Origin of the sequence: Amycolatopsis vastitatis (genome assembly GCF_002234595.1) — a bacterium.
Taxonomy (GTDB): Bacteria; Actinomycetota; Actinomycetes; order Mycobacteriales; family Pseudonocardiaceae; genus Amycolatopsis; species Amycolatopsis vastitatis.
The window spans coordinates 112,611-157,311 of sequence record NZ_NMUL01000004.1; the positions used below are offsets into that span (position 1 = coordinate 112,611).

The window sequence follows — 44,701 nt, forward strand, 5'->3', positions numbered from 1 at the left end:
GCGCCGACCGCCCTGATCCGGACCTGGGTCCTCGCCCAGCTGGACGCCGCGCGGAGTGGGGACGAGGAGGCGCGGAAGTGGGAGAACGACATCCGCGCCACCATCGACCACCTGAGGAGCTTGCTCGACGAAAGGACCGCGAGCTAGGCCAGCCGGGTCAGGTGCACCGAGACGTCCAAAGTGGACTGCCCGCCGCCGGTGAAGATGCCCTTCAGCGGCGCCACGTCCGCGTAGTCCCGGCCCATGGCCACCCACACGTGCCGCGGCCCGACCGGGATCGCGTTCGTCGGGTCGTACGCCCACCAGCCGCCGGTCCAGACGTCGACCCAGGCGTGGGACTCGCCCTCGACCACTTCGCCGAGCTTCGCGTCCGGGTTGGTGTGCAGGTACCCCGACACGTACCGCGCCGGGACGCCGATCGCGCGCAGCATCACCAGCGTCACGTGCGCGAAGTCCTGGCACACGCCTTCGCGTGCCTGCCAGGCGTCCGTCGCCGTCGAGTGGACGCCCGTGGTGCCCGGCTGGTACTTCAGCTGCTTGTTCACCCACTCGCAGACCGCCAGCACCGCGTCCGCCGGGTCCAGCCCGCGTCGTAGCGAGCGGGCCTCGCGGGCCAGTTCAGCGTCATGCGGGGTGTAGTCCGTCGGGGTCAGGTACTCGGTGCGATGGTCGACGACCGTGTCGGAACGCAAGCCCTTCCACGTCGCCGTGCGGATCGGCTCGGCTTCGTCCGCCGTCTCGACCACCGAGGTCGCGAGCACGGTGAACTCCGTGTGGGGCGCGTGGAGGTCGAACGACGTCACGACCGTGCCCCAGTAGTCCGTGTACCGGTAGGCGCGGGTCGCCGGGGCCGTCTCGATGCGCGTCGCCACCGTCGTCTGGCGGCGGTCCGAGCGCGGGGTAAGCCGGGCCTCGTTGTACGACTGCGTCGCCGGTGTCGCGTACCGGTACCCCGTCCGGTGCGCCACCCGCAGCTGCCACGTCACAGCGAAACCTCCGCACCGCTCCACGCCACCCACGGCGACGTGCTGAAGTACTGCAACGACACCGCTTCGCCGATCTCCTTGATCGACGTCTGCAACGCGCCGAGCCGCCGCGGCAGGTCGGTCAGCAGCTCCGACGGGCGGAGGAACTCCAGCTCGCTGCGGGCCCGGCCGAGTTCGCGCAGCGCGTCGGACTTCTCGTTGGTGCGCGCGCCGCCGCCCGGGTCGAGCCGTTGCAGGCATTCCTCCGCCTGGCGCAGCGCGTGGAACACCGACCGCGGGAACAGCGTGTCCCGCAACAGGAACTGGACGACGCGGCCGGCGTCCAGGGCGCCCCGGTACGTGCGCAGGTAGGTGTCCTGCGCACCGGCCGAGCGCAGCACCGTGATCCAGCCCGGCGACGACGCACGGTCCGCGACCCGGGACAGCAGCAGCCGCACGACCATGTCGGCGCGTTCGATCGAGCGGCCGAGCACCATGAACAGCCAGCCGTCGTCCCGGCTCATCGTCGAGTCGGCGAGCCCGGCGAACATCGCCGCGCGCTCCTCCACGAAGGACAGGAAGGCGTGCGGCCCGGCGCGCCGGGCGTAGCGCTGCCGGTCGGGCACCGCGTTCCAGGTCGCGTTCAGGCATTCCCACAGCTCGGTCGAGACGACTTCGCGGGCGCCGCGCGTGTTCTCGCGCGCCGAGTTGATCGAGCCGACGATCGACGCGGGGTTGTCCTTCGCGTACGCCACCAGCTCGGTCAGCTTCCACACGTCCAGGGACTCCGCGCCCTCCGGGTCGATGCCCAGGACGGCCAGGAGCTGGCGGCTCGCGTTGTCCGGGTCGACGGTCGCGTCCTCCAGCAGCTGGTGGACCGAGACGTTGAGGATGCGGGAGGTGTCGTCGGCGCGTTCGACGTACCGGCCGATCCAGTACAGCGACTCCGCGTTGCGGGCGAGCATGGGAACCTCCACATCCCGAAGTGATCTTTACCGCTGAGGGATCATTCAACTCAGCTCTGTTGCTGTTGCTGCTGCTGTTGCTGGGACGTCGTCAGCTCCGGCCCCTGCTCGGTGACCAAACTGTCCACAGTGGACGCGACCCCGAGTGCGGGCCGCTCGAGCTCGCGCTCGGCCGTCGAGGCGCGGGACGCCAGCACCCACGTGTCCTTCGAACCGCCGCCCTGCGAGGAGTTGACGACCAGGCTGCCCTCCGGCAGCGCCACCCGCGTCAGCCCGCCGGGCAGCACGAAGATGTCCTTGCCGTCGTTGACGGCGAACGGCCGCAGGTCGACGTGCCGCGGCGCGAGCCGGTCGTCCACCTTGGCCGGCACGGTCGAGAGCTGGACCACCGGCTGCGCGATCCAGCCGCGCCGGTGCGCGCGCACCTTGCGCCGGAGCGTGTCGAGTTCTTTCTTCGACGCCTCGGGTCCGAAGACGATCCCGTAGCCGCCGGAGCCCTCGACCGGCTTGACGACGAATTCGTCGAGGTGCGCCATGACGTGGTCGAACTCGTCCGGCAGCCAGCACCGGAACGTGTCCACGTTGGGCAGCAGCGGCTTCTCGTTCAGGTAGTACTTCACCATCTCCGGCACGTAGGTGTAGACGAGCTTGTCGTCCCCGACGCCGTTGCCGACGGCGTTCGCGACGACGACGTTGCCCGCGCGCGCCGCGTTCAGCACGCCCGCGACGCCGAGGACCGAGTCCGGCCGGTAGTGCACGGGATCGAGGAACTCGTCGTCGATCCGCCGGTAGATGACGTCGACCTGGCGCTCGCCCTCGGTGGTCCGCAGGTAGACGACGTTGTCGCGGCAGAACATGTCGCGGCCTTCGACCAGCTCCACCCCCATCAGCCGCGCCAGCAGCGAGTGCTCGAAGTACGCCGCGTTGTGGACGCCGGGGGTGAGCACGACGACCATCGGGTCGGCGACGTTCGCGGCCGCCGCCGCGCGCAGCGCCCGGAGCAGGTGCGACGCGTAGTCACCGACCGGGCGCACGCGGTGCTGGGCGAACAGGTCCGGGAAGACCCGGGCCATCGTTCGCCGGTTCTCCATCACGTACGACACCCCGGACGGGTTGCGGAGGTTGTCCTCCAGCACCCGGAAGGTGCCCTCCTCGTCGCGCACCAGGTCCACACCGGACACGTGGATGCGCACGCCGTTCGGCGGGTTGATGCCGAACGCCTCCCGCTGGAAGTGCTCGCAGGAGGTGATCAGCCGCCGAGGCAGCACGCCTTCGCGCAGGATCTGCCGGTCGCCGTAGACGTCGGCGAGGAACGCCTCGAGCGCGCGGACGCGCTGGGCGACCCCGCGCTCGAGCTTCGCCCACTCGGCGGCCTGGATCACCCGCGGCACCAGGTCCAGCGGGAACGGCCGCTCCTGCCCGGACAGCGAGAACGTGATCCCCTGGTCGACCATCGCCCGGTCGAGAGCCTGCGACCGCGAGTTGAGGTCGTGCGCGTCGAGGGCCGCGATCGACTCGTACAGCGCGCGGTACGGGCCGCGGACGGTGCCGTCGGCGGCGAACATCTCGTCGTAGGCATCCGCGTGCGGCCGGTCCGGCGCGAGGTAGCCGTCGAACCGGGCACCCGGTCGGGTGATCCGGCTGGTCGTCGCCTTCCGCGCACGTCGACCGGACGGGGGCAGCCGGGGCGGCGTGGCGTTCATGAACGACATCCTTACTCACACCCGGGGTGGACGGCGATACCCGCGGTACGACGCGCGCCTCTCTAAACATCGCCGTAACTTCACGGTGCTGTGCTTTGGTATGGATGAGTGGCAATATGCGTGCTCTCACGAACTGAGAACTACGAGGAGTGACGACGTGGCCCGAGGACCCCAACTCAAGGCGCTCGCCCTGCTGCCTGCGTTCGCCCTGGTCGGCCTGACCGTGGCCTGTGGCGCCGGCGGTAGTGGCGCCGGCAACGCCGGCCCGAGCAGCTCGGCGGCGCCGGGTGCCGGTTCGGGTGACGTGGGGACGGTGACAAAGGACGACGCGCTCGCCGCGATGGTGCCCGCCGCGGTCAAGGCCGACGGCAAGATCGTGGTCGGCCAGGACCAGAGCTACCCGCCGAACGAGTTCCAGGACGGCGGCAAGGCGGCCGGCTTCGACGTCGACCTGGGCACGGCCATCGGCCAGGTGCTCGGCGTGCAGATGGAGTTCCAGAACTCCTCGTTCGACGGCATCATCCCGGGCATCGGCGCCAAGAAGTACGAGATGGGCATCTCGTCGTTCAGCATCAACGCCGACCGGCTGCAGTCGGTCGACATGATCTCCTACTACAGCGCCGGCACCTCGCTGGCCGTGCTGAAGGGCAACCCCGACGGCATCAAGGTCGACGACCTCTGCGGCAAGAAGATCGCCGTCCAGAAGGGCACCACGCAGGTCGAGGACCTCGACAAGAAGAACGCCGCGTGCACCGGCGCGGGCAAGCCCGCGATCGAGGTCACGCAGCTGCAGGCCCAGACCGACGTCAACCTGGCCCTCACCGCGAAGCGCGTGCAGGGCGAGCTGGCCGACTCCCCGGTCATCGACTACGCGGTCAAGCAGACCAACGGGCAGCTGGAGTCGGTCGGCGCGCCGTACGACACGGCGCCGTACGGCATCGTGCTGCCGAAGAACAGCGGCGACTTCGGCAAGGCCGTCCAGGGTGCGATCCAGAAGCTGATCGACAGCGGCGCGTACAAGAAGATCCTGGACAAGTGGGGCCTGAACGCCACCGGCGCGGTCACCAAGTCGGAGATCAACCCGGCTTCCTGAGTCTTCCGAGTTAGGACGAGTTCGTGAGTTCCTCCGAAGCGCCTCCCACCGAGGCGCCGGCCGACGCCGAGGCCATCAAGGCCGTCCCGGTGCGCCATTACGGGCGCTGGGTGGCCGGCGTGATCATCCTTTTCGTGGCGTTCATCGTGGTCCGCAGCGTGATCACGAACGACGCACTGCAGTGGCCGGTCGTCGGGGACTACCTCTTCGACGACCGGGTGCTGCGCGGCCTGCAGAACACCCTGATCCTGACCGTGATCTCGATGCTGATCGGGATCGTCGGCGGGATCCTGCTGGCCGTGATGCGCCTGTCGCCGAACCCGCTGACGTCGGGTGCGGCCGGCATCTACATCTGGCTGTTCCGCGGTACGCCGCTGATCACGCAGCTGGTGATCTGGAACTTCCTGGCGCTGGCCTACCCGCGCCTCGGCCTGGGCATCCCGTTCGGGCCGGAGTTCGTCAGCTGGGACACCAACCAGCTGATCACGCAGTTCACCGCGTCGCTGCTCGGTCTCGGGCTGAACGAAGCCGCGTACATGGCCGAGATCGTGCGAGGCGGCATCCAGTCGGTCGACTCCGGCCAGCTGGAGGCGGCGAGCGCGCTCGGCATGAGCCGGACGAAGACGCTGCGGCGGATCATCCTGCCGCAGGCGATGCGGGTGATCATCCCGCCGACCGGCAACGAGACGATCTCGATGCTGAAGACGACGTCGCTGGTCGTGGCCATCGGGTACTTCGAGCTGATGGTCGCCGTCCAGACCATCTACTCGCAGAACTACAAGACGGTCCCGCTGCTCATCGTGGCGGCCGCCTGGTACCTGTTCATGACGTCGGTGCTGACGCTCGTCCAGATGCAGATCGAGAAGCGGTTCGCGCGCGGTACCTCGCGGGACGTCGTCCAGCGGGCCGGCTGGCGGTCGAGGGTGTTCGGCCGGGGTGGAGGGAACGTCACATGACCCCCGTGGTGTCCGCGCAGAAGATCCGCAAGAGCTTCGGCAGCGTCAACGTCCTCAAGGGCATCGACCTCGAGGTGCACGAGCGGGAGGTGCTCTGCCTGATCGGGCCGTCCGGCTCGGGCAAGTCGACGCTGCTGCGCTGCATCAACCACCTCGAGAAGATCGACGCCGGCCGGCTCTACGTCGACGGCGTGCTGGTCGGCTACAAGCAGCGGGGCGACAAGCTGCACGAGCTGCCCGAGAAGGAGGTCGCGTTCCAGCGCAAGGACATCGGCATGGTGTTCCAGCGCTTCAACCTCTTCCCGCACATGACGGCGCTCGAGAACGTCATGGAGGCGCCGATCCAGGTCCGGCGCGAGCCGAAGGCCCAGGTGCGGCAGCGCGCGCTCGAGCTGCTGGAGCGTGTCGGGCTCGCCGACAAGGCGAAGAACTACCCGGCGCAGCTGTCCGGCGGGCAGCAGCAGCGCGTCGCGATCGCGCGGGCACTGGCGATGCGGCCGAAGCTGATGCTGTTCGACGAGCCGACGTCCGCGCTGGACCCGGAGCTCGTCGGCGACGTCCTGGGCGTGATGAAGCAGCTCGCCAAGGACGGCATGACCATGGTCGTCGTCACGCACGAGATGCAGTTCGCGCGTGAGGTGGCGGACAAGGTCCTGTTCATGGACGGCGGCGTCGTCGTCGAAGAGGGCCCGCCCGCCCAGGTCATCGGGGACCCGCGTGAGGAGCGGACCAAGTCGTTCCTCGCCCGGGTGCTGAACCCCAACGCCTGAGGCTGTTACATCCGGGGCCTTCGCCCCGGGCCGGGGGCTCCGCCACCCGGAGCCCCCGAAAGAAGAGAGTGCGGCGGAAACGGTGTTCCGGCACCGTTTCCGCCGTTTTTTCGCTACCTTGATGGCGGGGTGAGGGAGGGGGAGCTCGCATGTCGACCGAAAGTGCGCTGCCGCCGCTCGACCCCTTCGCAGGCATCCCGGACCGCCGTTACGAGGTCAAGGCGTCTGAACTGCTCAAACCGGGCAACGCCGGGCTGATGCGCTGGCGGCGTCAGGCCACGAACGCCCCGATCGTCTACGTCGAGGACGCCTACATCACCGGGACGCTGGACCTGCGGGCCGCGGACCTGAAGTACCTGTTCCGGTTCGAGCGCTGCCGGTTCGAGCAGCCGCCGGACGTGCGCGAGGCGAACCTGCTGGGCCTGGTCTTCCGGAAGTGCTGGCTGCCGGGGCTGAAGGCACGCAACATGCGCAGCCGCAACGACGTCCGGCTGATCCGCAGCGTCGTGCAGGTCGACGGGGACAAGCGGGAGATCGAAGAGACGACCGTCCAGCGGGGCGACGACCGCGAACGCGGGATGCCGAACGCCGCGGTCAACTTCACCGACGCGGTGATCGAGGGGTCGATGGTGCTCACCCGCACCGTCATCTCGCACCCGCACGGGAAGGCGATCCACGCCGACCGGCTCGTGCTGACCGGCGCGCTGCTGGCCTACCGGATGGTCGCGAACGGCGAAGTCCGGCTGCCCGGCCTGCGGACCGGCGGTAACGTCAACTTCTCCGGCGCGACCTTGAACAACCCGGACGGCTTCGCGCTCAACGGCAACGGCCTGCACATCGGCGGCAGCCTGCTGTGCGAGGTGGACAACTACGGCCCGGCCAGCCAGCGCAAACGCTTCTCCGCCACCGGGATCATGTACCTGCCGAGCGCTACGGTGGACAGCGACATCTCGCTGCGCGAGGCCAAGCTGACGGTGTCGCAGCACGGGCCGATCGCCGTCGACGCGTGGAAGTCCAACGACCCGTACCTGGACCCGCGGCCGGCGCTGGTCGCGGACCGGATGCGCGTCGACGGGAACGTCGAGCTGTCGGACGGCCTGCAGGCGCTGGGCACGCTGCGGATGGTCAACGCCCGGATCGGCGGCTCGCTGCGGCTGGCCGGCGCCGAGATCCGGGTCGAGCGCGGCAAGACGGTGCCGTACTACGACCGCGCGCTGCACCTGGACGGCACCGAGATCGGCGGCGACATCGAGGCGACGAGCCTGCGCGTGCCCGCCGGGCAGCTGCGGCTGGCCGACGTCACCGTCGGCGGCAACTTCCTGGCCTGGAACTCGATGTTCCGCCACCCCGGCCGTGACGTGTTTTCGGCCCGCCGCTCGAAGATCGCGGGCAACTTCCAGCTCACCGACGCCACGATCCACGGCACGCTGCGGCTGCAGGGCGTGGACGTCGGCGGCAGCATCAACCTGGCGGGCACCCGGCTCACCGAGCCCGGCCAGCGGGCCACCAGCAGTTACTCCCTCGACGTCCGGACCGGCCGGGTCGGCCGCGACCTGACGCTGCGGGACAACAACGGCCGCCCGTTCGTCGCCGAGGGGGGCGTCAACCTCGACGGCGCCCAGGTCGCCCGGCGCGTGGACCTGCGCGGTTCCCAGCTGGGCTCGCTGCCGCCGTTCGGCGTGGCCCTCGACGCGGGTGACGTCGCCTCGGACGAGTTCATCCTGACGCCCAGCAGCCCGCCGACGGGCCGGATCGTGCTCCGGCGCGCCCACTGCGGAACGCTGAGCGACAACCAGCAGTTCTGGGCGGCGTCCGACGGCATCGAGCTGGAGGACTTCCGCTACGACGCGCTCAAGAAGGGCATCCCGCTCGCCGACGACAAGGCGCTCGACGACCGCATCGAGATGCTGCGCAACGCGATGCGCGGCTACCGGCCGGGCCCGTACGACCAGCTGGCGCACATGCTGCGCGCGGCGGGAAACGAAGAGCACGCCTCGACGGTGGCCCTGCGCAAGCAGCAGTTCCGCTACGAGGCACTGGCCAGAGGGTTCAAGTTCTTCGGCCCGGGCGTCCGCCTGTGGAGCTGGCTGCAGCGATCGATGGTCGGCTACGGCTACCGCCCGGTCCGCGCGCTCGGCTGGCTGCTGACGCTGCTGGTCCTGGGCAGCTTGTGGTTCGGCCTGGGCTCCGACGACTGCGTGACGGACAAGTCGGGCCGCTACGTCGCGAACGGCGAGCGCTGCGTGGTGAACCAGCAGGACACGGGCCTGCAGTGGAACCCGGTGATCTACACGGCGGACCTGCTGGTCCCGATCGTCGACTTCGGCAACAAGTCGAGGTGGTACATGCACGGCCCGGACAACTGGGTGGCGGCAGGCTTCACAGCCTCAGGCTGGATCCTGGCGACCACCGTGGCGGCCGGCGTCAGCCGCATGCTGCGCCGCGAGAACTGATCAGTCGATGAAGCGGGACCAGAACGGGATGTACCGCGGGCCGTCCGGTGGGGCTGTGCTTATTCCGCCCGTCGCGAACTCGCGGTGCAGGTAATCCCGCAGGTCACAGCCGTAGACGACGATGTCCGTCTGGTACACCGACAGCACCGGGTACCCCACCGAGCCCGGCAGGCCGGGCAGGTAGCGGTGCCCGCACACCGGCACCAGCTGCGGCACGTCGGCCAGGCGCCGCCGGGCTTCGCGGACCGCGTCCTCCGGGCCGACCGGGCGCGTGCCCCAGTCGGGGAGCCAGAAGCCGTTGTGCTCGACGTCGTACAGCACCCCGTCCACCGGCCATGCCAAACGTTTGCGCAGCTGTTCGGCGTTGCCGCAGCGCCAGTCGGGCCAGCGGTCGCCGATCGGGACGCCGGCGGACAGGAACGTCCGGTGGTCCGCGGCGAAGCGGAAGCCGAAGCGGCGCTCGACGTCGTCGAGCTCGGTCTCGGTCAGCCCGGGACGCACGGGTTCCCGGAGGTTCTCCTGCAGGTGCCGCGCCTCCTCTGGAGTGAGGGCGCCGGCCGGCTGGACGGGGGTCATGACCACGAGCCTAAGCGGCGGCTCACCCGCGCCGCGCGTCCTTTTCGGCACCGACCTGGGCGAACCCCGGCGGGGTGAGTTTGTTCTCTCATCGGCCGGACCGCGGAACAGAGCGTGCCCGCGTGTAGTTCACTCTCCCCGTGACTTCTCCACGACCGCAGAGCCGCGTGCGCGCCCCCGAGCTGCGCGGCGACGTCTGGCTGAACACCGGCGACCGCCCGCTCACCCTCGCCGGGCTGCGCGGGCGCATCGTCCTGCTCGACTTCTGGACCAGCGGCTGCATCAACTGCCTCCACGTGCTCGACGAGCTGCGTCCGCTCGAAGCGGAGTTCGCGGACGTGCTGGTCACGATCGGCGTCCACTCGCCGAAGTTCCTGCACGAGGGTGAGCGTGCCTCGATCGAAGCCGCGGTCCGCCGCTACGACGTGCACCACCCGGTCGTCAACGACCCGAAGATGGAGCTGTGGTCGCAGTACGCCGTCCGCGCGTGGCCGACGCTGGTCGTCGTCGACCCCGAGGGGTACGTCGTGCACGTGGCGGCGGGCGAAGGGCACCAAGAGGCGCTTCGCCGCGTCATCGCGGATCTTGTGACGAAACACGAAGCGAAGGGGACGCTCCGCCGCGGCGGCAGCCCGTACGTGCCGGTCGAAGAGCAGCCCGGCGAGCTGCGGTTCCCCAGCAAGGCCGTCGCCACCGCCGAGGGACGGGTCCTGGTCGCGGACACCGGGCACCACGCGATCGTCGAGTTCGCTTCGGACGGCGAGACCGTCATCCGCCGCTTCGGCAGCGGCGAACGCGGCGGTCAGGACGGCCCGTTCGACATCGCGACCTTCACCGAGCCGTCGGGCATCGCGCTCCTGCCGTACGACATCGCCGAGCGCGTCGGCTACCACGCCGTGGTCGCCGACACCGCCGGGCACCGGCTGCGCGGCCTCGACCTGATCACCGGCGAGGTCACCACGGTCGCCGGCACCGGCGCGCAGTGGCGCAGCGGGCCGGACTCCGGCAAGGGCGTCGAGGTCGACCTGACCAGCCCGTGGGACGTCGCCTGGTGGGGGCCGGCCGGCGGGATCGTCGTCGCCATGGCGGGCAACCACACGCTGAGCGTGTTCGACCCGGTCACGGGCACGATCCGCCGCTTCGCCGGGACGACTGTCGAAGGTCTTCGAGACGGCGACGTCAGCGAAGCGTTCTTCGCGCAGACGTCCGGCCTGGCCGTGGAGGGCGACAAGTTGTGGCTCGTCGACGCGGAGACGTCGGCGCTGCGCTGGATCGAGCCCGACGGCGAGACCTTCACGGTGCACACCGCGATCGGCGTCGACCTCTTCTCCTTCGGTCACACCGACGGCCCGTCCGACAAGGCGCTGCTCCAGCACCCGCTCGGCCTCGCCGTGCTGCCCGGCGACAAGATCGCGATCGCCGACACCTACAACGGCGCCGTTCGCCGCTTCGACGTCTTCACCCGCGAGGTGACCACGATCGCCACCGGGCTCGCCGAACCGCAGGGCCTGCTGCTGCACGACGGTGAGCTGATGGTCGTCGAGTCCGCGGGCAACCGGATCGCGGCGCTGCCCACGACCGAGCCGACCGTCGTCACCGGGGACGCGCACGCCGTGCGCCGCCCGCCGACGGTGCTGGCGCCGGGGGAGGTCGAATTTTCGGTGGTGTTCACGGCGCCGCCCGGCGAGAAGCTGGACGACCGCTTCGGCCCGTCGACGCGGCTCGAGATCAGCGCGTCGCCGCCTTCGCTGCTCGTCGACGGCGGTGGCACCGGCACTGACCTGCGACGCAAGATCCGGCTCGCTCCGGGCGTCACCGAGGGCGTGCTGCAGGTTGTGGCGCAGGCGGCGAGCTGCGACGACGGCGCCGAGCACCCGGCGTGCCGCATCACCCGGCAGGACTGGGGGGTGCCGGTGCGGCTGGAGAGCGGCGGGGCGCGGGAACTGAGCCTGGTCATGGCGGGCGAGCCCAAGACCGGCGAGTAACATGCACGCCGTGTCTGACGGGCCGAAACTCGAGATCCAGATGCTCCACGACCGCGTGCTCGTGCGGCTGTCCCCGGAGGAGGGCGAGCGCCGCAGCAGCGGCGGCATCGTGATCCCGGCGACGGCGCAGGTGGCGCGCCGCCTCGCCTGGGGTGATGTACTGGGCGTCGGCAACAGTGTGCGGAACGTCAAGACCGGCGACCGCGTGCTCTTCAACCCGGAGGACCAGTTCGAGGTCGAGATCCAGGGCGAGGGGCACCTGGTGATGCGCGAACGCGACATCCACGCCGTGGCGATGGAGCGGACCGAGCACGGGACGGGTCTCTACCTGTAGGTCGGGTCGGGTCCCGCGGAGGGCAGGGCGTGGCAGACGAAGAGGTCCGCGAGGGGACGGAAACGCTCGAAGCCGAGCGCGCTGACGCGCCGGCCGGGCCCGCGGTGATCGACGGAACAGCTGTCGAGGTGCGGCCTGAAGCCGAGCCTGAGTTGCCCTCGGCCGAGCCGGGCCACGATGCTGAGGCCGAGCTTGAGCTGCCGGTGGCGGAGTCGGGCGACGGTGTCGAGGCCGGGCCTGAGTTGCCGGTGGTCGAGTCGGTGCGCGCCGCCGAGACCGAGCCTGAGTTGCCGGTGGCGGAGTCGGGCGACGGTGTCGAGGCCGGGCCTGAGTTGCCGGTGGTCGAGTCGGTGCGCGCCGCCGAGACCGAGCCTGAGTTGCCGGTGGCCGAGCCGGTGCGCGCCGCCGAGACCGAGCCTGAGCTGCCTGCGGCCGAGCCGGTGCGCGCTGCTGAGACCGAACCCGAGCTGCCGGTGGACGGAGCTGGGCTGCCGCCGATCTGGCCTGCGGCGGAACCCGAGGTTTCGCCGGAAGCGCCGCTCGCGGCCAAGCCCGCCGCCGCGGATTCGGCTGGGGCGACCGCCGATCTGTTCGCCGATGATCTGCTCGGCGAACTCCTCGAAACTCCCGTGCCGCCGCCTGCTCCGGAGACTGCGGCTCGGAAGCTGCGCAGGGGTGTCGCCCGGACCATGATGTCCGTCGGGCTCGCGCTCGGGCTGTTCGTCATCCTCTACGCCATCGACCTGATCGTCAGCGCCGGTGATGTGCCGCGCGGGGTCACCGTCGCCGGGATCGAGGTTGGGGGGCTGACCCACGCCGACGCCGAAGCCAAGCTGCGCAAGGAGCTCGAGCCGCGGCTGATCCGGCCCGTCGTCATTCGCGGCGGGGACGTCCAGGCCGAAATCGTGCCGTCGCAGTCCGGGCTCGGGCTCGACTGGCCCAACACCCTCGGGCTCGCCGGGCACCAGCCGCTCAGCCCCATCACGCGGATCATGTCGTTCTTCACCAGCCGCGAGGTCGGTGTCGCGACGCGCACCGACCCGAACCAGGTCAGCCAGACCCTGCGCGAGGTGGCCAAGGGCAAGCTCGACCACCCGGCCACCGAAGGCTCGGTCGGGTTCGCGCCGACCCCGGGCAGCGACGGCGGCGTCACGCCCTACCCGATCCTGCCGCGGCAGGGCCAGCAGCTCACCGACCTCGCCGCCGCCGTGCACACCGTCACCGACCACTGGCTGGACCCCGGCGGGGTCAAGCTGGCCATGGCGATCACGCCGGTGCGGGCGACCGCGGCCGGCGTGCAGGCGGCCTACCAGCAGATCGTCGTGCCCGCGGTCGCGAAGCCCGTCGTCGTGCACGGCCAGGGCAAGGACGTCCCGCTGAAGCCCGTCGCGATCGCTTCCTCCTTCCAGTTCGCGCCGGTCGAGGGCGGGGCCGTCGAGGTCCGCATCGACCAGGGCAAGCTGCAGGCCGCCCTCAAGGACGAGCTCGCGACCACCGAGACCGACGGCAAGGACGCGCAGATCGTCTTCACCGGCGACCAGCCGACGATCGACCCGTCCGAAGACGCCAGGAAAGTCGACTGGGAGAAGACCTTCCGGCCGCTGATCGACGTGCTCAAGAAGACCGACGGACGCGATCTCCCGGTCGTCTACAGCGCGTCGAAACCCGGCGTGACCACCGAAGCCGCCGGCGCGCTCGGCATCAAGGAGGTCATCGGCGAGTTCACCACCGGTGGCCTGACCGGCCCGGCCGAGACGAATAACCGCACGCTCGCCGCGCGCGTGTCCGGCACGATCGTCAAGCCCGGCGAGACCTTCAGCCTCGGCGGCCGGTCCGGCCCGCGCACCGCCGGCAACGGCTACGTGCCCGCTCCCGTCGACGAGGACGGCACCGGCCCGGACGTGGTCGGCGGTGGCGTCTCCCAGCTGGCGTCCACTTTGTACAACGCCGGTTACCTCGCCGGCCTGGCCGACGGCGGCCACCTGGAGCACGACCACTACCTCGACCGCTACCCCGTCGGCCGCGACGCTAAGGCCGTCAACGCCGACGGCAGCCCGGTCGAGCTCAAGCTGACCAACGACGCGCCGACCGGCATCGCCATCCAGGCCACCGTGTCCGGCGACTCCGTGACGGTCCGGATCTGGGGCACCCGGCACTACCGCGTCGAGGGCCAGACCGGCGCGCAGACACCCGGCGACCCACCGCCGATCCAGTTCGGCTCCGGCGGATCCGCGGCCTGTCAGCCGTCGATCGGCTCGGCCGGCTTCAGCGTCACCGACACGCGCGTGCTCTACGACATCGCGAGCGGCGCCGAGGTCCGGCGGGCGTCGCACACGGCGACCTACGGCCCGCGTCCGACCGTTCTCTGTTGAGTTGTCAGCGAAGGACCATGCACCCCGCCTCCTCGAAGCCGCGCAGCCACGGCGGTTCCCGGAGCTGCTTGTTCCACCGCAGATCCAGTTTGTCCAATTTGGACAACTGAGCCAGCGATGCGGGCAGCGTCGTCAGCTGGTTCTCCCGCAGGTCGAGCTGCCGCAGCTCACTCAGCATGCCGATCGACGACGGCAGCGAAGTGAGCTGGTTGCCGCGCAGGTGCAGCTCCCGCAACGCACCCAGAGCGCCGATCGACTCGGGCAACGCCGTCAGCTCGTTGCGGTAGAGCCGGAGCTCGCGCAGCGCCGCGAACCCCGAGAGATCCGCGGGAAGCGAAGCCAGCCGGTTGTCCGTGCAGCCCAGGTAGCGCAGTTTTCCCAGACGGCACCAGGCCTCCGGGAACTTCGTCAGCCGGTTGTCGCTGATGTACAGGTACTCGGTGAGCCCGGCCAGGTCGCCCAGCTCGTCCGGCAACGAGTCGAACCGGTTGTGCGCCAGGTCGAGGGTGTGCAGAAACGTCAGCGCCGAGATGCCCGGCGGCAGCGTGGAAATCCGGTTCGCCGCCAGGTTGAGCACGCGCAGCCCGGTCAGCGACCACAGCGACCCAGGTACTACCGAGATCGAGTTCTTGTACAGGTCGAGCCGAGTGACCTCGGATGGCACCGGAGGCACCGACGTCAGTCCCTGATCGCTCAGATCCAGTGACGTCATGAGGGCCGCCGGGTCCCGGGCAGCAACGCCCACGTCGACGCGTCGTCCGGAGTGGACACCTGGATCCGCAGGCCCGGCACCTCCGACACCGCCAGCTCGGTCAGCCGGAAGTTCATCCGGCCCACCCGGGGATGCTGGAACTCCCGCACCCGCAGCTGCGGCTCCGCCACCTCGTGCCGCGCCCACAGCTCGGCGAACTCCGGGCACAACGCCGACAGGCGCCGGATGTCCTCTTCCCACGCCGGGTCGCCGACGTGCCTGCCGTACTCGGCGCGCATCCGCGCGACCATGTGCGGGACCTCCTCGTCGTAGTTCAGCAGCATCCGCCGCGCCTTCGGCTCGGTCACGCAGCACCACAGCAGGTTCTTGTGCAGGCACGGCAGGCTGTGCCACTCCCAGAACAGGTCGACCTGCGCCGCGTTCGACTCGAGGATGTCGAACCGGCCGTTGACCACCGTGGCCGGCAGCGGATCGAGCGCGCGCAGCACCTCGCGCACCGTGTCCGGCACCACCTCGACCGACGACGGCAGGCGCGACGGCGTCAGCTCGGCCAGCCGGTAGAGGTGCTCCCGCTCCGGGTGGTCCATCCGCAGCGTGCGCGCCACCGCGTCGAGCACCTGGGCGCTCGCGTTGATCGGCCGCCCCTGCTCCAGCCACGTGTACCAGGTGACGCCGACGCCGGCGAGCAGCGCGACCTCCTCCCGCCGCAACCCGCTCGTGCGACGGCGTACGCCGGGCGGCAGCCCGACCTCCTCGGGGCCGATCCGCGCCCGGCACGCCTTGAGGAACTGGCCGAGTTCCTCCCGGCGGCTCGTGTGGACCTGCGTTGACGTCATGCCGACATGGTGCCCGAGGGGTACGACAATTTCCGGGAACCAGGTGCTGTCAGTACCAGCATCCCCAGGCTCTCTCCGCGGACCACCGAAGAACCCCAAGGTCAGAGGCATGACACTGACCACCCCTGCCCCGGCCACCCCGGACCGGTCCGCCCGGCCGGACCGGCGGCCGTGGTTCATGCTGGCCGTCCTGCTGCTCGGCCAGTTCATGGCGCTGCTGGACGTCACCGTCGTGAACGTCGCCATGACCGACATCCGCACCGACCTGCACGCGTCCGGCGCCGCGCTGCAGCTCGTCGTTTCCGGCTACACCGTGGGCTACGCGATGTTGCTGATCACCGGCGCCCGGCTCGGCGAGCTGTACGGGCGGCGACGCCTGTTCGTCACCGGCGCCCTCGCCTTCACGGCCTGTTCGCTGCTGTGCGGATTCGCACCGGACCCGACGACGCTCATCGTCGCGCGGATCGCCCAAGGCGCGGGCGCCGCGCTGATGATGCCCCAGGTCATCAGCGTCATCCAGGCGCACTTCACCGGGCCCGCGCGGGCCAAGGCGCTGAGCGCGTACACCGCGGTCATCTCCGTCGCGTTCGTGTCCGGTCAGGTGCTCGGCGGGGTGCTCGTCGGCGCGGACCTGTTCGGGGCGGGCTGGCGGCCGATCTTCCTGGTGAACGTGCCGATCGGGGTGCTCGTGGCCGCGCTCGCCCTGCGTCTGGTTCCCGGCGGGGCGGCAAGAGCCGGGCGCCGGCTCGACCTCGCCGGGCTCGCGATCGCCGTGCCCGCGGTGGTGTTCCTCGTGCTGCCACTCGTCCTCGGGCACGAAACCGGCTGGCCGATGTGGACGTTCGGCTCGCTCGCCGCGGGTGCGCTGCTGGCGGTGCTGTTCGTGGTCGTGGAACGCCGGGTGCGCGACCCCCTGGTCAACCTCGGCGTTCTCAAGATCCGGGGTGTCGCACCGGGACTGGCCGCGCTGGCCACCGGTGTGGCGTCCTACGGCGGGTTCCTGTTCTGCGTGGCGTTGCACCTGCAGACGGGACTCGGGGAGACGGCGCCGGCGGCCGGGCTGACGATGGCGCCCGGCGGTGTCCTCTTCGGATTGTGCGGGTTCTTCTGGCACAAGCTGCCAGAACGCGTCCACGCGGCGCTGACGCCGTGCGGCTACGTCGGTTCGGCCGTCGCGTACGCGCTGCTGGGCCTGAGCCTGCGAGACGGCGGCAACGGCGGCGCCCTGTTCTTCGCCGCGCTCCTGCTCTTCGGCCTGTCCATGGGCCTGGCGTTCGGGTCACTGATGGCCCACGCGCTGACGCACGTCCCGCTCGCGAGCGCGGCGGACGCCAGCGGGCTGCTCACGACGACGTTGCAGCTGGGACAGGTCGTGGGGGTGGCGACGTTCGGCAGCCTGTTCCTGACGCTGGCCGGCGGCTCCTCCGCGCACGCCGTCACCACGACGATGACGTGGGCCGCCGCGTTGCTGCTGGTCGGCGCCGGATTCGCCGTCGCGCTCGCGCGTGCGTCGACTAGGCGGTAGCCACGAAAAGAGCCCGGCCGGCCCGCCCGAAGGCGGACCGGCCGGGCCGGGATCCGAAAGCGTTACCTGGTTACCCCACGACGACCGTAGGCGCCCGCGGCGATGCTGACACCGATGGCGGCCAGCACGACCTGGGTGAGGATCTCCAGCCAGTCGATGCCCGCCGTGTTGGCGTACCCGAGACCACGCGCGATGGCCGTACCGATGAAGGCGGCGATGATACCGATCACGATGGTCAGCCAGATCGGGATGTTCTGCTTGCCGGGAGCCAGCAGCCGGCCCAGAACACCGATGATCAGCCCTACGATGATGGCGCTGATGATGCCGGCGACAGTCATCACTTTCTCCTCTCGGTGATCGCGGGTCCGGCCACTCGGTCCCGCGAACTCGCAGACGGAATTCCCCGGCTTTCCGACCCCGAAACGCGGAAGAGCCCCTTCCCGGTCGAGAAGGGGCCCTTCGGCGGAACGCGTTGGATCAGAACGCGGCTTCGTCGATCTCCATGAGCGCGTTGTCGGCGGCCTCCACGATGGCGCGGCGGGCGGTCAGCTCCGGCAGCACCTGCTTCGCGAAGAACGAGGCCACGGCGACCTTGCCCTCGTAGAACGGGACGTCCTTGGTGGACGCGCCCGCGTCGAGCTTCGTGAGGGCGACTTCGGCGTGCTTGAGCAGCTGCCAGCCGATGAGCAGGTCGCCGACCGACATCAGCAGCCGGACCGTGTGCTGGCCGACCTTGTTGATGCTCTGCGCGTCCTCCTGCGACGCGGTGAGGTAGCCGATCAGCGAGCCGAGCATGCCCTGCGTGTCCTCGAGGGCCTGCTTGAGCAGTCCGCGCTCGTTCTTGAGGCGGCCGTTGCCCGCCTCGGACTCGATGAACTTGGTGATCTCACCGGCGATGAAGGCCAGCGACTGGCCCTTGTCGCGGACGATCTTCCGGAAGAAGAAGTCCAGCGACTGGATCGCCGTGGTGCCCTCGTACAGCGAGTCGATCTTCGCGTCGCGGATGTACTGCTCGATCGGGTAGTCCTGCAGGAAGCCGGAACCACCCAGGGTCTGCAGCGACTGCACGAGCTGCTCGGTGGCGCGCTCGGAGCCGACGCCCTTGACGATCGGGAGCAGCAGGTCGTTGACGCCGTGCGCGAGCTTCAGGTCGCCTTCACCGGTCCACAGCTGGTCCTGGAACGACGCCGTGTACAGGTAGACCGCGCGGAGACCCTCGGAGTACGCCTTCTGGAGCATCAGCGAGCGGCGGACGTCCGGGTGGTGCGTGATGGTGACGCGCGGCGCGGCCTTGTTCAGCATGTTCGGCAGGTCGGCGCCCTGGACGCGCTCCTTGGCGTACTCGAGCGCGTTGAGGTAACCCGTCGACAGCGTCGCGATGGCCTTCGTGCCGACCATCATCCGGGCGTACTCGATGACCTGGAACATCTGCGCGATGCCGTCGTGCACCTCGCCGAGCAGCCAGCCCTTGGCCGGGGTGCCGTGCTGGCCGAAGGTCAGCTCGCACGTCGTCGAGGCCTTGATGCCCATCTTGTGCTCGATGTTGGTGACGAAGGCGCCGTTGCGCTCGCCCAGCTCACCGGTCTCGCTGTCGAAGTGGAACTTCGGGACGAGGAACAGCGACAGCCCCTTGGTGCCCGGCTTGGTCTCGATGCCCGGGCCCTCGGGGCGGGCCAGCACCAGGTGCATGATGTTTTCGACCATGTCGTTTTCGCCCGACGTGATGAACCGCTTCACGCCGTCGATGTGCCAGGAGCCGTCCTCCTGCTGGGTCGCCTTCGTGCGGCCGGCACCGACGTCCGAACCGGCGTCCGGCTCGGTGAGCACCATGGTGGCGCCCCAGCCCTTGTCGATCATGATCCGGGCCCAGTGCTTCTGCTCTTCGGTGCCGTTCTTGTCGACGATCATCGCGAAGTTCGGGCCCGCCATGTACATGAACAGCGGGGCGTTGGCGCCGAGGATCAGCTCGGAGGCGGCCCACTGCACGGTCGGGGGCAGGCCGAAGCCGCCGAGGTCGTTGGTGAGGCCGAGCCGCCACCACTCGCCGTCGACGAGCTGCTGGTAGCTCTTCTTGAAGGACTCGGGGATGGTGACGCTGAAGGTCTTCGGGTCGTAGACCGGGGGGTTGCGGTCGGCGTCGGCGAAGGACTCGGCGAGCGGGCCGGTCGCGAGCTTGTTCAGCTCGGACAGCACGCCGCGGGCGGTCTCCTCGTCGGATTCGGCGAGCACACCCTTGCCCAGGCGCTCCTGCACGCCGAGTACCTCGAAGAGGTTGAACTCCAGGTCTCGGACGTTGCTCTTGTAGTGGCCCATGTCGTCACTCCAATGTGTTCGGCTCCCCGGCCGGGCACATGTTCGCCTTACTCGCCGGTAACTTCAGGATATTACCTGCGGGTAACCAGAGCAAGCAGATCCGCACTTCCGAGTATCGAAAATACGCGAAAATGTGCCTTTTTCCTGGGGAACGGGGTCAGCGGTGCCCGGGGATCGCCGTTGTGTCGGCCGTCACCGGAACGTGCCCGTCCTCGGCCCTGGCGACCAGGATCCCGGCGCGGAACGCGATCGTCACGGCGTGTGTCCGGTCGCGTGCGGAAAGCTTGCGCAGGATGCTCTTCACGTGGGTCCGGACCGTCTCGACGGACAGGAAGAGCAGTTTCGCGATCGCCGAGTTCTCGAGGCCCTCGGCGACGAGCTGGAGCACCTGGTACTCCCGCCTGGACAGCGGCATCCCGCCGCGCGGCGCCGGAGGGCTGTCGTGGGCGGCCTCGCCTTTGGGAGCGGCGGCGCGCTTCGGCCGGGCGGTCAGCGCGGCCAGTGCCGGGTCGATGTACCGGCGTTCGGTGTGGGCACGCCGGATCGCTTCGGCGAGCCGCCGTGAGTCGATCGACCGCGGCACGATCGCGTGCGCGCCCGCGGCGATCGCGGCCGCCAGGTACTGCTGGGTGCGATTCGCGTCACGGATCAGCGTGACGATGATCAGCGCGGGGTCGCCGGCGTTGAGCAGCTTGGTCAGGTGGCAGTTGGGGTCGAGCGCCGAGTCGAGCACGACGACGTCCGGCTTGACCTGCTCGCACAGCTGCAGCGCGGCGTGGTGGCTGGCGGCCTGCCCCGCCCAGTGGAGTCCCTGGCTGCGGTGGACGAGCGCCGCGAGGCCGTCGCGGAAGATCGGGACCGGGTCGACGACCGCGACGCCGAGACTGCGCCCGCCGGGTCCGGCCGGCCCCGCGGTCCTGCGGGTGGGCTCGATGCCGTGCATCGCGGGCCTCCGTCTCTGCGCCGTCGCTTCTGGGGAGCCGGACGTCTCCGGCACCACCCGGTCCCCCTGCCGGGACCGGCCAAAAGTGACTCCTCCTGGTTGGTACGAGTCGCGATTGCGCAGCTCATGACGCCAAATCCCCCTCATGGCCCAAACCGCCGGTCACAGCAAACTTTCGGTAGAAGTCGATCTTGATTGGGCGGTTCGGCCGGATGGTGCGGGTCCCGATGGGGCAGCCGGCGCTACTGAGGGTGGCTCACTGCCGTTCAACGATTTCGACAGTCTTCGGATGCGGTCCGCAGCCGCCGGAACTCCTCCCCCAGGCCGGCCGGCGTCCAGTGCGCGTTGAGCCCGCTCGGGTTCGGCAGCACCCACACGCGGGTGTCCCCGATCCGGTGATCTTGAGGGCCGACACGTGCCTTCGGGAAGCCGAACGCGGTGCGGTACGCCGTGATCCCGACGACGGCCAGCCACCGCGGCCGGTACTCCAGCACCTTCGCGACCAGCAGCTTCCCGCCTTCGCGCAGTTCGTCGCCGGTGAGCTCGTCGGCGCGGGCCGTGGTCCTCGCGACGACGTTCGTGACGCCGAGCTTGAGATCGAGCAGCTTCTCCTGCTCGCCGGGCGCGTACCGCCGCGGCGTGAACCCGCCGGCGTGGAGCGCGGGCCAGAAGCGGTTGCCCGGCCGCGCGAAGTGCTGACCGAGCGCGCCGGAGTAGAGACCGGGGTTGATGCCGCAGAACAGGACGTCGAGGCCGGGCGCGATGACGTCCGGGATGGTGGCGTTGTGCGCCGCGGCCAGCTGGTCCTTGGTGGGTCGGGTGCTCACCCGTCCAGTGTGCGAAGCCTGGCTCGTCGCCGGGGGTAGCGAACCCGGCACGGACCTGCGTAACCTGTGTGATCTCCCGCACAGCGCCGTACCGAGGAGGATTTCGTGCAGCTTCCGCTCGTCCTCGGCCTGGTCGCGCTGGTGCTGGCCGTCGCCGCCCTCGTCGTCGTCCTCGAAGACCGGCGGGCCGCCCGGCGGGCGGCCCTGCGGCGGAAGGCGCGGCTAGCGCGGCTGGGCGAGGTCGACCCGCTCGCGCCGGGCCGGCTGCACGTCGACCGTTGAACGCTTCCCGCGGACCAGGGTCAGCAGGAGCGCACCGAACACCCAGCCGGTGACGGCACCGAGCGTGTTGTTCACGAGGTCGTCGACGTCGAAGATGCGGTAGACGTACGGCGCGGTGCCGAAGTTCGCGGTGACCTGCGTGATTTCGATGAGCAGCGACGTCGCGAAGCCGATCAGGACAGTGCCGGTCAGGCCGCGGCGCCAGAGGATCCGCGCGAACACCCCGAGCGGGACGAACAGCAGGACGTTCAGGCACGCCTGCTGGAACGTCTGCGTCATGAACCACCGCGAGAGCGGCTCGCCGTGTTTGAGCAGCTCGGTGTGGATGTCGGTGATCCACTGGAAGGGGTGCAGCTGCACGGTCTGGGCCGGCCGGCGCGTGCCGGGGCCGGGCAGCGGCAGGAGGACGACCGCCAGGGTCATGCAGCCGTAGAGCAGCACCGCGGCGGTGGTGAGGATGCCGCGCGCACGGAGGCCGCCATACCGGGCGAACTGGGTGATCAGCTGCGGCACGAGCACGACGACCCACAGGGCGAGGAACCCGGTGAACCCGTCCTGCAGGGCGGTGACCTGGGCATTCGTCATGCCACCGACGGTATGGATCTTGAGCCGGGTGCCGCTTCGGTCGAAGAGCCGGACGGCGCGGAGCCCCATCGGCCACTCGGCTGACCCGCGCGGAGCCGATCGGCGCCACGGCGGTGATCGAAGTCATGCCGCGATAACCGGATGCTGCTTGCGCCGACCGGGGAATGCCTACGACGCTCTGCACGTCGGAGTCTTGTGCAGGCAACGAAAGGAACGCTCATGGCACCGGTCCGGGTCGGCATCGTCGGGCTCAGCGCGAACGGCGGCTGGGCCGCGACCGCGCACGTGCCCGCGCTGGCCGCGGTGGAGGGCTACGAGCTCCGCGCGCTGAGCGGGAGCAGCGCCGAGTCGGCGCGGGTGGCCGGGGAGAAGTACGGCGTGCCGCTGACCTTCGGCGATGCCGGCGAGCTCGCCCGGCACCCGGAGGTCGACCTGGTCGTGATCGCCGTGAAGGTGCCCGAGCACCGCGCGCTCATCGAGCCGGCGCTGGCCGCGGGCAAGCAGGTCCTGAGCGAGTGGCCGCTGGGCGTGAGCCTGGCCGAAACCGAGGCGCTGGCCGAAGCCGCGAAGGGACGGCAGACCGCGGTGGGGCTGCAGGGGCGGTCCGCGCCGGCGTTGCGCTACCTGCGTGACCTCATCAAGGACGGCTACGTCGGCCGCGTGCTTTCGACGTCGTTGATCGCGTCGGGCGCGAACTGGGGTCCCTCGGTGCGGGCCGGGCGCGACTACCAGCTGCACCCCGAGGGCGGGGCGACGATGCTGACCATCCCGTTCGCGCACACCGTCGACGCGCTGGCCATGGTGCTCGGCGGCTTCGCCGAGCTGTCGGCGACGATGGCGACCGTCCGGCCTCGGGTGCGCGACGAGGTCACCGGCGAGTCCGTCGCCATGACCGCGCCGGACCAGATCGCCGTCACCGGCGTGCTGACCGGCGGGGCGGTCACGTCGCTGCACCTGCGTGGCGGGACGTCGCCGGCCACGAACTTCCACTGGGAGATCAACGGCACCGAGGGCACGCTGGTCGTCGAGGCCGCGGACCCGCTGTTCTGGATCGCGAAGCTGACGTTGCGCGGCAGCCGGACCGGCACGCTCGAGAAGCTCACCGTGCCCGCCCGGTACGAGCTGCCGCAGCTGGCCGGGCGCAGCGCCGAGCCGTCGTACAACGTCGCCCACGCCTACGCGCGGCAGCTCAAGGGCGATCTGCCGGACTTCGCGCACGCCCTGGGCGTGCACCGGGTCCTCGACGCCGTCCAGCGGTCGGCCGACACCGGGACCCGGATCAAGCCGGACGCAGAGTAACTGTTACCGGCGGTTGTAGCCTTTCCGCTGTCCGGGCCTTACGCTCGGATCATGGACGACGTTGTCTATGACCGCGCGGGCCGGGGCGAGCCGCTGGTGCTGATCCACGGCATCGGCCATCGCCGCCAGGCTTGGGCGCCGGTGTTTCCGCTGCTCACGCCCCATCGTGACGTCATCGCCGTCGACCTGCCCGGCTTCGGCGAGTCGCCCGAGCCGTCCGGCGGGTACGGCATCGAGCCCGCGCTGGTGATGTTCAAGGAGCTGTTCACCGACCTCGGGCTCGGCAGGCCGCACGTCGCCGGCAACTCGCTCGGCGGCCTGCTGTCGCTGGCCCTCGGGCAGGCCGGGCTGGTCCGCAGTGTCACGGCGTTGTCGCCCGCCGGGCTGTGGACCCGGAGGCAGAAGCTCTACGCGATCGCGACGCTCAAGGCCCACCGATCCCTCGCTCAGCGCACGCCGCCGCACGTCGTGCGCCGCATCGCCGCGACGGCGGCCGGACGCAAGGCGCTGGTCGGGATGATCGTCGGGCGGCCCGAGCTGCTGACACCCGACGTCGTCGTCGAGGACGCCCGCGCGCTCGCCACCGCGCCGGGGTTCGAGCCCAGCGCCGCGCAGTCCCGTGGCGACTTCCGCTTCACCGGCCCGGTCACCGGGGTCCCGGTGACCGTCGCGTGGGCCGAGCGCGACCGGATCCTCGCCCGGCCGCGTCTCGCCGAGCTGCGGAAAGTCGCGCCGGACGGGTCGTTCCGGCTGCTGCCGGGCTGCGGGCACGTGCCGATGAACGACGACCCTGAACTCGTCGCAAAGGTCCTGCTCGACGGAAGCCGTTAGGTGACATTCGCTTTACGTCCGTCTTTTGACCCTGGTAGGTGACAGCTTCGCGAGGCAGAATCCTCCGCCGTGCGCCCGTTGGGGAACTTGGGCGCGAATCGGAGGAAACACGCATGAGGCTTTCAACCCGGCTCGTGGTGCTCGCCGCGGCCGCGCTGGCGACGACCGCGGTGACCACCGCACCCGCGTCCGCGGGCCAGCGCCCGGACCCCACCACCGACGTCCGGATCATCGGGTTCAACGACCTGCACGGCAACCTGGAGCCGCCGTCCGGCTCCGGCGGCCGTGTGGTGCAGTCGGACGGGACCACTGTGGACGCCGGCGGTGCCGCCTACCTGGCCACGCACGTGAAGCAGCTGCGTTCCCAGGTGAAGAACTCGTTCGTCGTGTCCGCCGGTGACAACATCGGCGCGTCACCGCTGACCTCGGCGCTGTTCCACGACGAGCCGACCATCGACTTCCTGAACATGCTGGGCGTGAGCGCGTCCGTCGTCGGGAACCACGAGTTCGACGAGGGCTACAAGGAACTGCAGCGCATGCAGTTCGGCGGCTGCCACCCCACCGACGGCTGCCAGTTCCAGAAGACCTTCGACGGGGCGAAGTTCCCGTTCCTCGGGTCCAATGTGTACTTCACCAACGGCCTGCCCGCGCTGTTGCCGTTCACCGTCAAGTTCGAGGGCGGCGTGCCGGTCGGCGTCATCGGGGCCACGCTGAAGGACCTGCCGTCCGTCGTCACGCCGGAGGCGATCAAGGGCCTGAAGTTCGGCGACGAGGTCGAGGCGATCAACCGCACGGCGAACCTGCTCGACTACTTCGGCGTCAAGGCCCAGATCGTGCTCATGCACCAGGGCGACGGCACCGAGGTCGAGGGCCCGAACGACTGCAAGCTGCGCCCCGGCCCGGCCGCCGCGATCGCGGCCGCGGTGACGCCGAAGGTCGACGCGTTCTTCACCGGGCACAGCCACCAGCAGTACAACTGCGTGATCAACGACCCGGCCGGCCAGCCGCGGCCGGTCATCCAGGGCTCGTCGTTCGGCCGCCTGCTGTCGGTGGTGGACCTGAAGATCAGCCTGAAGACGCGGGATGTCGTGCGGTCGCAGACCAAGGCGTTCAACGAGATCGTCACCCGCACGGTCACGCCGGACCCGGCCGTGGCGGCGCTGGTCGCCGACGCGAAGACCAAGTCGGCGCCGATCGCGAACAAGCAGGTCGGCACCATCACCGCGGACCTGCCGGCGGCGGGCAACGCGGCTGGTGAGTCGCCGCTCGGCGACGTCATCGCCGACGCGCAGCTGGCGGGTACGCAGTCGAACAGCGCGGTCGTCGCGATCACCAACCCGGGCGGCATCCGCGCCGACCTGACGTACAAGTCGTCGTCGAACGGCGAGGGTGACGGCGTGGTGACCTACGGCGAGGCGTTCACCGTCCAGCCGTTCTCGAACATCATGCAGACGATCACGCTGACCGGCGCGAACCTGAAGAACGTGCTGGAACAGCAGTGGACCGCGGCCGGCACGAAGATCCTGCAGATCTCGAGCTCGCTGCACTACTCGTACTCGGCGGGCGCGCCGATCGGCTCGCGCGTTTCGGACATCACGGTGAACGGCACGCCGGTCGACCCGGCGGCGACGTTCCGCGTGTCGGTGAACAACTTCCTCGCCGCCGGCGGGGACGGCTTCACCGAGTTCACGAAGGGCACGAACCTGTCCGGCGGGCCGGTGGACCTGGACGCGCTGGTCGCCTACCTGGGCGCCCACCCGAACCTGGCCCCGCCGGCGGCGGACCGGATCACCCGGCTGCCGTAGTTCCGGTTTCTCCAAGACACCCGGGTCGACAATGGACCCATGACGACCTGGGAAGACGTCGTGCGCCTGGCCTCGGGACTCCCCGAGGTCGAGGCGGCGACGTGGTACCGCACGCCCGCGCTGAAGGTCGCGGGCAAGGGTTTCGCGCGGCTGCGCACCGAGGCCGAAGGCGGCCTGGTGGTGATGTGCGGGCTCGACGAGAAGGCCGCGTTGCTGGACTCCGGCGACGCGGCCTTCTTCACGACACCGCACTACGACGGCCACGGCTCGATCATCGTGGACCTCGAGCGTGTCGACGTCGATCAGCTGCGCGAGCTGCTCGAAGAGGCGTGGCGGCTGAAGGCGCCGCAGCGGCTGCTCACTTGAGTTCGCCCTGGAGCATGCTCATCAAGATCATGTCGTGGCGGCGGCCGCCTTCGCCGACGAACGCCTCGCGGTGACGGCCGTCCTCCGAAAAGCCGACCTTGCGGTAGACGTGCCGGGCGCGCTCGTTCTCGGCGACCACCCAGAGCGTGATCATGTGGAGCCGCATGCGGTCGAAGCCGTAGCGGCACATCACGCGCAGCGCGTCGGTGCCGTAGCCGCCTCCGTTGCGGTAGCCGGCGTCGCCGATGTAGATGTCGAGCTCGGCGTTGCCGACCTCGGGCTCGGCGTCGCGCAGGTCGACGATGCCGATCAGCTTGCCGTCGGCCTTCGTCTCGATGCCGAGCAGGACCAGCTCGTACTTGTTGACCGGCCGCTCCTCGCAGCGCTTGCGGATCTGCGCGCGCGAGCGCGGGTGGTCGTTGACCATCCAGCGGCCCACCTCGGGGTCGTGCACCCAGTCGTAGATCTTGTCGGCGTCCTCCGGTTCGAGCGCGCGCAGCCGGACGAGTTCCCCCTCGAGCATCTCTACTCCCGTTTCACCAGCAGAAAGTCGTTGACGTCCAGCAAGCCGAGGACCGGCCGGATCGGGACCGGCATGGCCCGGCGTGAATCATCGTGCACGAGCTGCGCGTCGCGCACGTGGATATTCTCCCGCCGGGTGACCAGGGTGCAGCCGCCGGCGGCCAGCACGTTCTTCACCCAGTCGGCGTCGGGCCCGTAGGTCAGCGCGACGACGAAGCCGTCCTTCGTGCGGAAGACGTTGACCGGCGTGCGGAACTCGCGCCCGGATTTCCGTCCTTTGTGGACGACCATGGCGAACCCGGGCGCCCAGCCGGCGACGTGCTTGAGGACCTGGTTGGTCGCCACGCGGTTGAAGCGGGCGACTCGCTTGGAGAGCACCATGGGGTCATGATGATCCCGCCGGAGGCAGAGATCAACAGATGGTGAATTAACCGATCGGGTGACCCCGGCTCCCGGAGCGCGCCGCGCCGATGGTGGGATATGGCGCATGTCGACCGAATGGCCGCTGCGCCAGGACCCGGAAGGGCCGGTCATCATCGCGCTGGCGCTGGTGAACGACCCCGACGCGCTGGGCTTCGTCGTGCTGGACGACGAGGACGACTGGTTCATCAGCGACGGCACCGAGCTGTCCGACGACGTGCTGGTCAACCGCGAGAGCTTCGGCAAGATGTCGTTGCGCGAAGCCGTCGAGCTGCTGCCGCAGCTGGGCGCGCTGGCGGGCCTGCCGACGGGCATGGCCGCCGATTGGGACCCCGAGCGCCGCACGTGGCTGCTCTCCTCGGTGACCGGCTCCGACGACGAGGACGAGGACCTCCGGCTGCTCGCCCAGCGCCGCGCGGCCTGGAAGTACGAGGGCTCGCCGGACGACGAAGCGCAGATCAGCAGCGGGCTCACCGAGATCCCGGCCGGCCCGCAGCAGCCGGTGCGCGCGGTCCGGCAGGTCGTCCGCGAGCAGGACGGCACCTGGCTGTTCGTCGGCTTCGAGGTCCCCGAAGCCGAGGACTTCGAGGTCGAGGGGCTGGAGCTGGAGCACGTCGCGAACCTGTACCCGGACGTGCGCGGCGTGCTGAAGGCCGCGCCGGGCCAGGTGTACGACCGCGCCACGCCCGAGTCCGACTGGGAGCTCGTCGAGGGCTGAGAAAGTCGGGCGCGGTTGTCCCGGAGACGTCAGCGCCGTTCGTCCTTACAGTGAAGGCTGGCGATCGGCGCCGGTCAGGACCTGTGAGGAGCACCTCATGCCCCAGTACGCCGCGATCATCTACGCCTCCGACGTCGACCCGACGGCGCCCGAGGCCGTGGACATGATGAAGGACTACGACGAGTTCGGCGCCGGCGCCCGAGCCGTGATCCGCGGCGGCGCGGCCCTCTACCCGACGGCGACCGCGACGACGGTCCGCGTCACCGGCGGCAAGGGCGGCGACATCGTCACCAGCGACGGCCCGTACGCGGAGACGAAGGAAGCCCTGACCGGCTTCTACCTGCTCGAGTGCGCCGACCTCGACGAGGCCGTCAAGGTGGCGGCGCGGATCCCCGGTGCCTGGGACGGCGCCATCGAGGTCCGGCCGGTCGTCGACTTCGGCCAGTGACCGGCGCCGGGGACGCGGTCGCGCGGCTGGTCCGGGAAGAGGGCACCCGGGTACTGGCCACGCTGGTCCGCGTCACCGGCAGCGTCGACCTGGCCGAGGACGCGGTGCAGGACGCCGTCGTGCGCGCACTGGAGACGTGGCCGCGCGACGGCGTCCCGGGCAATCCGCGCGGCTGGCTGCTGGTCGCGGCCCGCCGCCGCGCGGTCGACGTGGTCCGCCGCGAAGCGAAGCGCCTCGGGAAGGAGGCGGACGCGGTGCCCGCCTTCGACCCGTGCCCGGACCCGGTCTCGGTCCGCGACGACCTGCTGCGGCTGGTCTTCACGTGCTGCCACCCGGCGTTGTCGCTGGACGCGCAGGTGGCTTTGGCGCTTCGGACGTTGGGCGGTTTGTCGACCGCGGAGGTCGCCCGCGGCCTGCTGGTGCCCGAAGCGACGATGGCGAAGCGGCTGACGCGCGCGAAGCAGAAGATCGCTCAGGCGAGGATCCCGTACCGGGTGCCTTCGGCGGAGGAACTGCCTGCTCGCTTGGCCGGTGTCGCGTCGACGGTGTACTTGATCTTCAACGAGGGTTACACGGGCAGTGTTTCGCTGGTCGCGGAGGGCGTCCGCCTGGCGCGTTTGCTGGCTTCGCTGATGCCGGACGAGTCGACGGCGCTGGGGTTGCTGGCTTTGGTGTTGCTGCAGGACGCTCGCCGTCCCGCGCGCTTTCTTCCGGACGGCTCGCCGGTGCTGCTTTCTTCGCAGGACCGTTCGCTGTGGGACCCGTCGCTGATCAAGGAAGGCGTCGAGCTGGTCGGCCGCGGTCTGCGCCGGACGCCGTCGGTCCCGAACGCGTACGTGGTCCAGGCGGCGATCGCGGCATGTCACGACCTGGCGCCGTCGTACGAGGAGACGAACTGGGACGCGGTGATTTCCTGGTACGACGTGCTGTTGTCGGTCCAGGACACCCCGGTGGTCAGGCTGAACCGCGCGGCGGCGGTGGCGGAACGGGACGGCCCTGCCGCGGCATTGGCGCTGGTGGACGCGTTGCCGGGGTTGACGGAGTACCCGTGGTGGCACGCGTCGCGGGCGGAGTTGTTGCACCGCTTGGGTTCCGGGTCCGCCGCAGAGGCGCTGGCCCGCGCGGAGGAAACCGGCTTGCCCCCCGCCCACGCGGCTCGCCTGCGCGCCCGGTTGGGTCCGGAGTAGACGTTGGCACTGTGGGTGTTTTCCTTACCGGTCAACTGAAAAACCGAGGTCGCGGGCGGCCTTGACCGTGGTCCGGGCGGGCGCGTTCGATGGACGGACGTCCTACCCCCGAGGAGGCCACCCATGGCCGAACACCAGAACGCCACTCTCATCCGCCGGGGCTACGAGGCATTCGCCACCGGCGATGTCGCCACGCTGTCGGAGCTCCTCGCACCGGACGCCGTGCAGCACATGCCCGGCCACAACGAGTTCTCCGGCGACCACAAGGGCCGCGACGCGATCCTGGCCATGTACGGGCAGCTGGCCGAGCGAAGCGGCGGAACCCTGAAGGTGGAGCTGGAGGAGGTCTACGCGAACGACGACGAAGTCGTCACCGTGTACCACTCGACGGGCACCCGCGACGGCAAACGGCTGGACACCCGCCACGCCCTGGTCTTCCGCATGCGCGACGGCAAAGCGGCGGAACTGACGGACGTTTCGAGCGACGAAGCCGCCGACGACAGTTTCTGGTCCTGATACGCGAAAGCCCCAGGTCCACAGTAGACACCGTGTGACCTGGGGCTTTGCTCTGAGAGCGGATGACGGGAATCGAACCCGCGTATTCAGCTTGGGAAGCTGATGTTCTACCATTGAACTACATCCGCAGTGCGTCGCCAGCATACACGGCAGCGTGATCCCCTTGTCCAGGACCCTCCCTCCTTGACTCGCGCGCGTCAAGTGACAACACTTGTTGTCGACTGGCGGAGGTGAGCTGCCCGTGGACGAGCCCGAGCTGTTCCGGCAAGGCGGGTTCCGGCTGGCCCAGCGGCTGTTCGTCGAAGGTGACATCCGGGGTGACGAGCGGCAGGTCGCGCGGCTGCGGGAGTTCGCGCAGGTCCAGGACCGGCTCGCGGACGACGTCGTCGCCTGGATGGCGCAGCAGCCGAAGGGGCACGGGCGCCGGCTCTTCGAAGACGCTCTGCAGCACGGCGTCGACGCGCCCGGGCCGCTCAAGGACTTCTTCGATCAGGTGAACACCAAGCCGTACTGGGTTGATGACGAGCGGCTCGAGCGGGGTGCGCGGGCCATCACCCGGGCCGGCCTGCTGGGGCTCTTCCCGCTCGGCGACATGTCGCTGATGGGCGGCTACCTCGCTTCCCGCGCCACGAAAGCGCTGGTCGGGACCGGGGAGATCGAGCACAAGGCCATCCGGCGGCTCGTCGAGACCGCCGCCTGGTGGATCGACGTCACCACGCCCGGTGCGCTCAAGCACGGGGGGAAGGGGTACGCCTCCGCGCTCCGGATCCGGCTCGTGCACGCCCACGTGCGCGCCGCGATGAACCGGCGGGACGACTGGGACTACGCGGCCTGGGACCGGCCCGTCAACCAGGTGCAGACCGTCGGCACGCTCCTGCTCTTCTCGCTCGTCTACGTCTTCGGCACGCAGCTGCTCGGCCTGCGCTACTCCGCCCGCGAACGGGGCGACATCCTCCACCTCTGGCGCTACATCGGCTGGCTGATGGGCGTCGACGACGAGCTGCTGCCCACCGGCGAAGAGGACGCCTGGCGGCTGCTGTGGCTGCTCGCGGCGACGGAGTTCATCCCGGACGACGACTCGAAGCGGCTCGCCAAGGCGCTGATCGAGGCCAACGCCGCCGTCGGTGAGGGGCGCGGGGCGGTCGGGAAGGTGCTCTCGCACGTGTCCGTCGCCGTGCACTCGTCGATCAGCCGGCTCGTGCTCGGGAAGACCAATGCCGACTTCCTCGGGCTGCCGAACGATCCGGTCGCGCAGGCCGCGATCGTCGCCGTCGCGGGGGTCAACTTCGCCGCCGAGACCGTGCGGCGGTTCATTCCCGGTGCCACCGCGCTGCAGGAACGGATCGGCGAGGCCGGGCGCCGCGGGTACGTGAAGCGGCTCGAGAAGATCTTCGCGCCCGACACCACCTACGCGCAGCACATGCGGGCCGCCTGAGCTCACCGGATAGGCTTCGGGCGTGCTGCTCAGTGACCGTGACCTCCGCAAAGAGCTCGACGCCGGCCGGCTCGGCATCGACCCCTTCGATGCCGGCATGGTCCAGCCGTCCAGCATCGACGTCCGGCTCGACCGGTTCTTCCGCGTCTTCGACAACAGCAAGTACACCCACATCGACCCGCAGCTGCAGCAGGACGAGCTGACCTCGCTGGTCGAGAAGGAGGGCGACGAGCCCTTCGTGCTGCACCCCGGCGAGTTCGTGCTCGGCTCGACGTTCGAGCTCGTCGCCCTGGCCGACGACCTGGCCGGCCGCCTCGAGGGCAAGTCGTCGCTCGGGCGCCTCGGGCTGCTCACGCATTCGACCGCCGGGTTCATCGACCCCGGGTTCTCCGGGCACATCACCCTCGAGCTGTCGAACGTCGCGAACCTGCCGATCACGCTCTGGCCGGGCATGAAGATCGGCCAGCTGTGCATCTTCCGGCTCTCCAGCTCGGCCGAGCACCCGTACGGCTCGAGCGAGGCCGGGTCCCGCTACCAGGGGCAGCGCGGCCCGACCCCGAGCCGGGCGTACAAGAACTTCCACCGCGTCGACACCTGGCGCTAAGCGGCGATCTTCTCGTCCCAGTCGATGCGGTGGTTCCACATGAAGGCGTTCGGGTCTTCGCCGCCCGTCTTCGAAAACGCCTTCTTGATGAAGAAGTCGCGGATGACCCGCCCGACCGGGCCGATCACCTTGTCGTCGCCGTTGCGCTTGCCGGCCGCCACGACGGCCTCCACGCGCTCGCGCCGGAGGCTTTCGTACTTCGCCAGCGCGGGCTCGACGCCGGCCACGTCGCGCAGGCATTTGCCCAGCGTGACCGCGTCCTCGATGGCCATCGAGGCGCCCTGGCCCGCCGCCGGTGACGTCGCGTGGGCGGCGTCGCCGATGATCACCATGCGGCCGCGGTGCCAGACCGGGACCGTCGGGAAGTCGTACGTCGGCCAGGCCGGGTAGATCTCGCGGGTCGCGCGGATGACCTCCGTCGCCGGTGTCCGGTCGCGCGCGACCAGGTCCAGCAGCTCGGCCCGCAGCTTCTCCCCGGCGAGCGTCGCCAGTTCGGACGCGGTCGGCTCGGTCTTGCGGGCCGGGTTCGCGAACCACCAGACGCGGCCGTCCGGGCTGACGACGTGGCAGAAGAACACGCGCTTGCCGAACACCATGTTCAGCACACCCGGCTCGTCGGGCAGGTCGAGGCCTTCGGCGAACCCGCCGGTGTTCAGCAGCGGGACGTACCGCGGTGACGGCGCGTCCGGGTCGATGATCGTCCGGACCCGGGAGCGGAGGCCGTCGGCGCCGATCAGCAGGTCGCCCTCCGCGTGCGAACCGTCCGCGAAGTCCGCGCTGACGTGCGTCTTCGTCTGGCTCGCGCTGGTCAGGCGCTTGCCGTATTCGACGCGGATGCCGCGTCGCACTGCTTCGTCGCGCAACGCGACGTAGAGGTCGGAGCGCAGCACGGTCTGGCTCACCGTGCCGTCCGGGAGGGTGCCGCCGAGGGGGAATTCGGCGAGCCGGGTGCCGTTGCCGAGCCCGATCGACATCCGCGGCGAGTCGAAGCCGACGCTACGGACCACGTCCTTGAGGCCCAGCTGGCTCAGCCCGTCCAGGCCGTTGATCGCCAGCGTCAGGAACGCGCCGACGCCCTCGGAGCTGCGGTCGTAAGCCTCGAAGACCACTGGCTCGTGTCCGGCTTCGTGCAGGGCGATGGCCGTGATCGTGCCCGCGATGCCGCCCCCGATGATCAGTGCCCGTGTCATGTCGTTCGACCCCTCGAAAGTCTTAGAAAGTAATTCGTTCTGTCGAACTAAAGAGTGGGCTAGGCTGGTCGCCGTGTCAAGCGAGCGCACGAAACTCGTCGAAGAAGTCCTGCTCAGGTCGCGGGAGCTGTCGACGGAGACGGTCATGTTCCACACCGCGATCTCCGAGACCCGGGGCCTGTCGGCGGTGGAGAGCAAGGTCCTGGACTACGTCGCGCGGTTCGGGCCGCAGACGCCGAAGGAACTCGCGCGGCACTCCGGGCTCGCGCCCGCGTCGGTGACGGCGATGATCGACCGGCTGGAGAGCAAGGGCATCGTCAACCGCGAACCGCACCCGGACGACCGGCGCAAGATCCTCATCTCCCTGGATTCCCACGCCATCGCGAGCGGGGTGCACCTGTGGGACCACCTCGTCAAGCGCATGTACGAGCTCTGCGACCGCTACACCGACGGCGAACTGCGCACGATCATCGGGTTCGTCGAGGCGGCCGCCGCCCTCACCCACGAATCGACGGCGAAGCTGACCGGTTCCACGAACGAGTGAGTTTGAAGGCGCGAGACCGGCTCTCGTGTCACGCTCCCAAGGTCGTCTCGGCCCCGGAGGTGGCGAGGAGTGCCGTTGCCCGAAAGACCGCTTCGCCCGATTCTCGTTCTGGCATTGGTCTTCCTGGCCTCGGCTTTTGTGCCGGCGGCGGGCGCGGCCGCCGCCGGGTCCTTCAAGGTCGGCTACGACGCCGTGGTCTACGGCGACTTCCTCTACGCGGGCAACGGCGTCCTGCGCTGCCCGGTCGCCGCGGACGGCGCGCCGACCGCCGGGCCGGTCGCCACCCCGGCGGCGTGCGCGAACACCGCGGACCGCAAAGACACCATGGCGAACGACGACTTCTTCATGCAGTGGGCCGACATCGACGCCGACGCCGGCACCTTCGACTCGGCCGGCGCGTCGGTCAGCGTCCCGCCCGGCGCGAAGATCGTCTTCGCCCGCTTGAACTGGGCGGGCAACACGACGACCTGCGATTCCGGCAAGACCGTCCCCGTGGCCCTTCCGCCCGGAACGCCGGCCACGCAGCAGGTCCGGCTTTCCGTGGGCAGCGCGAAACCCGTCGACCTGGCGCCCGAGGGGTATGCCGAAGACGCCGGTTACTACTCGGCCCACGCCGACGTGACCGGCCAGTTCGCGAGCGCCTCGACCGGGACCGCGCTCGACCTGACGCTCGGCAACGTCTGGACCCCCAAGGGTTTCGGCTGCGTCGGCGGCTGGTCGGTCGCGCTCGTCTACGCCTACCCGGAGCGCAACGCGGATTACGCGCCGGACAAGCGCAAAGTGGTCGTCTACGACGGGCACGTCCGGCAGACCGCCGGCGCCCCGGCCACCGAAACGGCGATCACCGGCTTCCGCGCCGCGGCCGCCGACGCGCACCTCGGCGTCACCGCGTACGACGGCGACTGGGGTGCGTCCGGCGACCAGTTCCTGGTCGACGGCTCGCCGGCGGCCGAGCCCTCGACCGGCGGCACGTCGAACTTCTTCGTCGCGAACGCCGACAACGCCGCCGCTCCCGGTGTGAAGAACAACTTCAGCGTCGACGCCAAGGCGTTCAACATCGACAGCATCGCCGCCGGCGCGACGAGCACCAGGCTCGGCTTCGTGACCAGCGGTGACGCCTACCTCGCGCAGAACCTCGCGTTCTCGGTGCCGGTGCCCGACCTCCGGATCGCCGTGCGCGCGGACCAGCCGAAGACGCACGCCGGTGAGCCGGTCGCGTTCACCGTCGTCGTGACCAACCCGGGCAGCGTCCCGGCGTCCGATGTGCGGGTCGCCGCCGAGATCGTCCCGGACTGCGCGAAGCCGCTCGGCACGCTCGACCCGGGCCGGACGGTCAGCTACACCTGCACCGGAACCGCGCCGGCCGATGACTTCACGAACACCGTGAAGGCGACCGGCACGAGCGCACTCGGCGACGCCCTCGACGGCGTGGCCGCCGCCCGCGTCGACGTCCTGCACCCGGCCCTCGGCCTCACGAAGACGGCCGACCGGCCCGCCTACCGCACCGGCGATACCGCCACCTTCACGATCACCGCCACGAACACCGGCGACACCGGGCTCAGCGACATCCAGGTGACCGACCCGAAGACGCCGTCGTGCACGCGATCGCCGTCCGAAACCCTCGCTGCTGGCGAAAGCCGCACGTGGGAGTGCACGGCGAAGGCGCCGATCGCCGACGGCGTCAACACGGCGGCCGCCGCGGGCCGCGACGAGCTCGGCAAGCAGGTCACGGTCACCGCCGACGCACCCGCGCCGACGATCGCACCCGCCGTCGAGGTCACCACGACCGCGGACCACCCGGTGGTCCACGCCGGCGACACCGTCACCTGGACGGTCGCCGTGCGCAACACCGGCGACAGCCCGCTCGCGCCGGTCAAGGTCACCGACGACACGACGACGTCGTGCTCGCGCACCTTCGCCGGCCTGGCCGCGGGCGCGACGCAGACCTACACGTGCACGGCGAACCCGTCCCGGACCACGACGTCCCAGGTCACCGCCACCGGCACCGACCTGAGCGGCCGGCCCGTGACCGCCACCGCGACGGCCACCGTCACGGTGATCACCCCGGCACTGACCCTCACGAAGGACGCCGCCCCCGCCGTCGCGCGCGCCGGCGATCCGATCACCTTCACGATCACCGTCGCCAACGCCGGCGACGCGCCGCTGACCGAAGTCGCCGTCACCGACGACCACACTCCGGCCTGCGCCAAGGCGATCGGCGCGCTGCCTCCACAAGGCAAGCAGGCGCAGGGCAGGCAGACGTACACGTGCACCGCGCCCGCACCGGCCGACGACTTCGCCACCACGGCCACCGCGACCGGCAAGGACCAGCTCGGCCGCACGGTCAAGGTCACCGACGACGCCGTGGTCGACGTCATCCACCCCGCCGTCGCGCTGGCCGTCCGGGCCGCACCCGCCCAGGTCCGCGAAGGCGACACGGTGACCTGGACGATCACCGCCGCCAACACCGGCGACGTGCCGCTCACCGGCGTCACGGTCGCGGACGACCAGGTCGCCGCGTGCGCGAAGCCGCTCGGCACGCTCCAGCCGCAGTCGGAGCAGGCCTACACCTGCACGACCGTCGCGCGCGCCACCGGCTTCACGAACAAGCCGGCGGTGACCGGCACCGACCCGACCGGCCGCCCGGTCGAGGCGGCCGCCGAAGCCGCGTTCGCCGTGCAGCACCCCGCGGTCGCGATCACCGCGGACGTCGTCGGCGGTCCGTTCCGCGCGGGCGACGCCGTGCCCTTCCGGATCACCGTGCGCAACACCGGCGACGTGCCGCTGACCGGAATCCGCGTGACGGACACGCAAGCCACACGTGTCACGGGCTGCGCCCAGACGATCGACGGCGCGCTCGAGCCCGGAGGCACCCGCGACTTCGGCTGCACCACCACAGCCCCGGCCGACGACTTCACCCGCACCGTGCGAGTCACCGCCACCGCGCCGGTCGGGCCGGATGTCACCGCCTCCGCAGGCGCCACCGTGGACGTGATCCACCCGGCCGTCGCGATCACCAGGACCGCCGACCCGAAGGTCGTCCGCGCAGGCGACACCGTGACGTCAGCCATCACCGTCGTGAACACCGGTGACAGCGTGCTGCGAGACGTTTCCGTCGCCGATCAGCCGGCCCCGGGCTGCACCCGCTCCCTGGGCACGCTCGAACCCCAGGCGAAGCAGACCTACAGCTGCACCGAAGTCGCCGGCGAAGCCGACTTCACCGCCACCGCGAAGGTGACCGGTACGGACGCCACGAGCCGTCCGGTGACAGCCACCGCCGAGGTACCGGTCGACGTCATCCACCCGGCGGTCACCATCACGAACGACGCCACGCCCACGCAGGTCCGGCCCGGCGACGCAGTGACGTTCACCCTCGTCGTCGCGAACACCGGCGATGTCCCACTGACCGACGTGTCCGTTGTGGACAGTCGCACTCCGGCGTGCGCTCACCTCATCGGCACCCTCCTTCCCGGCGCCCGGCAGCGCCACTCCTGCAAGGTAAACGCCGGCACCGACAATTTCGTGAGCTCGGCGACCGCGACTGGCACCGATCCGACGAACCGCCAGGTCAGCGCGACCGACGACGCGTCCTACACCGTGCTGCACCCCGGACTCGCGGTCGTCCAGGAGGTCCACGGCGGACCGTTCCGGCCCGGCGACACCGTGACGTCCACGATCACCGTGACCAACACCGGCGACGGTCCGCTGACCACCGTCGAGGTCACCGGCGGACCGGCCTGCGCGAAGACCTTCGACAAGCTGGAAGCCGGTGGCGCGCAAAGGATCGGCTGCGCGATGACCGCCCCGGCCGACGACGTCGTCAGCACCGCCAAGGCCACGGCGACCGCGCCCGTGGGCCCCCCGCTCGAAACCACGGACGCCGACAAGATCGACGTCATTCACCCGGCCGTGCAGCTCACGGTGGGCGCCCCGCCCAAGACGGTGCGTCCGGGCGACGAAGTCACCTTCACGGTGGTCGTGCGCAACACCGGCGACGTCCCGCTGAACGAGGTGTCCATTATGGACGAACAAGCCTGCGCGAAGAAGTTCGACAGCCTGGCGACGGCCGTGGAGAAGACGTACACCTGTACTCGAAAAGCACCGGACGACGACTTCGCGGAAGCCGCGAAGGTGACCGGAATCGACCCGACCGGTCGCCCGGTGCAATCGGCCGATGACGCGAAAGTCGACGTCATCCACCCCGAGATCGCACTCATGAAGGACGCGACGCCGTACGAAGTACGCGAAGGCGAGATCGTCACGTTTTCGATCCTGGTGAAGAACACCGGCGATGTGCCGCTCACCGCGCTGTCCGTCGTGGACGACCACACGCCGGCGTGCGCGCACACCGGGCCTGACCTGGCCGTGGACGCGGAAACCACCTATACCTGCACGACGATCGCGGGCAAGGAAGGCTTCACGGGCAAGGCAACCGTCACCGCGCAGGACCCGAACGGCCGTCCGGTGACCGCGTCCGGCGACGCGACTTTCGTCGTGCGAATCGGCTGAACGGAGTAACGCGCAAGCGGCCGATTGCCGCGAAATTCGTACCTGTCACCGAAAAACGCGGGCCCGAAAATGTGACCAGTGCGTTCGCAGGGTTCTCGCCTTAATCGTTCCGTGATACGTTCCTGCGCCGTGTCCCCCATTGGTGAACGTGCTCGCGTGGTGATGGTGTCACTCAGTGTGCTGCTCGGCGTTTTTTCCGCCGCGGCCGGCACCTGGATGGCCACCGCGGAAGGAAACACCGCCGAGCTCGGCGCCGCGGCCCTGGTGCTGCCGAACGCCCCCGCCGGGGCCGGTGGCACCAGCGGCACCGACCTCTCCGGCGGTCAGGTCCAGACCACTACCGGCAAGCCTCCCGCCGTGCCGACGACCTCGGCCCCGGCCCCGACGACCTCCAGCGCGGCGCCGGCCCCGACCGAGACCTCCGAGGCCCCGCGGCCGACGACGTCCGAAGCTCCGCCGCCGACCACCAAGGCCGCGGCGCGCGTCGCACCCTCGGTCACCGCCCAGGTCATCGCGCGGGTCAACGACGAACGGGCGAAGGCCGGCTGTGCGCCGCTGGCCGAGGAACCGCACCTCACGAAGGCCGCGCAGGACTACAGCGACCAGATGTCGGCCGGGAACTTCTTTTCCCACACCAGCCCCGACGGCACCACGTTCGACCAGCGCATCAAGAGCGCCGGCTACTCGAAGCCGGGCGCGGAGAACATCGCGAAGGGGCAGACGTCCGCGGAGCAGGTCATGGACGCGTGGATGAACTCCGAGGGCCACCGCGCGAACATCCTCAACTGCTCGCTGACCAAGCTCGGCGTCGGCCTCACGACGGCGGGCTGGTACTGGGTCCAGGACTTCGGCTACTGAGTCACGGGCTCTTGCTCCACCGCTCGGCGATGTCGCCGTAGCGGGCCAGCACCGTCGCCCGCAGGTCCGGGTCGGACCGCGGCACCGGTTCGATGAACACCTCGGTGACGTCGTGGAACGTCTCGGCCAGCTCGCCGGCGAGCCGGACGCAAGCGCGTTCGAGGTCCGCGGCGCCGAGCGAGTCGTCGAAGTCGACGCGGGTGCAGACCAGGACCTGGTCGGTGCCCATCAGCATGGTCTGCAGGTCCACCACGGCCTCGATTTCCGGTGCGGCGGAGAGGTGGTCGCGGATGCCGCGGACCAGCTGCGGGTCGGCCTGGCGCCCCACGAGCAGGCCGCGGTTGGTCCGGCCGAGCAGGTACGCGACGCAGGCGAGCAGCAGGCCGATGGCGATCGACGCGACGCCGTCCCAGACCTCCGAGCCGGTGAGCTGGTGCAGCCCGATGCCGCCGAACGCGAGCAGCAGGCCGACCAGCGCGGCCGAGTCCTCGAACAGCACGGTCTTCGGCGTCGGGTCGTCGATCAGCCGGAGGTAGGTCCACAGCGAGCGGTTCTCGGCCTTCGACTCCCGGACGACCTGGCGCACCGCCTGGACCCACGACGTGCTTTCGAGCAGGAACGCCACGGCCAGGACGATGTAGCTGAGCACCGACGTGCTCTGCGCTTCGCCGTGGCCCAGCACGGTCGACACGCCTTCGTAGAGCGCGAACATCGCGCCCGAGGCGAAGATCGAGACGGCGGCGAGCAGCGACCAGAAGTAGCGTTCCTTGCCGTAGCCGAAGGGGTGGACGCGGTCGGCCGGGCGCGCCGAGCGTTTCAACGCCGTCAGCAGCAGGACCTCGGTGATCGTGTCGGCGACCGAGTGCGCCGCTTCGGACAGCATCGCGCCGGAGCCGCTGATGATCCCCGCGATCAGCTTCATGATGGCGATCGCCAGGTTCACCCCGCCGGCGAGCAGGACGGTCAGGGTGCTTTCGCCGCCGGAATTTTCCTCGCTCACCTGAGTGAGCGTAATGGTCAGAGGCGCCGCAGGCCGTGCAGAACGCGCTCCATCAGCGCCACCGCCGGGCGGCCGTCGGAGTTGACGCGGCTGTCGTGGATGGTGACCAGGCCCTGCTCGGCCATGTCGTCCAGCAGCACCCGGACGACGCCGAGCGGCACGCTGAGCGTGGCCGCGACCTCGGCGACCGAACGTGGCTGGTGGCAGAGGGTGCGCACCGAGCGGAACTCGCCGGTCAGCCGCGCGCCGTTCCAGTGCGCGCCCGCCCGCGTCGACACGAGGGCTTCGATCGCGAGGTGCCGCCGCGACTGCGTCCGGCCGCGCGTGAGGACGTACGGGCGGACCAATGTCCGCTGAGTGGGAACCGGATCTTCGGGGTCCGGCACGGGGAGCCGGTCGTCGAGGTCGTCGGGGAAGGTGCGAAGTGCGTGCCGCCCGGTCGTCGTGCTCCGCCGGTCCTCGGCCATCCGTGCCGCCCCCTGTTTCTGTGATCGTCAAAGGTGCCCTCGCTGGCAACGGCGGCGGCGAGGAAAGGCCAGGATACGCCGCTTGTCCAGGGTTCAGGCTGTCGTTTCTCTTCAACCTGATGGGCCATTTCGGTGATTATCATGAACATTTTTCAAGAAAACGATTACTTTCACGAAGTCCCAGCTAGCGAGCCTGAAGGACAGGATAAAGTTGTGACAACGGGTAGTGGAATGGCTACGAGAGCACCAATCTTCCCGATCACGAAAACGGCCCCGGCCAGGAAGTCCTGACCGGGGCCGTGCGTTCTCGAGAAATGTGTCACTCCTCCGCGAGTGACGGCGCTCCGAGTGCGATCGGCTTCGGTTCCGGCTTGCGCTTGACCGCTTCCAGCAGCATCTGCGCGACGTCGACGATCTCGACCTTCTCGCTCGCGCTGCCGTCGGCCTGGCGCGCCGTGAGGCCGTCGTTCAACATCACCTTGCAGAACGGGCAGCCGGTGGCGATCTTCGACGGTGCGGTGCCGAGCGCCTCGTCGACGCGCTCGACGTTGATCCGCTTGCCGATCTTCTCTTCCATCCACATCCGCGCGCCGCCGGCGCCGCAGCACATCGACTTGTCGCCGTGCCGTGGCATCTCGCGCAGCCGCGCACCCGTCGCGCCGACCAGCTCGCGCGGCGCCTCGTACACCTTGTTGTGGCGGCCGAGGTAGCACGGGTCGTGGTAGGTGACGTCCTCGGCGACCGGCGCCACCGGCACCAGCTGCTTCTCGCGAACCAGGCGGTTCAGCAGCTGCGTGTGGTGCACGACGTCGAACTGGCCGCCCAGCTCCGGGTACTCGTTGGCGAGGGTGTTGAAGCAGTGCGCGCAGGTCACGACGACCTTGCGGGCCTTGCGCTCCCGGCCCTCGAACACCGAGTTCAGCACCTCGACGTTCTGCTGGGCGAGCATCTGGAACAGGAACTCGTTGCCGGCGCGGCGGGCCGGGTCACCGGTGCAGGACTCCTCCGAGCCGAGCACGGTGTACTTGACGTCCGCCATGTGCAGCAGCTCCGCGACGGCGCGCGTCGTCTTCTTCGCGCGGTCCTCGAACGCGCCGGCGCAGCCGACCCAGAACAGGTACTCGGCGTCACCGAGGTCGCCGTCGAAGACCGGGACCTCGAAGTCGAGGTCCTCGGTCCAGGCCAGCCGGTCCTTGGCGTTCTGGCCCCACGGGTTGCCCTTGTTCTCCAGGTTCTTGAACATGCCGTTCAGCTCGCTGGGGAACGACGACTCGATCATCACCTGGTAGCGGCGCATGTCGACGATGTGGTCGACGTGCTCGATGTCGACCGGGCACTGCTCGACGCAGGCGCCGCAGCTCGTGCAGGACCACAGGACGTCAGGGTCGATGACGCCGCCGTCATCGCCGATCAGCGCCTTCTGGGACTCAGCGATCGCCAGGACGTCGATGCCCGCGTACATGTTGTCGCCGGACAGGCCGACCTCGTCGCCCGCCATGTCCCGCTTGCCGCCGGCCAGCAGGTACGGCGCCTTCGCGTAGGCGTGGTCACGCAGCTGCGTGATGACCAGCTTCGGCGACAGCGGCTTGCCGGTGTTCCACGCGGGGCACTGCTCCTGGCAGCGGCCGCACTCGGTGCACGTCGAGAAGTCCAGCCAGCCCTTCCAGCTGAAGTCCTCGATCTTGCCGACGCCGAAGGTGTCCTCGTCCGGGTCGGCTTCCTCGAGGTCGAGGACCTTGCCGCCGCTCATCATCGGCTTGAGCGCGCCGAGCGCGACGCCGCCGTTGGCCTCGCGCTTGAAGTAGATGTTGAAGAAGGCGCTGAAGCGGTGCCACGCGATGCCCATGGTCATCGTGCGCGCGACGACGATCAGCCAGACCGTGGCGCTCATCAGCTTGACGAACGCGAACACCGTGACCAGGTTCGGGCTGGCCGGCAGCAGCTCGCCGACCGGGTTCGAAACGAAGGCGGCCCAGGTCGGCGTCTCGTGTGCGCCCAGCGCGGCCTTCGCGGCGCGGACGCCGAGGATGCCGATGCCCTCGATGAGCACGACGGCCTCGATGAAGTACGCCCACTTGAAGTTGGAGCCCTGGAAGCGCGACTGGCGGTCGGCGCGGCGCGGGTGGTTGCGCTGCCGGATCGCCATCAGCACCAGGATGCCGACGATCGTGCCCACCCCGAGCAGCTCCATGAGCAGCTGGAACGGCGGGAAGTCGTCGAGGATCGGCCAGCCCCAGGTCGGGACGAAGACCTCGCCGTAGGCCTCGAACAGGGCGAGCGAGCCGAGCAGGAAGCCCCACATCACCAGCCAGTGGGCGGGCCCGACGCTGCGCTTGCGGTTCATCCGCGTGTGCGCGGCGAATTCCTTGATCAGCGTCTTCATGCGCGCCGCGAACGGCCCGTTGCGCGTCGAGTCGGGCTGCCCGAGACGGATGACGCGCACGAAGCGCGCGATCGTCGCGGCGAACATTCCCCAGGCGACGACGCCGAGCAGGACGGAGATCCCGCCCAACGTCAGTTGCAGAGCGCCCATCGTTCGGGTGCCTTTCGTCCGGATGCTGCAGTGATCAAGCTGTGGTGGTGCCGGGAGACTAACCTTCCTTACTGATGAGTAACCCGTTGAGTGGCCTTAAGTCCCACCGATGTGGTGTACGTCGCTCTTTGTTTCGGGACGATCGTTCAGGTAGTTTCACCCTATGGTGAAGCTGCAAGTGGACGGCCGGAAGGCCCGAGGAGACAAGCGGCGCACCGAGCTCATCGCGGCGACGCTGCGGGTCATCGAACGCGACGGCGTCGCGGGCGTGACGCACCGGACCGTCGCGGCCGAGGCCGGCGTCCCGACGACGTCCACGACCTACCACTTCTCGTCGCTGGACGACCTCCTGATCGCGACGCTCATCTCCTGCGCCCGCGACATGGCGACCGAGGTCTACTGGATGATCGACCGGGCGCGGTCACGCGGTTCCCGTGGCGCCGAGGAGGTCGCCGTCCTGCTCGCCGAGGCGCTGGGGCCGCGGCGCGGGCGCACGATGGCGGAGTACGAGCTGTACCTGCTGGCCGCGCGGAAGCCGGAGCTGCGCCCGGCCGCGCGCCGCTGGCTCGACGTCCTGACGTCGATGGTCCGGCACGACGACGAAGTGGCGTTCCGGGTGTTCCTCGCGGGCATCGACGGGCTGCTGATCCAGGGCCTGATCGACGACGAGCCGCCGTCGGCGGAGGAACTGCGTCCCGTGGTCGACTACCTGCTGAAACCGCGTTGACCGGCTGGCTAGCTTGGGATCGTGCGGACCTTCGGTGACTACGAGCTGGACGACGATCAGACGCGGGTGGACCTCGACGTGGTGTGGAAGTTCCTCTCCACCGAGGCCTACTGGGGCCGCTGGCGTACGCGCGAGCAGGTCGAGGCGGCCATCGACGGCTCGTGGCGGGTCGTGGGTGCTTACCGTGGCGGCTCGATGGTCGGGTTCGCGCGGGCCTTCTCGGACGGCGTTTCGGCCGCATACCTCGCCGACGTGTTCGTCGTCGACTCCGCGCGCGGCAGCGGTCTCGGCAAGGAGATCGTCCGGGAAATGATCGACAACGGGCCGGGTGCCGACTTCCGCTGGATGCTCCACACCGTTGACGCGCACGGGCTGTACCGGCAGTTCGGTTTCGCCGAGCACACGAAGGGCCACTACCTCGAGCGCGAGGGCCCTAACGCGGTGTACGTGGGCTGATCTCCAGGAAAACGTCCCACGTTCGGCGATGTGAGCGCAGTGTCATCGACCCCTGACAAAACGGGCCCGGC

At 69.9% G+C, this 44,701-nt stretch carries 42 protein-coding genes and 1 tRNA gene (1 of these 43 running past the window's edge); 25 read left to right on the plus strand and 18 right to left on the minus strand.

Annotation, left to right across the window (positions count from 1 at the left end):
- Nucleotides 1-147: the end of a hypothetical protein gene (locus CF165_RS03305; protein WP_093945915.1), read on the plus strand. Its footprint begins 177 nt before the window's first position; 147 of the gene's 324 nt are visible here — the last part of the coding sequence; the start codon falls outside the window, past its left edge; the stop codon is at nt 145-147.
- On the opposite strand, the gene CF165_RS03310 is transcribed toward CF165_RS03305, so the two are convergent.
- The 3 genes from CF165_RS03310 to CF165_RS03320 are packed head-to-tail and all read right to left on the minus strand — an operon-like array spanning nt 144 to nt 3,642.
- The gene (locus CF165_RS03310; RefSeq protein ID WP_093945916.1) at nt 144-986 is read right to left on the minus strand and encodes a transglutaminase family protein; all 843 of its coding nucleotides are present in this window, start codon (nt 984-986) and stop codon (nt 144-146) included. The two genes, CF165_RS03305 and CF165_RS03310, sit on opposite strands and share 4 nt — an antisense overlap.
- Nucleotides 983-1,930, minus strand: coding sequence for an alpha-E domain-containing protein (locus CF165_RS03315; protein ID WP_093945917.1), 948 nt, complete (start codon nt 1,928-1,930; stop codon nt 983-985). Before CF165_RS03315 ends, CF165_RS03310 begins: the two co-directional genes overlap by 4 nt.
- A gap of 50 nt (nt 1,931-1,980) precedes the next feature.
- Nucleotides 1,981-3,642, minus strand: a complete 1,662-nt coding sequence (locus CF165_RS03320) for a circularly permuted type 2 ATP-grasp protein (protein WP_093945918.1) — start codon at nt 3,640-3,642, stop codon at nt 1,981-1,983.
- A gap of 148 nt (nt 3,643-3,790) precedes the next feature.
- Here CF165_RS03320 and CF165_RS03325 point away from each other — a divergent pair, with 148 nt between their 5' ends.
- The 4 genes from CF165_RS03325 to CF165_RS03340 all read left to right on the plus strand — a co-directional run bounded on the left by CF165_RS03325 (nt 3,791) and on the right by CF165_RS03340 (nt 8,905).
- Nucleotides 3,791-4,726, plus strand: coding sequence for an ABC transporter substrate-binding protein (locus CF165_RS03325; protein ID WP_205660753.1), 936 nt, complete (start codon nt 3,791-3,793; stop codon nt 4,724-4,726).
- Nucleotides 4,727-4,749: 23 nt separating this feature from the next.
- Complete coding sequence (locus tag CF165_RS03330; RefSeq protein ID WP_093945919.1) at nt 4,750-5,682, plus strand: amino acid ABC transporter permease; 933 nt, start codon at nt 4,750-4,752, stop codon at nt 5,680-5,682.
- Nucleotides 5,679-6,452, plus strand: a complete 774-nt coding sequence (locus CF165_RS03335; RefSeq protein ID WP_093945920.1) for an amino acid ABC transporter ATP-binding protein — start codon at nt 5,679-5,681, stop codon at nt 6,450-6,452. The genes CF165_RS03330 and CF165_RS03335 overlap by 4 nt, the downstream gene beginning before the upstream one ends.
- Before the next feature lie 149 nt (nt 6,453-6,601).
- The gene (locus CF165_RS03340) at nt 6,602-8,905 is read left to right on the plus strand and encodes an oxidoreductase (protein WP_093945921.1); all 2,304 of its coding nucleotides are present in this window, start codon (nt 6,602-6,604) and stop codon (nt 8,903-8,905) included.
- On the opposite strand, the gene CF165_RS03345 is transcribed toward CF165_RS03340, so the two are convergent.
- On the minus strand, nt 8,906-9,481 hold the full coding sequence (locus CF165_RS03345) for a hypothetical protein (protein ID WP_093945955.1): 576 nt from the start codon (nt 9,479-9,481) through the stop codon (nt 8,906-8,908).
- 167 nt (nt 9,482-9,648) lie between these two features.
- Between CF165_RS03345 and CF165_RS03350 the strand changes: the two genes are divergently transcribed.
- The 3 genes from CF165_RS03350 (at nt 9,649) to CF165_RS03360 (ending at nt 14,172) form a co-directional block, all read left to right on the plus strand.
- Nucleotides 9,649-11,466, plus strand: a complete 1,818-nt coding sequence (locus CF165_RS03350) for an NHL domain-containing thioredoxin family protein (RefSeq protein ID WP_093945922.1) — start codon at nt 9,649-9,651, stop codon at nt 11,464-11,466.
- A 1-nt stretch (nt 11,467) separates the two neighbouring features.
- Nucleotides 11,468-11,800, plus strand: coding sequence for a GroES family chaperonin (locus CF165_RS03355; protein WP_093945923.1), 333 nt, complete (start codon nt 11,468-11,470; stop codon nt 11,798-11,800).
- A gap of 467 nt (nt 11,801-12,267) precedes the next feature.
- Nucleotides 12,268-14,172: a VanW family protein gene (locus tag CF165_RS03360; RefSeq protein ID WP_439098489.1), complete on the plus strand. Its 1,905-nt coding sequence runs from the start codon at nt 12,268-12,270 to the stop codon at nt 14,170-14,172.
- A 4-nt stretch (nt 14,173-14,176) separates the two neighbouring features.
- On the opposite strand, the gene CF165_RS03365 is transcribed toward CF165_RS03360, so the two are convergent.
- Both CF165_RS03365 and CF165_RS03370 read right to left on the minus strand, forming a co-directional pair.
- Complete coding sequence (locus tag CF165_RS03365) at nt 14,177-14,884, minus strand: leucine-rich repeat domain-containing protein (RefSeq protein ID WP_093945957.1); 708 nt, start codon at nt 14,882-14,884, stop codon at nt 14,177-14,179.
- Nucleotides 14,881-15,720: a helix-turn-helix transcriptional regulator gene (locus CF165_RS03370; protein ID WP_093945924.1), complete on the minus strand. Its 840-nt coding sequence runs from the start codon at nt 15,718-15,720 to the stop codon at nt 14,881-14,883. Before CF165_RS03370 ends, CF165_RS03365 begins: the two co-directional genes overlap by 4 nt.
- Before the next feature lie 109 nt (nt 15,721-15,829).
- Between CF165_RS03370 and CF165_RS03375 the strand changes: the two genes are divergently transcribed.
- Nucleotides 15,830-17,245, plus strand: coding sequence for an MFS transporter (locus CF165_RS03375; RefSeq protein ID WP_093945925.1), 1,416 nt, complete (start codon nt 15,830-15,832; stop codon nt 17,243-17,245).
- Between the two features lie 62 nt (nt 17,246-17,307).
- On the opposite strand, the gene CF165_RS03380 is transcribed toward CF165_RS03375, so the two are convergent.
- The 4 genes from CF165_RS03380 to mug all read right to left on the minus strand — a co-directional run bounded on the left by CF165_RS03380 (nt 17,308) and on the right by mug (nt 21,328).
- Nucleotides 17,308-17,583 (minus strand): GlsB/YeaQ/YmgE family stress response membrane protein, encoded by a 276-nt coding sequence (locus tag CF165_RS03380; protein WP_093945926.1) that lies wholly within the window; start codon nt 17,581-17,583, stop codon nt 17,308-17,310.
- Nucleotides 17,584-17,722: 139 nt separating this feature from the next.
- Complete coding sequence (locus CF165_RS03385) at nt 17,723-19,558, minus strand: acyl-CoA dehydrogenase (RefSeq protein WP_093945927.1); 1,836 nt, start codon at nt 19,556-19,558, stop codon at nt 17,723-17,725.
- A 157-nt stretch (nt 19,559-19,715) separates the two neighbouring features.
- Nucleotides 19,716-20,501, minus strand: a complete 786-nt coding sequence (locus tag CF165_RS03390; protein ID WP_093945928.1) for a response regulator transcription factor — start codon at nt 20,499-20,501, stop codon at nt 19,716-19,718.
- A 266-nt stretch (nt 20,502-20,767) separates the two neighbouring features.
- Nucleotides 20,768-21,328, minus strand: coding sequence for a G/U mismatch-specific DNA glycosylase (mug, locus tag CF165_RS03395; RefSeq protein WP_093945929.1), 561 nt, complete (start codon nt 21,326-21,328; stop codon nt 20,768-20,770).
- 105 nt (nt 21,329-21,433) lie between these two features.
- Here mug and CF165_RS51695 point away from each other — a divergent pair, with 105 nt between their 5' ends.
- Nucleotides 21,434-21,610, plus strand: a complete 177-nt coding sequence (locus CF165_RS51695) for a hypothetical protein (RefSeq protein WP_167441336.1) — start codon at nt 21,434-21,436, stop codon at nt 21,608-21,610.
- Here CF165_RS51695 and CF165_RS03400 read toward each other — a convergent pair.
- Nucleotides 21,551-22,195, minus strand: a complete 645-nt coding sequence (locus CF165_RS03400; protein WP_093945958.1) for a VanZ family protein — start codon at nt 22,193-22,195, stop codon at nt 21,551-21,553. The genes CF165_RS51695 and CF165_RS03400 overlap by 60 nt on opposite strands.
- Before the next feature lie 219 nt (nt 22,196-22,414).
- On the opposite strand from CF165_RS03400, the gene CF165_RS03405 reads away from it, so the two are divergent.
- The 4 genes from CF165_RS03405 to CF165_RS03420 all read left to right on the plus strand — a co-directional run bounded on the left by CF165_RS03405 (nt 22,415) and on the right by CF165_RS03420 (nt 26,496).
- Complete coding sequence (locus CF165_RS03405; protein WP_093945930.1) at nt 22,415-23,494, plus strand: Gfo/Idh/MocA family protein; 1,080 nt, start codon at nt 22,415-22,417, stop codon at nt 23,492-23,494.
- 51 nt (nt 23,495-23,545) lie between these two features.
- Complete coding sequence (locus CF165_RS03410; protein ID WP_093945931.1) at nt 23,546-24,325, plus strand: alpha/beta fold hydrolase; 780 nt, start codon at nt 23,546-23,548, stop codon at nt 24,323-24,325.
- 113 nt (nt 24,326-24,438) lie between these two features.
- Complete coding sequence (locus CF165_RS03415; RefSeq protein WP_093945932.1) at nt 24,439-26,130, plus strand: bifunctional metallophosphatase/5'-nucleotidase; 1,692 nt, start codon at nt 24,439-24,441, stop codon at nt 26,128-26,130.
- Between the two features lie 39 nt (nt 26,131-26,169).
- Entirely contained in the window at nt 26,170-26,496 is a 327-nt protein-coding gene (locus CF165_RS03420; protein WP_093945933.1) for an MmcQ/YjbR family DNA-binding protein, read from the plus strand.
- Here CF165_RS03420 and CF165_RS03425 read toward each other — a convergent pair.
- Both CF165_RS03425 and CF165_RS03430 read right to left on the minus strand, forming a co-directional pair.
- Nucleotides 26,489-27,019 carry a GNAT family N-acetyltransferase gene (locus tag CF165_RS03425; RefSeq protein WP_093945934.1) on the minus strand — a complete coding sequence of 177 codons (531 nt, stop codon included), beginning with the start codon at nt 27,017-27,019 and terminating at the stop codon, nt 26,489-26,491. The two genes, CF165_RS03420 and CF165_RS03425, sit on opposite strands and share 8 nt — an antisense overlap.
- A gap of 2 nt (nt 27,020-27,021) precedes the next feature.
- Nucleotides 27,022-27,399, minus strand: coding sequence for a nitroreductase family deazaflavin-dependent oxidoreductase (locus CF165_RS03430; protein WP_093945935.1), 378 nt, complete (start codon nt 27,397-27,399; stop codon nt 27,022-27,024).
- A 106-nt stretch (nt 27,400-27,505) separates the two neighbouring features.
- On the opposite strand from CF165_RS03430, the gene CF165_RS03435 reads away from it, so the two are divergent.
- The 4 genes from CF165_RS03435 to CF165_RS03450 all read left to right on the plus strand — a co-directional run bounded on the left by CF165_RS03435 (nt 27,506) and on the right by CF165_RS03450 (nt 30,307).
- The gene (locus CF165_RS03435) at nt 27,506-28,156 is read left to right on the plus strand and encodes a hypothetical protein (protein WP_093945936.1); all 651 of its coding nucleotides are present in this window, start codon (nt 27,506-27,508) and stop codon (nt 28,154-28,156) included.
- 97 nt (nt 28,157-28,253) lie between these two features.
- Nucleotides 28,254-28,604: a YciI family protein gene (locus tag CF165_RS03440; RefSeq protein WP_093945937.1), complete on the plus strand. Its 351-nt coding sequence runs from the start codon at nt 28,254-28,256 to the stop codon at nt 28,602-28,604.
- Entirely contained in the window at nt 28,601-29,791 is a 1,191-nt protein-coding gene (locus CF165_RS03445; protein WP_093945938.1) for an RNA polymerase sigma factor, read from the plus strand. The genes CF165_RS03440 and CF165_RS03445 overlap by 4 nt, the downstream gene beginning before the upstream one ends.
- Before the next feature lie 123 nt (nt 29,792-29,914).
- Nucleotides 29,915-30,307: a nuclear transport factor 2 family protein gene (locus CF165_RS03450; protein WP_093945939.1), complete on the plus strand. Its 393-nt coding sequence runs from the start codon at nt 29,915-29,917 to the stop codon at nt 30,305-30,307.
- Between the two features lie 57 nt (nt 30,308-30,364).
- Here CF165_RS03450 and CF165_RS03455 read toward each other — a convergent pair.
- Nucleotides 30,365-30,435: transfer RNA gene (locus CF165_RS03455), tRNA-Gly, on the minus strand.
- A gap of 113 nt (nt 30,436-30,548) precedes the next feature.
- Between CF165_RS03455 and CF165_RS03460 the strand changes: the two genes are divergently transcribed.
- Together CF165_RS03460 and dcd are read left to right on the plus strand one after the other, a co-directional pair.
- Nucleotides 30,549-31,742 carry an oxygenase MpaB family protein gene (locus tag CF165_RS03460; RefSeq protein ID WP_093945940.1) on the plus strand — a complete coding sequence of 398 codons (1,194 nt, stop codon included), beginning with the start codon at nt 30,549-30,551 and terminating at the stop codon, nt 31,740-31,742.
- 22 nt (nt 31,743-31,764) lie between these two features.
- Nucleotides 31,765-32,346 (plus strand): dCTP deaminase, encoded by a 582-nt coding sequence (dcd, locus tag CF165_RS03465; RefSeq protein WP_093945941.1) that lies wholly within the window; start codon nt 31,765-31,767, stop codon nt 32,344-32,346.
- Here the strand turns inward: dcd and CF165_RS03470 are convergent.
- Nucleotides 32,343-33,536: an FAD-dependent oxidoreductase gene (locus CF165_RS03470; RefSeq protein WP_093945942.1), complete on the minus strand. Its 1,194-nt coding sequence runs from the start codon at nt 33,534-33,536 to the stop codon at nt 32,343-32,345. The genes dcd and CF165_RS03470 overlap by 4 nt on opposite strands.
- A 73-nt stretch (nt 33,537-33,609) precedes the next feature.
- Between CF165_RS03470 and CF165_RS03475 the strand changes: the two genes are divergently transcribed.
- From CF165_RS03475 to CF165_RS03485, 3 genes are all read left to right on the plus strand, one after another.
- Nucleotides 33,610-34,080: a MarR family winged helix-turn-helix transcriptional regulator gene (locus CF165_RS03475; protein ID WP_093945943.1), complete on the plus strand. Its 471-nt coding sequence runs from the start codon at nt 33,610-33,612 to the stop codon at nt 34,078-34,080.
- Between the two features lie 69 nt (nt 34,081-34,149).
- Entirely contained in the window at nt 34,150-38,589 is a 4,440-nt protein-coding gene (locus CF165_RS03480; RefSeq protein ID WP_240521436.1) for a CLIPPER-2 domain-containing protein, read from the plus strand.
- Between the two features lie 156 nt (nt 38,590-38,745).
- Entirely contained in the window at nt 38,746-39,447 is a 702-nt protein-coding gene (locus CF165_RS03485; protein WP_093945944.1) for a CAP domain-containing protein, read from the plus strand.
- A gap of 1 nt (nt 39,448) precedes the next feature.
- Here the strand turns inward: CF165_RS03485 and CF165_RS03490 are convergent, their stop codons facing one another.
- The 3 genes from CF165_RS03490 to CF165_RS03500 form a co-directional block, all read right to left on the minus strand.
- Nucleotides 39,449-40,447 (minus strand): cation diffusion facilitator family transporter, encoded by a 999-nt coding sequence (locus CF165_RS03490; protein ID WP_093945945.1) that lies wholly within the window; start codon nt 40,445-40,447, stop codon nt 39,449-39,451.
- A gap of 17 nt (nt 40,448-40,464) precedes the next feature.
- On the minus strand, nt 40,465-40,914 hold the full coding sequence (locus CF165_RS03495; protein ID WP_093945946.1) for a DUF742 domain-containing protein: 450 nt from the start codon (nt 40,912-40,914) through the stop codon (nt 40,465-40,467).
- 319 nt (nt 40,915-41,233) lie between these two features.
- Entirely contained in the window at nt 41,234-43,447 is a 2,214-nt protein-coding gene (locus CF165_RS03500; protein WP_093945947.1) for a (Fe-S)-binding protein, read from the minus strand.
- Between the two features lie 166 nt (nt 43,448-43,613).
- Between CF165_RS03500 and CF165_RS03505 the strand changes: the two genes are divergently transcribed.
- Nucleotides 43,614-44,174, plus strand: a complete 561-nt coding sequence (locus CF165_RS03505; RefSeq protein WP_167441340.1) for a TetR/AcrR family transcriptional regulator — start codon at nt 43,614-43,616, stop codon at nt 44,172-44,174.
- A 21-nt stretch (nt 44,175-44,195) separates the two neighbouring features.
- Nucleotides 44,196-44,630 carry a GNAT family N-acetyltransferase gene (locus tag CF165_RS03510; RefSeq protein WP_093945949.1) on the plus strand — a complete coding sequence of 145 codons (435 nt, stop codon included), beginning with the start codon at nt 44,196-44,198 and terminating at the stop codon, nt 44,628-44,630.
- Nucleotides 44,631-44,701: the final 71 nt, after the last annotated feature.

Bases quoted from the DNA above. Each gene is read 5' to 3' on its own strand.
- CF165_RS03315 (WP_093945917.1), bottom strand. From the start codon at position 1,930: ATGCTCGCCCGCAACGCGGAGTCGCTGTACTGGATCGGCCGGTACGTC.
- CF165_RS03320 (WP_093945918.1), bottom strand. From the start codon at position 3,642: ATGTCGTTCATGAACGCCACGCCGCCCCGGCTGCCCCCGTCCGGTCGA.
- CF165_RS03335 (WP_093945920.1), top strand. From the start codon at position 5,679: ATGACCCCCGTGGTGTCCGCGCAGAAGATCCGCAAGAGCTTCGGCAGC.
- CF165_RS03340 (WP_093945921.1), top strand. From the start codon at position 6,602: ATGTCGACCGAAAGTGCGCTGCCGCCGCTCGACCCCTTCGCAGGCATC.
- CF165_RS03345 (WP_093945955.1), bottom strand. From the start codon at position 9,481: ATGACCCCCGTCCAGCCGGCCGGCGCCCTCACTCCAGAGGAGGCGCGG.
- CF165_RS03355 (WP_093945923.1), top strand. From the start codon at position 11,468: ATGCACGCCGTGTCTGACGGGCCGAAACTCGAGATCCAGATGCTCCAC.
- CF165_RS03365 (WP_093945957.1), bottom strand. From the start codon at position 14,884: ATGACGTCACTGGATCTGAGCGATCAGGGACTGACGTCGGTGCCTCCG.
- CF165_RS03370 (WP_093945924.1), bottom strand. From the start codon at position 15,720: ATGACGTCAACGCAGGTCCACACGAGCCGCCGGGAGGAACTCGGCCAG.
- CF165_RS03375 (WP_093945925.1), top strand. From the start codon at position 15,830: ATGACACTGACCACCCCTGCCCCGGCCACCCCGGACCGGTCCGCCCGG.
- CF165_RS03380 (WP_093945926.1), bottom strand. From the start codon at position 17,583: ATGACTGTCGCCGGCATCATCAGCGCCATCATCGTAGGGCTGATCATC.
- CF165_RS03385 (WP_093945927.1), bottom strand. From the start codon at position 19,558: ATGGGCCACTACAAGAGCAACGTCCGAGACCTGGAGTTCAACCTCTTC.
- CF165_RS03390 (WP_093945928.1), bottom strand. From the start codon at position 20,501: ATGCACGGCATCGAGCCCACCCGCAGGACCGCGGGGCCGGCCGGACCC.
- CF165_RS03400 (WP_093945958.1), bottom strand. From the start codon at position 22,195: ATGACGAATGCCCAGGTCACCGCCCTGCAGGACGGGTTCACCGGGTTC.
- CF165_RS03405 (WP_093945930.1), top strand. From the start codon at position 22,415: ATGGCACCGGTCCGGGTCGGCATCGTCGGGCTCAGCGCGAACGGCGGC.
- CF165_RS03410 (WP_093945931.1), top strand. From the start codon at position 23,546: ATGGACGACGTTGTCTATGACCGCGCGGGCCGGGGCGAGCCGCTGGTG.
- CF165_RS03415 (WP_093945932.1), top strand. From the start codon at position 24,439: ATGAGGCTTTCAACCCGGCTCGTGGTGCTCGCCGCGGCCGCGCTGGCG.
- CF165_RS03420 (WP_093945933.1), top strand. From the start codon at position 26,170: ATGACGACCTGGGAAGACGTCGTGCGCCTGGCCTCGGGACTCCCCGAG.
- CF165_RS03425 (WP_093945934.1), bottom strand. From the start codon at position 27,019: ATGCTCGAGGGGGAACTCGTCCGGCTGCGCGCGCTCGAACCGGAGGAC.
- CF165_RS03430 (WP_093945935.1), bottom strand. From the start codon at position 27,399: ATGGTGCTCTCCAAGCGAGTCGCCCGCTTCAACCGCGTGGCGACCAAC.
- CF165_RS03435 (WP_093945936.1), top strand. From the start codon at position 27,506: ATGTCGACCGAATGGCCGCTGCGCCAGGACCCGGAAGGGCCGGTCATC.
- CF165_RS03440 (WP_093945937.1), top strand. From the start codon at position 28,254: ATGCCCCAGTACGCCGCGATCATCTACGCCTCCGACGTCGACCCGACG.
- CF165_RS03450 (WP_093945939.1), top strand. From the start codon at position 29,915: ATGGCCGAACACCAGAACGCCACTCTCATCCGCCGGGGCTACGAGGCA.
- CF165_RS03470 (WP_093945942.1), bottom strand. From the start codon at position 33,536: ATGACACGGGCACTGATCATCGGGGGCGGCATCGCGGGCACGATCACG.
- CF165_RS03495 (WP_093945946.1), bottom strand. From the start codon at position 40,914: ATGGCCGAGGACCGGCGGAGCACGACGACCGGGCGGCACGCACTTCGC.
- CF165_RS03500 (WP_093945947.1), bottom strand. From the start codon at position 43,447: ATGGGCGCTCTGCAACTGACGTTGGGCGGGATCTCCGTCCTGCTCGGC.